This is a genomic window from Lacibacter sp. (assembly GCF_057361365.1).
Genome location: NZ_JBMQSG010000019.1, coordinates 57672 through 115342, shown reverse-complemented (window position 1 = coordinate 115342; position 57671 = coordinate 57672). Strand labels below are relative to the sequence as shown.

Annotated in this window: 40 protein-coding genes and 1 tRNA gene (2 of these 41 cut by a window edge); 9 read left to right on the top strand and 32 right to left on the bottom strand. The window is 40.3% G+C overall.

Annotation, left to right across the window (positions count from 1 at the left end; all coding sequences use genetic code 11):
* The 24 genes from ACO1QW_RS16550 to ACO1QW_RS16435 form a co-directional block, all read right to left on the bottom strand.
* Positions 1-2340: the 5' portion of a glycoside hydrolase family 2 TIM barrel-domain containing protein gene (locus ACO1QW_RS16550; RefSeq protein WP_486260443.1), read on the bottom strand. 81 nt of this gene lie to the left of the window's left edge; 2340 of the gene's 2421 nt are visible here — the first part of the coding sequence; the start codon lies at positions 2338-2340; its stop codon lies beyond the left edge, outside the window.
* A 75-nt stretch (positions 2341-2415) separates the two neighbouring features.
* Positions 2416-3402 carry an aldo/keto reductase gene (locus tag ACO1QW_RS16545; RefSeq protein WP_486260442.1) on the bottom strand — a complete coding sequence of 329 codons (987 nt, stop codon included), beginning with the start codon at positions 3400-3402 and terminating at the stop codon, positions 2416-2418.
* Positions 3403-3510: 108 nt separating this feature from the next.
* Complete coding sequence (locus tag ACO1QW_RS16540) at positions 3511-4524, bottom strand: zinc-binding alcohol dehydrogenase family protein (RefSeq protein ID WP_486260440.1); 1014 nt, start codon at positions 4522-4524, stop codon at positions 3511-3513.
* An 11-nt stretch (positions 4525-4535) separates the two neighbouring features.
* Positions 4536-7265 carry a family 78 glycoside hydrolase catalytic domain gene (locus ACO1QW_RS16535; protein ID WP_486260438.1) on the bottom strand — a complete coding sequence of 910 codons (2730 nt, stop codon included), beginning with the start codon at positions 7263-7265 and terminating at the stop codon, positions 4536-4538.
* Between the two features lie 68 nt (positions 7266-7333).
* Entirely contained in the window at positions 7334-10780 is a 3447-nt protein-coding gene (locus ACO1QW_RS16530) for a malectin domain-containing carbohydrate-binding protein (protein WP_486260436.1), read from the bottom strand.
* A gap of 211 nt (positions 10781-10991) precedes the next feature.
* Positions 10992-13754, bottom strand: a complete 2763-nt coding sequence (locus tag ACO1QW_RS16525) for a glycoside hydrolase family 95 protein (protein ID WP_486260434.1) — start codon at positions 13752-13754, stop codon at positions 10992-10994.
* Between the two features lie 82 nt (positions 13755-13836).
* Positions 13837-15384, bottom strand: coding sequence for a glycoside hydrolase family 28 protein (locus ACO1QW_RS16520; protein WP_486260432.1), 1548 nt, complete (start codon positions 15382-15384; stop codon positions 13837-13839).
* Positions 15385-15458: 74 nt separating this feature from the next.
* A complete protein-coding gene (locus tag ACO1QW_RS16515; protein WP_486260430.1) occupies positions 15459-18110 on the bottom strand; it encodes an alpha-d-galacturonidase in 2652 nt (883 codons plus the stop codon).
* Between the two features lies 1 nt (position 18111).
* Positions 18112-19503: a pectate lyase gene (locus ACO1QW_RS16510; protein ID WP_486260428.1), complete on the bottom strand. Its 1392-nt coding sequence runs from the start codon at positions 19501-19503 to the stop codon at positions 18112-18114.
* A gap of 20 nt (positions 19504-19523) precedes the next feature.
* Positions 19524-20594, bottom strand: a complete 1071-nt coding sequence (locus tag ACO1QW_RS16505; protein ID WP_486260426.1) for a Gfo/Idh/MocA family protein — start codon at positions 20592-20594, stop codon at positions 19524-19526.
* 173 nt (positions 20595-20767) lie between these two features.
* On the bottom strand, positions 20768-21799 hold the full coding sequence (locus ACO1QW_RS16500) for an L-rhamnose/proton symporter RhaT (protein WP_486260425.1): 1032 nt from the start codon (positions 21797-21799) through the stop codon (positions 20768-20770).
* A 17-nt stretch (positions 21800-21816) separates the two neighbouring features.
* Positions 21817-22665, bottom strand: coding sequence for an amidohydrolase family protein (locus ACO1QW_RS16495; protein WP_486260423.1), 849 nt, complete (start codon positions 22663-22665; stop codon positions 21817-21819).
* Positions 22666-22678: 13 nt separating this feature from the next.
* Positions 22679-23848 (bottom strand): CaiB/BaiF CoA transferase family protein, encoded by a 1170-nt coding sequence (locus ACO1QW_RS16490; protein ID WP_486260421.1) that lies wholly within the window; start codon positions 23846-23848, stop codon positions 22679-22681.
* Positions 23849-23935: 87 nt separating this feature from the next.
* Positions 23936-25087 (bottom strand): CaiB/BaiF CoA transferase family protein, encoded by a 1152-nt coding sequence (locus ACO1QW_RS16485; protein ID WP_486260419.1) that lies wholly within the window; start codon positions 25085-25087, stop codon positions 23936-23938.
* Positions 25084-26235 carry an ABC transporter substrate-binding protein gene (locus tag ACO1QW_RS16480; protein WP_486260418.1) on the bottom strand — a complete coding sequence of 384 codons (1152 nt, stop codon included), beginning with the start codon at positions 26233-26235 and terminating at the stop codon, positions 25084-25086. The genes ACO1QW_RS16485 and ACO1QW_RS16480 overlap by 4 nt, the downstream gene beginning before the upstream one ends.
* Positions 26236-26237: 2 nt before the next feature.
* Positions 26238-26681 carry a MaoC family dehydratase gene (locus ACO1QW_RS16475; RefSeq protein ID WP_486260416.1) on the bottom strand — a complete coding sequence of 148 codons (444 nt, stop codon included), beginning with the start codon at positions 26679-26681 and terminating at the stop codon, positions 26238-26240.
* A 232-nt stretch (positions 26682-26913) separates the two neighbouring features.
* A complete protein-coding gene (locus tag ACO1QW_RS16470; RefSeq protein ID WP_486260414.1) occupies positions 26914-28473 on the bottom strand; it encodes a glycoside hydrolase in 1560 nt (519 codons plus the stop codon).
* Between the two features lie 9 nt (positions 28474-28482).
* Positions 28483-29484 (bottom strand): glycoside hydrolase family 43 protein, encoded by a 1002-nt coding sequence (locus ACO1QW_RS16465; RefSeq protein WP_486260413.1) that lies wholly within the window; start codon positions 29482-29484, stop codon positions 28483-28485.
* A gap of 52 nt (positions 29485-29536) precedes the next feature.
* Positions 29537-29974: a hypothetical protein gene (locus tag ACO1QW_RS16460; protein ID WP_486260412.1), complete on the bottom strand. Its 438-nt coding sequence runs from the start codon at positions 29972-29974 to the stop codon at positions 29537-29539.
* A 69-nt stretch (positions 29975-30043) separates the two neighbouring features.
* On the bottom strand, positions 30044-31030 hold the full coding sequence (locus ACO1QW_RS16455; protein ID WP_486260411.1) for a glycoside hydrolase family 43 protein: 987 nt from the start codon (positions 31028-31030) through the stop codon (positions 30044-30046).
* A 126-nt stretch (positions 31031-31156) separates the two neighbouring features.
* Positions 31157-32392 (bottom strand): DUF4998 domain-containing protein, encoded by a 1236-nt coding sequence (locus ACO1QW_RS16450; RefSeq protein ID WP_486260410.1) that lies wholly within the window; start codon positions 32390-32392, stop codon positions 31157-31159.
* 23 nt (positions 32393-32415) lie between these two features.
* Positions 32416-33618, bottom strand: coding sequence for a DUF4959 domain-containing protein (locus ACO1QW_RS16445; RefSeq protein WP_486260408.1), 1203 nt, complete (start codon positions 33616-33618; stop codon positions 32416-32418).
* A 31-nt stretch (positions 33619-33649) separates the two neighbouring features.
* Positions 33650-35626, bottom strand: a complete 1977-nt coding sequence (locus ACO1QW_RS16440; RefSeq protein ID WP_486260406.1) for a RagB/SusD family nutrient uptake outer membrane protein — start codon at positions 35624-35626, stop codon at positions 33650-33652.
* Between the two features lie 23 nt (positions 35627-35649).
* Positions 35650-38838 (bottom strand): SusC/RagA family TonB-linked outer membrane protein, encoded by a 3189-nt coding sequence (locus ACO1QW_RS16435; RefSeq protein WP_486260405.1) that lies wholly within the window; start codon positions 38836-38838, stop codon positions 35650-35652.
* A 418-nt stretch (positions 38839-39256) separates the two neighbouring features.
* Between ACO1QW_RS16435 and ACO1QW_RS16430 the strand changes: the two genes are divergently transcribed.
* Both ACO1QW_RS16430 and ACO1QW_RS16425 read left to right on the top strand, forming a co-directional pair.
* Complete coding sequence (locus ACO1QW_RS16430; RefSeq protein WP_486260403.1) at positions 39257-42442, top strand: ligand-binding sensor domain-containing protein; 3186 nt, start codon at positions 39257-39259, stop codon at positions 42440-42442.
* Between the two features lie 33 nt (positions 42443-42475).
* Positions 42476-43267: a response regulator transcription factor gene (locus ACO1QW_RS16425; RefSeq protein WP_486260401.1), complete on the top strand. Its 792-nt coding sequence runs from the start codon at positions 42476-42478 to the stop codon at positions 43265-43267.
* 64 nt (positions 43268-43331) lie between these two features.
* Here the strand turns inward: ACO1QW_RS16425 and ACO1QW_RS16420 are convergent.
* The 4 genes from ACO1QW_RS16420 to ACO1QW_RS16405 all read right to left on the bottom strand — a co-directional run bounded on the left by ACO1QW_RS16420 (position 43332) and on the right by ACO1QW_RS16405 (position 46765).
* Positions 43332-43405 (bottom strand) — tRNA-Pro (locus ACO1QW_RS16420).
* Between the two features lie 121 nt (positions 43406-43526).
* Positions 43527-44960: a chromosomal replication initiator protein DnaA gene (gene dnaA / locus ACO1QW_RS16415; RefSeq protein ID WP_486260399.1), complete on the bottom strand. Its 1434-nt coding sequence runs from the start codon at positions 44958-44960 to the stop codon at positions 43527-43529.
* 136 nt (positions 44961-45096) lie between these two features.
* Complete coding sequence (locus ACO1QW_RS16410) at positions 45097-46029, bottom strand: bifunctional metallophosphatase/5'-nucleotidase (protein WP_486260398.1); 933 nt, start codon at positions 46027-46029, stop codon at positions 45097-45099.
* A complete protein-coding gene (locus ACO1QW_RS16405) occupies positions 46019-46765 on the bottom strand; it encodes a 5'-nucleotidase C-terminal domain-containing protein (protein WP_486260396.1) in 747 nt (248 codons plus the stop codon). Before ACO1QW_RS16405 ends, ACO1QW_RS16410 begins: the two co-directional genes overlap by 11 nt.
* Before the next feature lie 144 nt (positions 46766-46909).
* Between ACO1QW_RS16405 and ACO1QW_RS16400 the strand changes: the two genes are divergently transcribed.
* The 3 genes from ACO1QW_RS16400 (at position 46910) to ACO1QW_RS16390 (ending at position 50849) form a co-directional block, all read left to right on the top strand.
* Entirely contained in the window at positions 46910-48517 is a 1608-nt protein-coding gene (locus ACO1QW_RS16400; RefSeq protein ID WP_486260394.1) for an NAD(P)/FAD-dependent oxidoreductase, read from the top strand.
* A gap of 68 nt (positions 48518-48585) precedes the next feature.
* A complete protein-coding gene (locus ACO1QW_RS16395) occupies positions 48586-49521 on the top strand; it encodes an ABC transporter ATP-binding protein (RefSeq protein ID WP_486260392.1) in 936 nt (311 codons plus the stop codon).
* A gap of 11 nt (positions 49522-49532) precedes the next feature.
* Positions 49533-50849, top strand: coding sequence for an ABC transporter permease (locus ACO1QW_RS16390; protein WP_486260390.1), 1317 nt, complete (start codon positions 49533-49535; stop codon positions 50847-50849).
* A 64-nt stretch (positions 50850-50913) separates the two neighbouring features.
* On the opposite strand, the gene ACO1QW_RS16385 is transcribed toward ACO1QW_RS16390, so the two are convergent.
* Positions 50914-51309 carry a carboxypeptidase-like regulatory domain-containing protein gene (locus ACO1QW_RS16385; protein WP_486260388.1) on the bottom strand — a complete coding sequence of 132 codons (396 nt, stop codon included), beginning with the start codon at positions 51307-51309 and terminating at the stop codon, positions 50914-50916.
* Positions 51310-51467: 158 nt separating this feature from the next.
* Here ACO1QW_RS16385 and ACO1QW_RS16380 point away from each other — a divergent pair, with 158 nt between their 5' ends.
* Positions 51468-51770, top strand: coding sequence for a hypothetical protein (locus tag ACO1QW_RS16380; RefSeq protein WP_486260386.1), 303 nt, complete (start codon positions 51468-51470; stop codon positions 51768-51770).
* Here the strand turns inward: ACO1QW_RS16380 and ACO1QW_RS16375 are convergent.
* Together ACO1QW_RS16375 and ACO1QW_RS16370 are read right to left on the bottom strand one after the other, a co-directional pair.
* Positions 51767-52714 carry an NAD(P)H-dependent flavin oxidoreductase gene (locus ACO1QW_RS16375; protein WP_486260385.1) on the bottom strand — a complete coding sequence of 316 codons (948 nt, stop codon included), beginning with the start codon at positions 52712-52714 and terminating at the stop codon, positions 51767-51769. The genes ACO1QW_RS16380 and ACO1QW_RS16375 overlap by 4 nt on opposite strands.
* Before the next feature lie 40 nt (positions 52715-52754).
* Positions 52755-53747 (bottom strand): sugar phosphate nucleotidyltransferase, encoded by a 993-nt coding sequence (locus tag ACO1QW_RS16370; RefSeq protein WP_486260383.1) that lies wholly within the window; start codon positions 53745-53747, stop codon positions 52755-52757.
* Positions 53748-54048: 301 nt separating this feature from the next.
* Between ACO1QW_RS16370 and glyA the strand changes: the two genes are divergently transcribed.
* The 3 genes from glyA to ACO1QW_RS16355 all read left to right on the top strand — a co-directional run bounded on the left by glyA (position 54049) and on the right by ACO1QW_RS16355 (position 56960).
* Complete coding sequence (glyA, locus tag ACO1QW_RS16365; RefSeq protein ID WP_486260381.1) at positions 54049-55329, top strand: serine hydroxymethyltransferase; 1281 nt, start codon at positions 54049-54051, stop codon at positions 55327-55329.
* 23 nt (positions 55330-55352) lie between these two features.
* Positions 55353-55760: a DUF4293 domain-containing protein gene (locus ACO1QW_RS16360; protein WP_486260380.1), complete on the top strand. Its 408-nt coding sequence runs from the start codon at positions 55353-55355 to the stop codon at positions 55758-55760.
* Positions 55761-55964: 204 nt separating this feature from the next.
* Positions 55965-56960, top strand: a complete 996-nt coding sequence (locus ACO1QW_RS16355; RefSeq protein WP_486260378.1) for a G8 domain-containing protein — start codon at positions 55965-55967, stop codon at positions 56958-56960.
* Here ACO1QW_RS16355 and uvrA read toward each other — a convergent pair.
* Positions 56957-57671 carry the end of an excinuclease ABC subunit UvrA gene (uvrA, locus tag ACO1QW_RS16350; RefSeq protein WP_486260376.1) on the bottom strand. The gene runs 2144 nt beyond the window's last position, so only the last 715 of its 2859 coding nucleotides appear in the window; its start codon lies off the right edge, out of view — the gene reads right to left on this strand; its stop codon occupies positions 56957-56959. The genes ACO1QW_RS16355 and uvrA overlap by 4 nt on opposite strands.

Here is a 57671-nt window from a genome sequence, read left to right as displayed (position 1 = left end):
TGACGATTGAATAATGCCTAGCGCCAGCCCTTTCCAGGTTTTTCTTTTGTGGTTTTTGAGTGAGGTGCTATCAGCAGGAAAGCCATTGTCGGTACCAGCTAAATAACCGGCACCTGTAACAGAAAATTCTACAAGTTGATCTTCATTGGGAACAGGGTTGCCATTTTTATCTAACAGCTTTACAGTGATGAACGACAAATCTTTTCCGTTGGCCTTAATCTTGGTTTTGTTGGCAGTAAGTTGAATTTTTGCAGGTGCGCCGGCCGTTCTGATCTCTTCCGTAACTATTATTTTTCCTTTTTTCTTTGATAAAGCCTTGAGCACGCCTTGCTGATAAGGCACACGCCACATAACATGTAAGACATCTGTTTTTTTCGATTTGCTGCCTAACGATTTTCCGTTCAAAAATAATTCCACTTCATCGGCATTGTTGTAATAAGCCCATACGTCAACCGTATCGCCTTTGTTGTGGTTCCAATGCGGAAATAAATGCAGAACTGGTTTTGCTGTCCACTCACTTTGGTAGAGATAATAAACATCTTTCGGGAAGCCTGCGAGATCAACAATACCATAGTAAGAGCTGCGTGCAGGCCAGGCATAAGGCACTGGCTCACCAAGAAAATCGAAACCACTCCATACAAACATGCCCGACATGAATTTGTATTTGTTAACTGCCAGCAATGCAGCTTCATGTGAAGAACCCCAATAAGCATACACATGATCATAAGCCGATACACTCATATCAGCATTACCTTTCACAGTTGGCGTTTTGCCATCGGGAGGCCAAAGGCGATTACTGTCGCTTGGCATATCGTAAGAACCACGGGATGATAATGCAGATGCTGATTCTGTTGCTACAAAAGATTGACCGGGAAAACGTTTCGGTAACTCTGCATAATCGTATAACTTATAGTTAAAGCCCAGCACATCTAATGCGCCCGATTTCCAGATGAAATTTTTCTCCGGAAAATTTTCCGTGAGTGCACAGGTAACAGGTCGTGTTGTGTCGATTGCTTTGATAAGATCAACCAAACGTTTGGCAATGGTTGTACCGGTGCTGTCGAACTGCTCTCTTATTTCGTTACCGATGCTCCACATAAAAACAGAAGGATGATTACGATCACGCAACACCATCGCCTGTATATCACGTGCATGCCATTCATCGAAGTATAGATTGTAATCAAATTTATTTTTCTTTTTCTTCCACATGTCGAATGCTTCTACTTGTACAAGAAAACCCATTTCATCGCAGAGATCTAGTAATGCTGCTGCAGGTGGATTGTGAGAGAAACGGATGGCATTTACGCCCATCTCTTTCAAAATTTTTAGTTGGCGTTTTGCTGCTGCATGATTGTAGGCCGCACCCAATGCACCCAGGTCATGATGCATACAAACACCTTGAATCTTTAAGGGTTGATTGTTGAGAAAGAAACCGTTTGCAGCATCGAAGCGGAAAGAACGGATGCCGAAATATGTTTTTACTTCATCCACCAAAATTCCATTGCGTTCAATTTTTGTAATTGCTTGGTACAAATAAGGTTTTGCAGTTGACCAAAGTATGGGTGTGTTAATTTGTATTTGATCAGTATAAGAATACCCGCCAACAGGAATTGTACGAAGCACAATATGTTTTGATGTAGCGACTTTCTTCCCTGATGCATTATATAAATCGGTATACAGGTTTACAATTTCTTTTTGCTTCCCTGTGTTTGAGACGTTGTACTGAACTGAAACAGTTGCTTTGTTTGATGTGATGACCGGGGTTGTAATGAATACGCCGGCTTCTGCCATGGCTACATTATTTGTTGTGATCAATTTTACGTCCCTGTATATACCACTACCGCTGTACCATCTTGAATCGGGCTGCAGAATGTTATCAACTTTTACTGCAATCACATTTTGCTTTGCATATTGCAAATGAGAAGTAAGGTCATAAGAAAAATTAATATAACCGTAAGGATGTTTACCGAGGTAATGTCCGTTGATCCATACTTCACTGTTCTTATACACGCCATCAAATTCTATTCTTGTATTCTTATTTGCTGAAGAAGCAGGCATCGTAAATGTTTTGCGATACCAACCAATGCCACCGGGCAATGCTCCACCTTGATTGGTAGCAGGAAATGAAGAAGAGAAATTACTTTCAATACTCCAGTCATGTGGTAAGTTTAAGCTTCTCCATTTGGAATCGTTATAGTTTGCATTGCTTGCAAGACTATCGTTACCTAAAAAGAATTTCCAGCCATCGTTGAAATTAATAACTGAACGAATCTGTGCTGTTGAAATAAAATTCAACAACAGGAATGCAACAACGAGAAATGTATTTTTTTTCAACTTCATTTTTATTTTTTTGCCGGTAAGACGGTAAGGCTGAAAGTTTCTTTGTGCAGCTTCCTGCCTTTGCGCCTTCGTGGCTCACCACAAATGATGCACCGATGCTTTAATATACTTTTCATAAACCGCCTGCACCTGCTGTAATTTTTCTTTACTTAACGATTCTTCACTTAATGCTTCGAGGTTACGTGTTACCTGTTCAGGTTTTGAAGCACCCGGAATAACTGTACTCACCGCATCAAAATCCAATATCCATTTCAGCGCCAGTGCCGATAAAGTTTTACCTGCAGGAACAACCTGTTTCAATTCTTCCACTGCCAGCAATCCGGTTGCGTAATCAATACCGGAAAATGTTTCTCCTTTATCAAATGCTTCACCATTGCGGTTAAACTGGCGGTGATCACCAGTCTCAAAAACAGTTTGAGCTGAGTAATTACCGGTTAACAATCCACTTGCTAATGGCACACGCACGATCACGCCGATATTTTTCTTCTTCGCCTGTTCAAAAAATAATTCAGCAGGCCGCTGACGAAACATATTGAAGATGATCTGCACCGTTGTTACATTATCGAACTCAATTGCCTTCAATGCTTCTTCTATTTTCTCCACGCTTACACCAAGGTTTTGAATCTTTCCTTCTTTCTTCAAATCATCAAACAATGCAAATATCTCCGGACGATAATAGACTGCTGTTGGCGGACAATGCAACTGAATCAAATCAATTGTTTCAATTTGCAAACGAGTCAAGCTATCTTCCACATACTTCCGCAACACAGCAGGAGTATAACCTTCGTTCACATGCGGCTGAATTTGTCGGCCGCATTTTGTTGCAACGAATAACTTTTCTTTTCTTGTTTTGAGAAAACGACCAATCGCTTTTTCACTTTCACCATCGCTGTACACATCAGCCGTATCGATAAAGTTGACGCCGTTATCTACAGCAGTATTTAAAATGGTATCTGCATTTTTTTCATCAAATGCACTGCCCCATTTACCACCTACTTGCCAGGTACCAAGACTGATCGCTGAAATATTGAATCCTGTTTTGCCTAATGTTATGTATTGCATAATTCTTTTTTATTCTGACTATCTTAAAATTCCTTCTCTTCTCCCGTCCGACGAGGGCGTTTGACGAAGTTCACTTTGTGCACCTTGGTGCCTTTCCGTCTTCGTGGTTCAAACTTCCACCATCGCTTTAATAACACCATTCTTCGGATCGAGCCAGCTTTTGAAATTATCTTTCACTTCATCAAACTGTACACGATGGGTGATGTAAGTTGAAGGATCAACCAGTTTGTTTCGCATACACATCATCACATGATCAAAATCTTCCTGGGTGGCATTCCTGCTGCTCATTAATGTTGCTTCACGTTTGTGAAATTCAGGATGTGCAACAATCAGTTCTCCTTTCTGCAAACCCACCAGCACATACCGTGCACCATGCGCCATATAAAGAAATGCGCCGTTGATTGCTTTCTGATTTCCTGTTGCATCAATCACTACCGTTGGCATATCGCCATTGGTAATTTCTTTCAAGCGCTGCAGCACATCTTCATTCAATGGATTGATGGTATGCTGCACTTTCAGTTTGTCCTTACAAAAATTCAAACGTGTATCGTTTACATCCATTGCAATGACTTGTCCGCCTGCAATGCGACCAAACTCCATAATACCCAAACCAATCGGGCCCGCACCGATCACCAATACAAACTCACCTGCACGAACACCTGCCCTGCGAATACCATGCGCACCAATCGCCAACGGTTCAACCAATGCCAGTTCATCAAAACTCATATCGCCACCATGCAGCAATGCAGATGTAGGAACAGAAATATATTCCATCATACCCCCATCCACATGCACACCAAATACATTGATAGCTGCACAACAGTTGGGCAAACCATTGCGGCATGCAATACATTCACCACAGTTGAAATAAGGAATGAGTGTTACACGTTCGCCTACTTCAAAACCTGCATTAGCATCTACCTGTACAATTTCACAACCCAACTCATGACCAAGCACACGTGGATAAGCGAAGTAAGGTTGCGTGCCTTCAAAGGCATGCAGATCTGTTCCGCAAATACCAATGCGTTTTACTTTTAAAATGGCACGACCGGGTTGAATGGCGGGTGCTTCCTTTTCAACATATTCAAATGAACCCGGCTGCTGACACACTAATGCTTTCATAAACTCTTTTATTAATTATTTGCTACTCTAAATTCATATTTACCTGAACCAATCTTCACCACTGCTCTACCACCTTCATATACAACCGTTGCTTTCTTTCCATTCATTAAAACCGTTTGGCCTTTCTGTGCAAGCACATACACAATCGCTGTAGTGTTGGCAGGTAATTGCAGCTGCAAGTTAAAGGCAGTTGCTGACTTTGTCCACTCGCTTTTAATTAATCCATACGGCGATTGAAAACTTGCTTTGGCATGGGTTACATCACCCACCACTTCAGGTTTGATCACAATTTCCTTGTAAGCAATAGAACTTTCTTTTTGTTGAATACCTGCGAGGCCTGCATAAAACCATTCCATTAAATGCCCAAGCATAAAATGATTATTGCTGACGATCGGCGCTGCCAACCAAGATTCTGTTAATGCAGTTGCACCTTTTGAAATTTGGTAACCATATCCCGGCACATCGTTGCGGTTATTCATTTTATAAATCACATCACTTCGACCTGCATCGTTCAGTACTTTCAGCAAATGATGGAAACCAATATCACCACTTGTTAATGCATAGTTGCGTTGTTGAATATCTTTCACGATGTTTTCAATTAGTGCTGCTTTATCTTTTTCATTCACCAGATCAAAACTAACCGCCATTGCATTCGACGTTTGGCTGCCGCTGCCATATTGTTTTGTGTCAGGATGATAATACATGTTGTTGAAAGCCTGCTTCACCGTATCGGCCCATGCCTCGTAATACAGCGCATCTTTTTTCTTGCCCAACAATGTTGCAATTTTATTCATCACCACAAGATCGTGATAGTAATAAGCAGTTGCTGTTAATCCCATTGGTGTCAGCTGACAAAAACCCGGACGGTTGGGTCCGAGATCATACCAATCACTCAAACCATACATCAGCAAATAGCTGCTGTCTTTACTGCGTAGATGATCCATGTAACGCTGCATGGTTGCATAATTCGTCTTTAACTCTTCCTTATCGCCATACCATTGATACAAATACCAGGGAAACAAAATGGCGTTGCTGCCCCACTCCGGTGAATCACGGAAATAACCATCAGCAAAATGCATTTCTGTGTATTCCGGAATAGTTGAAGGCACAAGACCGTTAGCATTTTGCTCTGCACGTATATCTGCCGTGATCTTTTTCGCCAGCGCATGAATATCATAATTGTATTGCAGTGCTGTACCCATCAAATGCAGTTGCTCCTGCCAACCCAAACGTTCACGATGCGGACAATCAGTAAACACACTTTGCATGTTGCTGTTTATGGCCCACTTGATTAAACTGTTTGTTTGATTGAATAATTCATTCGAACAACTGAACGAACCTGCATCATCAGCACTGTTTCTTGTATGTAATGCATTTACTGAAATAATTTTTGTTTGATCAGCTGTTGCATTGCTTCCTGCAGGCAATACATCAACCTGCACATAACGAAAACCATAATAGGTAAACTGAGGATGCCATGTTTCCTCGCCTTCACCTTTTAAAATGTATTGATAATAACTTGCACTGCCTGTTGCCCGTTGATTGGATGTTCCATCTTCTTTCAACAATTCAGCAGGTGTGATCCGAATGGTATCGCCACGTTTTCCTTTTACAACTGTCTGCGGAATGCCCGACATGTTTTGCCCCATATCATACATCCACACATTGCTTTTAATTTCTTTTGTGCTGATCGGTTTGAACTGCTGCATTACTTTTACTGGTGGTGCAGTTTGTGCTACCAATACATGCGGTTCAGCAATTACAACTTTCTTCCAGCTGTTATCATTAAAGCCGGCTTCGTTCCATCCTTTTTGTTCAAGTGTTGCATCATAATTTTCACCGCCATATAAACTTGAATAGGTTATGGGTGAAGGAGAGGTTTTCCAGCTTTCATCACTGATAATAATTGATGAAGTATTATCGGTGTATTCCAAAATGATCTTTGCGATCATTTTCGGATAACCATAAGCACCCGTCATCTTCCGGTAACGTTCACCGGGAATGTAATAAAAGCCATTGCCCAGCATTACGCCGATTGCATTCGTTCCATTCTTAAGATAGTTGCTGATGTCAAAGCTCACATATTGTGCATGTTTGCTGTATTTCGTCCATCCCGGATCTAAAAAATGATCGCCCACTTTTTTACCGTTAATGCTGAATTCAAAGTGACCCAATCCGCAGATGAACGCAGTTGCCTGTTTGATCTTTTTTGTTGCAGTGAATGTTTTGCGGAACAGCGGTAACACATCGGGTCGTTTGCCCCATTCTTTTTTCCCATTACCATGTTCGGCAGGAATGATCTTTAAACTGTCGGGCAGATTTTCATAAGCGATCCACTTTGCATTGCTCCAATCCTTTATTTGTAACAAACCCATTTGCCACAATGCAGAGCTGCTCCATGCAGATGCATTTCCTTTATTATCCCATACCTGTACCTTCCAGAAATATTTTTTTGCTGACTGTAGTGCTTTGCCTGTATATCCAACCTGTATTGATGCGGAAGATTTGATTTGTTTTGAATCCCACACATTACCGATGTTCCTTTTCAGCAATGCTGCATCATCTGCAACAAGAATGCGGTAAGCAGTTTGTAAAACGTTCTGTTGCCTGGATTGCAATTGCCAGCTGAGTTTTGGTTGCACAACATCCACACCCAAGGGGTTTGTTCTGCTTTCGCAACGAAGATTTGCAACAGAAAGCTGTTGCGCATTCAACTGAAAGCCCAGCAAAAAAAACAGCATTATCAAAAAGTATCCTTTCATCATCATCTTGCCTTTAACATTGACCATTCACAATTCACCATTCACCATTATTGTATCTCTATTCCAGAAACCGCAAGCTGCTCCCCGTTATCGAGTTCCAGCTTCACCACATAATTACCGGCGTTGATCTGCGAACCGGTGTTCACCGTAAACTGGTTCCACTTACCACTGCGTGTAAAAGTAAACTGAACCTCTTCCTGCATCATCCTGTTGCCACCTGCATCGTATAACGACAGTTTCCCTTTCACAACCTGTTCTTTCGGGTAATAATATTTTACGGTGATGGAATAAATATCAGCCACACCTGTTTGCACAGGCCATTGAATATTTGCTGCAGTATTTGTTTTTACAACAGCGCATAAACGACCATTCACGGAATCTTTTGTGAAGCCTTCACCTACGATTGCAACATTTGTTCTGTAAGGCGTGACAGGTTTGAGATCGTATGCAGGTTGCATTTTGTTTACAGGTAAAAAAGCAAGCAATGAATGTTGATTCAATTCAACGGCTATTGATTGATCTTTCAGTAAACGTTTTCTGTACACATTGTAGCCCGTGCTGCCTGCTTCATCGGTAATGATTTCTGTTTTTGTAAACTCAGCACCTGCTGGTTGCTGAATACTTAATTTTACTGCAATAAAAAGATCAAGATCTTCTTTAGCGGTAAATGAAATTTTATCAACTACTGTTTTAGTCTTTAACTGTAACCAATCTGCGCCAAACAAATTTGATGGAAGCGAATTGAAACGGATATTTTCATCAGCATAAACTTTATCACCAATATCCAACCAGCTTTGTTCTTTACAATTACTGCAGGAAAGATTACTTATAAGTGATGATACAGCAACAGGTTTAATACCCGGCTTTTGCGATGCAACTGCAATAGCAGAAATAACAGCCTGCCCCGATTTACTTTCAGGAAATGAAATGATGAGCTTCCCACCTTTTACATTTGTTTTCACTGTTTTCTTTAAAGCTGTGTTTGCCCCAACTTCATTCCAGATATCCAGATCATTCAATACTGTTTTACCATTGAATGCTACATCAAACAAACGCATGCCCTTTGCATTCATGCCACCACCAATACCTAACCACGGTTCAATAAAATAAAGTTCAACTAAGTATTCACCATCAGGCAATGCAAATTGGTAACTGAGTTTATCTTTTCCGTAACGGAAATCCTGGAATAATTTCCAATCATTCGTTCCTTTAATTGGACTGAATGTTCTGCGTTGACTTGCAAAGTTGTTGGGCACTTCAGGGAAATCTTTCGTCCATGATTTGGCAAATCCCTTATCAGCTAACCAGATATTACCGTTTTCATCTTTATACCCAGACCCACCACAATTAATACGATAGATGTATTTATAACCTGCTGCTGGTTTGGTTACAGGTTTTGCATTTGCATACAGTTGTTTGAAATTCGGTGATGCAGGTAAATGATTCAATACGATCACATCTCTTGCAACAGCCTTCCCATTTACATAACCCACTGCATACAACACGTTGTATTGAATACTTGCTTTATCCCATTGAAAATGTGTGCCAATACCGTTCTTCTTTCGTTTACCTAACGATGATCCATTGATATCATTAAACAATTCCACTTCATCACAATTGCTGTACACATAAATGCTATCTTTAATACCGGGTTTCATCCAGCGGTTGGGCCATGTATGCGAAACGATGTAAACCATCGGCTCTTTATTCTTATCCGCATAATTGCTGCGGAACATATAGAATGCATCCGTTGGTTCTTCCCATGGCGTGAGCAAACCTTTATAATTCACCGGGCCGATACGATCCAGTTCACGCAAACCTTCACCACCTTGCACACGACCGGGATTATCATGTGATGTGAGCAACCAAAAGAATTGTCCTGCACTGCTATCCTTCACCGATTCTGCCAAACGCACTTTCTGTTCCATCAACTGCACCATGCGATCTTCACTCAACACACCGTTTTGATTAAAGCCACCTTCGGTATGCAGATCAATGGTACGCCATGCGCCATATTCACCGATCAACACTTGTTTCTTTACATCATCATCATACGTTGCAGGATTACCACCATACGTACCCGTCCAGTTTTGTGGCACATCCCAATCGGTACCACTGCCTCCATTGCATGTTGTAACTAATCTTTGCGACGATGCAGTGGGATCAAGTGAACGGATCAGTTCCGTACATTCTCTGGCGAAATCTTCCGGCAGTTTACTTTCATTCTGCAAACCCCATAACACAACAGATGGACTGTTGCGTCGTTCGATCACCCATTCCTTCAACAGTTGTTTGAAATTTTTTCTAAACTCAGGTGAATCATACCATACATGTGCTGATAATTGTGTCCACCAGAGAATCCCTTTCTCATCACATAATTGTCCATATAATAAATTATGTGGCTGATGCCCGTCACGAAATGCATTAAAGCCTGCTGATTGTATCCATTTGAAACGGGAGATAATTTGTTCTTTGCTGAACGCATGGCTTTGCCCCAGCAAATGTTCATACTCAGCAATGCCATTGATAAAAACAGGTTTGCCGTTTAAGATAAATTGGTTCGTGGGATTTTTCCAGTTGATGGTGCGGAAACCAAATTCTGTTTCTGTTTTATCAAGAACAAGATTGTTCTCTTTGACGACTGAAACGATCTTGTAGAGATGCGGATCTTCCACCGACCACAAGTTTGGCTTAATTATCTTGATTTCCTTTTGCAAAACTGTCAGCGAATCCTTTGCCTTCATCTGTTGTGCAAATGAAACTTCTTTCACGATCTTTCCTTTTGTATCGATCAGCTGATGAAAAATAGTAACAGTTCTGTTCTTGTTTGAATAATTTTTAAAGTTTGTATTGATGGAAAGAGTTGCTTCTTCCTTTTGTATATCAGCCCATGCATGTACACCAAACGGTTCAATACGCACATCATTTGTAACCATCAAATGCACAGGACGAAAAATACCCATCGGTTGTGAACCTTCGGAAAAACCACGTTCATCACTGCAGCCGCCACAAACCCACGGCTGATCTTTGATGTTGGAAGGATGATAGGCTCTTACTGCCAACTGATTGGCAGTGCCATCAGTTTTAATTACATCTGTTACATCAATAGTAAAGGTTGTTCGTCCACCACTATGCTCACCTACTTTTTTATTGTTGAGATAAACGGTTGCATACGATCCAACACCCTCAAAAAACAAAAAGAAACGTTTGCCTGTTTTGGTATGCTTGGTTGTAAATGTTTTGCGATACCAGGAGTCGCCGTGACGGTTACCATGCAAAAGTCTTCTGTAGCCCTCGTATTGATCCCAGTTGTGTGGAATGTTTACTTTTTTCCAGTTGCTTGTGATGGTTGATTGATAAGTATTGGAAGGAAGTACTTGGTCGTTGTTGGTTGCAATAGTGTACCAGTTATCATTTAAGGAAATATCCTGGCGTTGAGAAAATACATTGAACCACGAAGACAAAAAAGCACAAAGCAACACAAAGAATTTCACGCAGAGACGTAGAGGAGCAAAGACGCAAAGAAGCAGCCCCCTAAGTCCCCCGAAGGGGGATTTCCCAAACACAGCCCTTGCTTCTGTAAATACCTGATAAAATTTAGCTTCCATAAAATTTTGCGTACATACAAACACCGTCAACAGCTTTGCAAAGCGAGGGCTGAGCGCTGAAGCTCTTCCCCCTTCGGGGGAAGCTGGAAGGGGGCTGTTATTTAAGCTCTCCATTGAAATTATAAACCGTATTTGCTTTTATTTTAACAGTAACCACTTTCCCATTGTAACGCATGTTAAGATCGTTGCCTGTTTTAGAACGCACAACCAACTTCACCAGTTTGCCTGCACTCCATTGCATATCCATCACAAAACCACCACGCACACAAATGCCTTTCACTTCTCCATCTGCAAAGGCAGCAGGCAAAGCAGGCAAAATATCAACATACTTTGTATGACTCTGTACCAGCATTTCACCAATACCGGCTGCACCACCAAAATTTCCATCGATCTGGAATGGCGGATGTGCATCAAATAAATTCGGATAACTCCCTGCTCCACCTTTCACAGGACTCAATAACATTTTCACCATAGTGAATGCATGTTCTCCATCTTTAAATCGTGCCCAGCAATTGATCTTCCAGCCAAGACTCCAGCCGGTTGCTTCATCACCACGAAAGAGTAATGATTGTTTGGCAGCATTCATCATGGCAAGTGATTCATCGTAATTAATTTCATTACCCGGATACATGCCCCACAAATGCGAAATATGACGATGCTTGTTGTTGGGGTCATCTCTATCCTGCATCCACTCCTGCAACTGACCATGTTTACCGATCATGTTTGGTGCGATCTGTTTGTATTTTTCTTTCAATGTATTTCGTAAAGCAACATCAACATTTAATAATTCACTTGCTTCAATCACGTGTTGAAACAATGCACGGATGATCTGGTGATCCATTGTTGGTCCTGCCACCAAACCACCCTGCTCTGGTGAGTTCGATGGTGTGCTGATGAGATAACCTGTTACCGGATCTTTTACAAGAACACTGTTAAAGAACAAGGCTGCTTCTTTCATAATAGGATATGCCTTGCTGCGTAAAAAGTTTTTATCCTGCGTAAACAAATAACGTTCCCACAAATGCTGACACAACCATGCACCGCCTGTTTGCCATATACCATGATTGGCAGCATTGATCGGCGCAGTACCTCTCCACAGATCAGTATTGTGATGCAATACCCAACCAGGTGCATTGTAATGATCTTTTGCTGTTTGTTTTCCTGTTACTGCGAGTTCACTGATCATATCAAACAACGGCTCATGCATCGGCGATAAATTCAACAACTCTGCCGGCCAGTAATTCATTTGCGCATTGATGTTCGTTGTATACTTACTTCCCCATGGTGGATTAATTAAATCATTCCAGATACCTTGCAGGTTGGCCGGTCTTGTACCGGGGCGTGAAGATGAGATCAACAAATATCTTCCATACTGAACATACAATGCAGCAAAGGATGGATCATCACCATTTACAAAATTATTCAAGCGGTCAGTGGTAGACAGAGCAGCTTTCCTGCTATCACCCATTACAATTGAAAATGTATTGAACCATTTTTTATATTCGGCAATATGCGCTGCTTTAACTTGCTGATAGGTTTTTCCTGTAACAGATGCCAATGCATTTACACAAGGTAATTTGGGATCAGCAGTAATGTCTTTGTAATTTTTATAGTTTGTTCCTGCAGTAAGGTAGATCGTTGCTTCATCCGCATTGGATACTGTCAATAATCCATTCTCAATCTTAACTGTTCCTGCTTTTGCAACAACACGCAAATAACTTTCACCACGCAATGCACCTGTTCTTACTTTCACCGACAACACCAGATCATTATTACTTTTTGTAACAGTATAGTTTTTGTGCGGACTGCTTAACTCAGCAGTAAAACTGATACTTGCTTTTTGAGAAGCTTTGAGATGAATAACGATTGCCTGGTTGGGCTGACTTACAAAATACTCTCTTGTATAATTTATACCGTTGGCACTATACGAAGTAGTTGCAACGGCATTGGCAATATCCAGTTCTCTTCTGTAATTGGTTGCAGTACTTGTATTTCTGAATTTCAAATTCAAATCACCAAACGGCTGGTACGATGCCTGGTAGGCACCAACCGGCGGCGGATTGTCACTCGCAACAAAATATTTCCATTGACCATTTAAAGAAATCGCTGCTGCTTCATTATTCACCGGATAAACGCCAATATGTTTCACCGTATCCTTATAACCATAAATGCCGCCCTTATCAGAAAAGTTGAGCACCAAAATGGCAATTGTATTTTTTCCTTTGTGCAAAATATTTTTTGCAACAGTATATTTTCTTCCTTCTGTGTTTTGCTGACTGCCCACCAACTGTCCATTGACATACGTATAATCCCAATCACGAATACGATTGAAATCAAAAACCATATCCTCTTCTTTCCAATCATCAGGTAAAACAAAACTTGTGCGAAACCACACAGCTCCATCCAACCCTTCATGCCCAACAGTTTCCCAACCATCCCAACTCGGCACTGTCAGCGTTGCCCATTTGCTGTCATCAAAATTTGTTGCAGCATATTTTTTGTCATTCGTCACTTTTGTTATCCAACCTGCTTTTTCACCATCATAACTTTTCAAACCCATGAATTCTTTTTCCGCTAATGCCTCGGCTTCTTTTTGTTTGCCTTGAAATAATAACTGGCGTATGCTGTCTAAATATTTATACGCACCAGGACGACTATATGCTCTCGGCTCACCTGTCCATAAAGTTTCTTCGTTGAATTGAATGCGATCGTTCTCAATGCCACCAAACAACATCGCACCAATACGTCCGTTACCAAGCGGCAATGCTTCTGTCCATTTTACTGCAGGCTGCTTGTACCAGAGCTTTAAATCTTGTGCCTGCAACATTTGCAAACAACAGAATGTTATTGCAAGAGCCAAGTATATTTTTTTGTAAATCATCTTCTTGATTTCTATTTAGCTTATGTTGCGTCGCACACTTGTACCGCAACAATTCTATTCATCACTGTTTCACCTCTTCTTTATTTACATCATCAGCAACGATCACCGTTGCTTCGGCTAATACATTGTTCTTAAAATTGATATTTTTCGTATTCGTCCCTTTTATTTCAATAAATGTTTTTGTTCCAGCGTAAGGCCAGCTATTCTGCAACAATCCATTCTGCACATTGGTGAAACGAATGAGAGGCGCAGTCGATAATGGTTTGGCAGAAACAAAACCATCAACAACTAATCGCTCTGTTTTCTCAACTGATAAAGAAGGCCCTGTCTTTACATTCACCCTCACATTGTGAAGTTCAATATCTTTTCCATTTCGGATAGTGATCCCTGTTTCTGCTTCAAACACCACATCGTTTAAACTGATCTCACTCACTGGCATTTCATCCAGGCCGTTTATATACATGGCCTGTTTGGTGTATGCTGTGATATTACTGAAACGGATATTGCGGAACTGCGGCGTACGTTCACTCACCGGTTCAGAGGGTACTTTCGAATACTCCATATCCAGTACGATCGCCTGTGCTTTGATATTCTTCATGATGATATTATCTACACGAATATCTTCCACTACTCCACCACGACCTCTTGCTGTTTTTATACGTATTCCCCGATCTGTTCCATCAAATACACAATTGCTGATCGTGATCTTCTTTACATCACCACTCATTTCGCTGCCAATCACTACGCCGCCATGTCCACTTAACATTGTACAGTTAGTAATGGTATAATTTTCTGCAGGCGTTGCTTTTGTTCTACCCGGCAGATCTTTTCCTGATTTGATGGTGATACAATCATCACCCACACTGATATGGCAATCGGAAATATGCACATACCTGCAACTCGATGGATTGATACCATCTGTATTGGGTGAAGGAGGATTATTGATCGTTACACCTTTGATGGTGACGTTTTCGCAAAACTCAGGAGTTACAGTCCAGAAAGGAGAATTGGTGATCGTAATTCCTTCAATCAACACATTCTTACAATACAATGGTTGAATAAACGGTGGACGTAGAAATCCCCGTTGCATTTGTGTTGGATCGTCAGGCAAGAGAATATCTCGATTCAAACTGTCGAACAACAGCTGGTATTTATTTCGTTCTTTTTGGTTTTTATAAAACGTCAGTGCATAGTTCCACCATTTTTGTCCGTGACCGTTGATCGTTCCTCTTCCGGTGATGGCAATATTCTCTGCTTTGTATGCATAGAATAACGGCGAAAAGCTCATCACATCCACACCTTCGTAACGGCTTTGCACCATTGGCAGGTAATCATCAAAATTATCAGAGAAATGAAGCTCGGCACCTGCATCAATAAAGATGGTGATATTGCTTTTGAGATGAATAGGTCCGGTTAAATATTTGCCTGCAGGAAAATACACAGTGCCGCCACCAGCTTTTGATGCAGCTGCAATGGCATCAGCAATTGGCTTTGTTGCAATTTTGCTGCTGTCGTTCTTAGCGCCGTATTTGGTAACATCATAAAAGCGTTGCGCCGTTGCAGTGAAGCAAACGGCCGTAACAAAAGCAAAGAGAATCAGTTTTTTCATTTTATAATTTTTGCTCACAGATACCACCGATATACACAGATTTTTCTGTGCTATTCTGTACAATCCGTGAGAGACTATTCAAACAACCAATCAATATTTTTATTCTTCGCATCACTCATCAGCATGGCATCATACACCGGAATGATCTGTGTGCCATCAACAAAGCCCAACACAAGGCAAACTCCTTTTGGCAGCTTGAGTGTATGCGATCCAGCTTTAAACGAATAGGTATGAATATTTACTGGCGGCATTCCTTCAATAGCAATGGCGTTGGAAATTTTAATTTCCGACTGACCATAATCATCGGCACTGGCATTGGTCTCCAACTCCGGTGCTTTTGCAAAAACCGTATCAGTTGTAAATGCTGCACGTTGAGTTTTGAAATAGCCCACCAGGATTTTCACCGGCTTATCTGTATAAAAATTGATTTCGGTTGGTTCTCTTAGCTGCTGTCTGTAATTTAACTGCACAGCTTTCATGCCCTTCAATTCAGAAGGAAGTTGTTTAATGCGAAAGTTTGTGTCGCTGAAGAGTTGTGCACCTTCATTCAACACAACCGGAACATGATTCAGCTTTGCATCAACCTGCAGAAACGGTTTGCGTTCCTGAACTTTTGTATTCGATCGATTCTTAAGTGAATCAATTTTGTACCTGAATGTTTTTAATTCGGTTTCAAATACGGGCACCATTTCTGTCCAATGTTTAAATGTAGCATTTGAACCACGCATGGGTATTTTGCGTTGCTGTGTTTGCATACTGTTGGCATATAGATAAGTGTCAGCAGTTAAAGCCGCCAATTCTTTATAATCATTTACGCTTTTTTCGAGCATGGGCACTGCAATTTCAAGATCAGCAATATTGCCGCTGTATTTGTATTTAAGCAATTGCACAGCTGCCTGCACTTTGCTGCTGAAATGATCGGCCATTGCTTTATAGCAGTACATATCGTTGACAATGCGATTGAACTCATCTTTATTCTTCGTCACTCTTCTTGATACTTCCATGATAGCTGCAACCGCTTTATCACCATGTACAACAACTTCTTTTGCGACCTGCGGCGGTGTTTCACCAATATGCTTTATTCCTTTCTGTTGCTTATCTGCATAATCAAGGATCATTTCCCCCTCAGGGGCTTCTGCATCATACAACAGCGTAAACAAACCATAACGGAAAGGATTGATGAGTTGGGTCATTAACATCCCCAATGTTAATGTCTGACGGTTACCATCGGTAATACCAAAACGACGTAACAGTTTCGGAGCTATCTCTCCACTTTCTTCGTACGCTGTCAATATTCTTCTTCCATCCGATTCACTGCAACCGAACTTTGCTGCAAGTTGTTTGCTCCAGTAAATAATTTCTTCTTCACGGTTGCGTTTTGCTTTCCATGCATAACGGCTCCATGCACTGTACCAGATCCAGTCACGTTCAATTTGCAACAAACGTTTTCCCTTTACACTATCAGCACTGTAGGGCCAGTCCCAGTAAGAAGCCTGCGGGTAGAGATGCAAACCATTTCCACCCATTACTTCGTGCATTCCAATTACACTCTGCTGGATAAAATCAGGTGAGCCATAACGGAAGGGTTCAAGATTGGCAAGAATGTGTACGTTCTCGATTTGCACACTGCCGAGCTTACTTAATGTTTGATGTAATTCCGCCCATGTTCCTCTTGGTCGTGCATAGGTCAATGCTTCGCCGTTGAATTTTGCTTCTGTATATAAATTTTTATACAGTGGTAAGGCAGCCCGCATTACTCCGGGGGCATCGGTATCATGCGCTCTTAAAACAATTGGCGGCTCTTCCGTTTTATTCAATGCTTTCAACCCATCTTTCACACCGGGAATGATCGTTTTCGTGAACCATTCAATATCATCATTGCCCACTCCTTCCATCGCTTCACCCAGGCAAACCATTAAACCAACGTTGGGATACTTTTCAACAAAAGCGGCAATGGATTTTCTTGTATAATCAGCGATCAATGGAATGATCGGACGTTCACGTTCCTGTGTTTTGATCTTATGATGTTCAGCAAAAGGTTTTGATACGATGATGTTGTAAAACATTTGTATCACCCAGATACCACGTTTGTCTGCTTCGGTTGTTAAGAAACGATAAATCTCTTCATTTTTTTTAAATGTTGCTTCATCCACTTCCACGGCATACGGATAATCCTTCAGCTTCACCAACGATGCAAAGGGATGACCGTTCCATAGATACAAGGAATTCATACGGTTCATTACCATCGAATCCAAATATTGTATCCATAATTTTTTATCGTAGAACCAGGGAAAGGTTGCAGGTGTGTAAGGATATTCATACACGGTGCGCCCGGGAAGATAATAAGGTTTCTGTACACCAATACATGCGCCCCGTAATACCATCTCAGGTGCATCATTCAAAGAAAATGTTATAGGAAATTTCTTTGTTGCTTTTATTTGATCAGCAAAAGCCAGGCAACCATACAATAATCCTGATTCATCGTTACCCGTGATGGTTGTTTTGTTATTCTTTGTTTCAATCGTAAATCCTTCTTTCTTTCCGTTTGCCTGTTTCAGCAACACAATACTATGCTTTGCTGAACTAAGTTTCAATTGATCGATGGTTGCTTTCAGTTTCTGCAAACCAAAATTTGTTCGTGCAGATGATTGCTTGTTTTCATACGTCACCTGTGCCGATACAACCGAACAAACAATTATTGACAGGATGAAAAGAATCTGCTTCATATTATTTCACTTCCACTAATTCGTTTAAATAAATTTCCAGCATGGTATAATTGCTGGCATCTGTCTTGTTTCTGTCGGAAGCATCGTTGGGATTCAATCCTTTTTTGGTTTCCCATGCATCAGGCATACCATCTTTATCTGTATCAACAGGTGCAGGAGCAGATTTATATTCGGCCCAGCCGCCAACAGCTAATGGACTATCAATAATACCGGGCTTAGCAAATGACCCTATACCGATAGCAGTACCCGTTCTTGTTTCATTTACCACACGCTCATCTGTTGCATCACGTTTCGGGAAAATGGCACCTGCATAACGCAACACTTTTTCATACGCTTCCTTTGCTGTTTCAACAGGCAATGCAATGTTTACAGAAAATGCTTTTTCAGAAATAGCATGTGAAGGGAAACCTTGTGCTTGCAGATCAACACCGTTTATATTCTTCTTGGTCAATGCTCTATCGCCTTCCATGATATTACCTTCCACAAACCATTGACCTGTGCCTTTGCTCACTTCTTTTTGATAAGATGCATTAACAAATTTTAATTCGGAAGAAGTTGCCGGACCAGGCTTATAATAATTATTAACGATGTTCACCTGCGATACACCACCTGCAATATTCACTTCACCACCATAAGCAGCATTGGCATTGCCCCAATTGTAGATGACATTGTTCCTGTAATCGATCAAGGCAATAGTATCATGAGCTCTTGCGCCATTAAAACGCACAGCCCTGCTATTAAGATGCGCCAATAAATTATGATGATAAGAAGCATACTGTCCGCCCCACACACCACCATATGAACGATGGCCTTTCTGATGACCTGCTTCATATAATCCTTCGCTAACAATGCACCATTGCACTGTTACATTTTTTGTATCGTACATGGCTGCACATTCTTCATTAGCCCAACTGAAGCTGCAGTGGTCAACAATTACATCATGACAGTTCTCCATATCAAAACCATACAAACCGGTTTTTAGTGTGCCTCCGGGGCGTGAACGGATATAACGGATAATGATATTGCCATGATTGCCTTTTGAAGAAGCACCATTCAAAATGAGTGATTGATTTTTTAAACAGATGCCATCACCTGGAGCGGTTTGTCCGGCAATAGTTAAGTTGGATCGTTTGATCTGAATTTTTGATTGCAGTTCGATGATACCCGATACTGCAAAAACTACTGTCAACGGTTCGCCGGGATATTGTTCCAATGCCCAGCGGAAACTTCCTTCGCCACTATCGTTGAGATTAGTTACTGCAACTACTTGTCCGCCCCTTCCGCCTGTTGCATATTTACCAAAACCTTCTGCACCGGGGAACGCAACTTGTTGTGCAAACAATTCCTGCGAGAAAATAAATAATGCTATTGCAATTGTTATTCGTTTGATCATTTTGTAATTGATTCGAAAAATTAAATAAGCTCTGCAGGTTGTATGCCGCCTTTTTCACAACTGATATATGCAGCTTCGGTACATGCCATGGTATGTATACAGTCTTCAACTGCATTGTCGGGCTTTTCAATTTTGCCTGCAGCAGCAAGCATCAATTGTTCCATACTACCAATGAATGCATGCGGAAACCAACTGCCTTCAATTTTCTTTTCCTGCCATTGAGGTTCTTTGCCTTCTTCCAAAAACACATACTCAAAATTGTCTGCTTCACCTCGTGGATAGTTGATGAGCGCACCAAAGTTGATCAACACCGCACCTTTTGTTCCCTCAAACTTTATGTAAGATTGTTGTTTGGGCGTGCCGTAGTTATGACAATGATTGGTGAGAATATTTGCACGTATCATATCACCATAGTCCATGATAATGTTGCTGCGTACTGATGCCAATGCCGGCATGCTCGGGTGCTTGGTTGATTTTGCATACACCGATTTAGGATTCCCAAGTATGTGTCGGATAAGATCGATGTAATGAATACTGTGATAGAGAATTTCAACTCTTGGCGATGCCATTAAGAAATCCCATAGATGCCAGGGTGTGTAAACATTTACGTTTACTTCAATATCGTTGATTTCACCAAGCAAACCATCCGCCATCATCTTTTTCATTTCAAGAATATATGGCGCATAACGTAATTGAAAATTAACGGCAGCATTCAGTTTCTTCTCCTTGCAAATTGATAATATCTTTTTTGCTGCATCCAGGTCTTCACCCATTGGTTTTTGCAACAGCACAGCTGCACCATCAGGCAATTGTTCCAACAAGGGAATCAATGCAGGACCGGGCACTGCAATATCAATGATGGCGTTTGAAGGCAACTGTTGCAACAATTCTTCAGGGCTATCAAATACTTGTTTAATACCAAAACGTTCAGCCGTTGCCTGTGCTTTTACGGGATCAATATCACAAATACCTTGCACAAGAAAACCTCCCAACATGTATGCAGGCAGGTGAGCAGCGTTTACAATTCCGCCTGCACCAATGATATAAATTGGCAATTGTGCGGAAGCAATATCTCTTTGATGATCTGTCATAAAACCCAAGCCCCTCCTAACCTCCCCAAAGGGGAGGAAATCAAAGCACAGCCCTTGCTTTCAAAGTGCTGTTGATTTGTTTTTATTGTTGCTATAAATAATGTTTCCATTTCTTAGCGTTTTAAAAATTTCAGAGTCGAAAGCCCCTCCTTTCGAGGGGTTTGGGGAGGCCTCTACTCCGCCAACTTATTTCCTTGTGTTAATAATAAAACTGCGGTAATCAATATCACAATAGCCACTGCCAGCAAACGAATCGTTTTACTACTACTGTTTTTCCATTCTTTCATCAACAAACCTGTAATTGCACTCAGCAACACCAGCAGGATCATATGAATGGCCCAACTGCTGAATTCGTATTTACCCATGCGCACATGACCAAGACCATAAAAGAAAAACTGGCCATACCATAAAAAGCCGGTCAATATCGACATAAGATAATTCAATCCTAATCCTTTCTCACCTGATGAAGTATATTCAGAAAATGTTTTTTCTTTCCGATGCAAATACAGGCAATACATCAACGTGCTGATGAATGCACCTGTGTTCGAAAAAATATAAATGATATTACCTTGAAAATTTCCTGCGCCATATTTAGCTGCCACATCTGCAATTGGCTGACCTTGATTTAACGAGAAGCCATACAATGCAGATAACACACCTGCGAGTAAACAAAGCGGTAATCCTTTCGCTAAAGAAAAAACAGTTTCTGTCTTTACCTGTTGTTCAATATCTTTTTCTTTACTGCGGCCTGCCATTCCGCAAACAGCAATACCAATTGCACCCATGGTTACCCCACTAATTAAATAACCGGCACCTGTTCCTGAAAGAATATCTCCTAATGTGCCTGCAACCAACGGCGGCAACAAAGTTCCTAACACGCAACTGATACCAACTGATATAGCATAGGTCAATGAAAAACCGACGTAGCGTATAGCGATACCAAAAGCAGTACCACCCACACCATATGCAATACCAAGTAAAAATGAACGCTGCATTGCAGATGCAGGCGCTTCCTTTAATACAGTAAAAATTTCGGGAATAGTGATGTACGCAACAAGTAATGGCAACAATAACCAACATACTGCTGCCTGAGCCAACCAGTAAGTTTGCCAGCTCCATCCTTTTACTTTTTTCTGCGGTGTATAGCAAAGCGATGCGCTTGAAGCGCCAATGGCATGAAACAAAACTCCGTTAACTACTTCCATATTCTTATGCAGATGGATTAAAAGGAATAAAAGTTTGCAGCATTATCATAAAATATTTTTCCTGCTGCTTTCTCGTCAACCAATTCGTGAATTACTTGTTTGTAGTTTTTCCAGGTGTTGCTGTAAGAACCGGCCAGTAATGAAACCGGCCAATCGCCGCCCATAAAGCAACGATCTGTTCCAAATTGTTCTATTGCAAAACCAACATAAGGCTTTATATCATTACTCTTCCACTGATCAGCCTTTTTTGCTGTTAATCCGAGTCCTGAAATTTTTGCATAAAAATTTTTATGCTTTGCTGCTTCTTTCATCAGCTCACCCCACTTCCCGAATTTTTCTTTTGTTGCAATGGGTGGTTGATTCAAATGATTGAACACCATTCTTAATTCCGGAACTTTTGCTGCAACCTTTAAAGCAGTTTCAATATGCTCCGGTAAAACACCAACTACATCATAGGGAATATTGTGATCGGCCAGGATATGCAAACTTTCAATCACTTGTGGTTGCAATAACCATTCTGCATCTGGTTCATCATGTATCAAATGACGAACGCCTTTAAAATAATTTTCTTTGCCGTATTTATTATGAAGAGCTTTTAATGTTGCATCGGGGTTTGTTAACGGTAACCATCCCACTATACCAGCAATCCATGGAGTATTATCGGCCACATGCAACATCCAATCCGTATCTTCAAAATTATTAGCGGCCTGTACAAGAATACCTTTCGTTATGCCAATGTTGCTTCGTTCGGTTTCAAGTTCTTCAATACTATAAGTTCGATTGAGTATAGATGTGTTGCCTTTTAACCATGCATATTCTGCACGGTTAAAATCCCATATGTGAACATGTGTATCAGCAAGCCGCATTCTTTTCAAATGATCATTTAATAACCGTCTGCAATTGTTCTTTTATGCCGAATTGATATTCTATTTCTTTATTGTGCTCGCCTAATAACGGTGCACCTTTTCCAGCAGGTAATATTTCACCATCAACTTTAATTGGGCAACGTGTAGTGGTCACTGAAATACCGTTGCTTGTTTTTACCGTCACTTCCATTTCCAATGAACGATAACCTTCCTGTTTCACCAACCGGTCATAATCCATTACCTGTGCACACCAGATATCTGCCTTCTCTAAAATATTCAGCCACTGAGCAGATGGTCTTGTTTTTAAATGACCAGCCAGTATCAATTTTATTTCATCACGTTTGGCAAACCAATCGTTGCTGTTGATAAACTCTTTCAACGGCTCACATTCCAACAGCTTTGCAAGTGTTGGAATATTGGTCATTGCTAATGCAATGTAATCATCATTTGTTTTATAAATACCATAAGGTGCTGCAATGTAGGCATGCGCACTGTTCACTGCACCACGCACCGGTAATTGCCGTCCATCGTTGTAATAACAGGTCAACACTTCAAACTGGAAATCAAGAATGCTTTCCAGCATACTCACCTGCACCAATGCACCTTCGCCTGTTACAGCTTTCTGGTATAAAGCTGCTAATATTCCCTGTGCAATGTGTGTGCCTGCCATGATATCAACCACAGCCACACCCATTGGAGTGGGACTTTCATCGTTATTATTGCTGAGCCATGTTAATCCTGAAACAGATTGCAATAAGAGATCCTGCCCTGGCAGATCTTTCCACGGACCTTCAACTCCATAACCACTCACCTCTGCATATACAACATCGGGTTTGATCTGTTTCACCGTTTCGTAATCCAAACCAATTCGTTCCATTACTCCGGGTCGAAAATTATGCATTACCACATCTGCTTTAGCAATCAATTGTTTTACTTTTTGCAGATCGCAGTCGTTCTTAAGATCGGCTGCATAGCTTTGTTTGTTGCGGTTGATGGCGTGAAAAATTGTTGATTCACCTTCGATCATCACATCGCTCACATACAGCTCACGACAGATATCGCCGCTGCCTGGTCGTTCGATCTTGATCACCTGTGCACCCATATCGGCCAGTCGCAAAGCCGCTGAAGGCCCCGACAAAAACTGGCTGAAATCGATCACTAATATGTCTTCTAAAAGTTTCATTGTTTAATTGTGAATGGTCAATCGTTAATGGTGAATGAAAACACACCCGTAACACTTAACTCGTAACAAAACACTATTTACTAACAACTATCGGCTAACTACTTCTTCCAACTCCTTCCTGATCTTTTCATTCTGTTCGCCTAACTGCGGAGCCGGTCTGTCTGCTGTTAATCGTTTACCATTGATGCGGATAGGGCATCTTGTAGTTACGATCGTTTTATCTCCTGCGTGAATGGTTTGTTCCATCTGCAATGCCTGGTAAGCTTCATGATCGGTCATTTCATCCCAATTCAATACTTCCATTGCCCACAGCCCGGCTTCCTGCAAAGCAACCAACCATGATGCTGTTGTTTTAGTTTGCAGATGTTCTACCAACACAGTTTTTATTTCATCCCTTAATGCAAATGCATCTTCTTTCGCAAAATGCTTTAATGCTCCGCAACCAATTGTATCGCCCAACACATGAATATCCATCATGGCAATAGCGATATAACTATCTTTTGTTTGATAAACACCATAAGGTGCACTCAACAATGGCTGACCATTCGCTACTTTACTTCTTAATGGTTGCTGATTATTGGTGAAATATGTGGTGAGCAATTCAAACTGGAAGTCGAGTAACGATTCCATTAAACTCACTTCTATCAAAGCACCTTTTCCGGTTTTTGAACGACGGATCAATCCACCTAAAATTCCCTGCACTAACTGAGAGCCCGCAAGTATATCGGCAATGGAAATACCAAATGGTACAGGACCATTTGTACCGTTACCAGTTGTATATGCTAATCCTGTGATTGATTGTAATAACAGATCCTGACCGGGTTTATTTTTCCACGGACCTTTCTTGCCATAACCAGAAATTTCTGCATAGATCAATCGTGGATTGATCTGTTGAACTGTATTGTAATCAAGTCCATTTTTACCCATAACATCAGGACGAAAATTATGGATCAACACATCGCTCTTTGCTATGAGTTTTTTAAGAATGGTAATGTCTTCCGGGTTTTTCAGATCTGCTGTAAAACTTTCTTTGTTGCGGTTGATGGTATGAAACAACAACGAATTATTATCAACCCACAAATCTTTAATCGCCAATTTACGACCAGCATCTCCTGTGTTCGGACGTTCGATCTTAATGACTCTTGCACCAAGATCGGCCAAACGCAAAGCAGCCGATGGGCCTGATAGATACTGACTGAACTCCAGCACCACAACTCCGTTTAATGGCAATGCACTCATGCTGTTACTTCAGTTTGTTTTGAAAGACTTTGTTGGTATAGTTTATTCATTTCTCTTAAAGCTTTTGAAGGATCACCATCATACTCCAAACAATCCTGCAACGGATCGCCTGCATGATCCTGGAAATGCAGGTAGCCATTGTAACGTGGACGCATATAACCATTGTCCATCACCGGCAATACCTGCGTAAAAAAGTAATTGGTTAAATGATTGGCTGAAGCATCTGTCCATGCACTTCGATGCCCTGGTTGTCCGCCATGCTGCACATACATTGTACGTTGACATTCACCTGACGTTACCATCGCAGCAAAATCAACTGCCACATCTTTATGATCACTAAAAGCTGAAACAGAAATGCCTGTTCCGCCAATGGTTGTTCTTAATCGTTTTCCATTAAAAGAAACCACATCGGTATAATGCAACAGGTTTTGTGCATATCCTTTGCGTGAATAGTTTGAATAACCGTATGCAAACGGACAATAGAGAAAATCGTTTGTTGTACTCATCAATTCTGCTACTGCAATAGGATTACGGTTGAACATTTTCTTATCTACCACCGTATACAATTCCTTCATTGTTTCAATAGCCTTTATACCTGTTGCTGCATCTATCACCTCATCTTCGGTTTGAAAAGGTTCTTTACCATGAGCAATACAAAATGTGTAAAAGTTCATGAGCAGATCAATAGGGATAGCGGGCACTGCCACTTTTCCATCCTTCGCTAAATCGATCACATCGTTCCATGTTTGCGGCACATCAATCAACAGATCTTTGCGATAGCTGGCAGCCGGTGTTGCTGCATCAATCGCCAATGCCCATTGGCGACCATTGTAGTTATAACTGATATGTGAAAGACCAACTGAATTTGCCTGTTGATCACGTAAATATTCAGCTGATAAATATTCATTCAACGGTAACGCACATCTTGTTGCATCGGCACAACCCACCCACGGATGATCGATAATAAGCAGGTCATATTCTTTCGTCAATTCTTCAATCGGGAAATCGGCGAACTCCTGTAAGGTTCTTTTCTTCCACCTGATCTCTACATCGGGATGCAATTCGGAATAGCGTTGCGAAACAGCCAGCAGCGGAGTAATACCCCTGCTATGTCCCCACGTGATTCCGTTTAATACAATTGATGCCATCGTTAGCTGTTTGCTTTTTTAACCATTAAGATGTGTTCGCAAAGCATCACTAATTCGTTCTGCTGGTTAAAACATTCTACCAATTCAGTTACTAAACCAAATTCCGGTTTCTTATGTTCTTTCAGATCTTTTATGGTTACTGTTACTTTAATAGTATCGTTAATAAATACGGGTTTAATGAAACGCAGGCGTTCATAACCATACGTCATACTCACTTCATTAATAAAATCGGCAGTAAGACCAATGGCCACTGTGAAGATGAGCGTGCCATGTGCAATACGTTTTTTGAACGGTTGACTTTTGCACCACTCTTCGTCCATATGATGAGGGAAAAAATCGCCTGATTGACCGGCGTGGATCACAATATCAGTTTCGGTGATAGTGCGGCCCTTGGTTTGGCGAACATCGTTGAGTTTAAATTCCTCGAAATACTTCTGTATAAACATAGCTGGCTGCAATCAGTTTTACTAAAAACAGGCTGTTTGCAAAAGGGCAAAATCAGCCGTTTAATCTGAAGTTCAAGGTAAACCAGCCTGCCGGGGTGTTCAATGGAAGGTTTTACTGATTTGATGGATTATTTTACCACCAGCAGCCAACACATTGACGAACAATACCGAAATAGTACAGCATGGACGGGAAATGGCTACTTTCTGAGTAAAGAAAACTTACAAGTGATTGCTAAAACTCAACCACCAATGTTGTTATTGATCGAGCCGGTAATTCAATTCCTTTCATTGAATGTAGCGGGGAAGGTTTCATGTCATCGCCCGAAGCAGCAGAAGTGTTGTAACGCTGAATTTGTTTCAGTTTTCTAACTCCTGGAAGGCTGAGATCAAGTGTTTTTGAGGAAGAACTATAATTAATGATCACGAAAGTTGCAGTGGTTTTATTTGCAAATGCAGATAGCATGACATCCTGCGCTTGTTGCAATAAACTCAATCCATCGTTTCGTTCTATAACAATACGTTGCATACCCGGCCGCACAAAACGGCTGTAATGCCCCAGTGCCCAAAGATTTTTTGTGACAGTATAGTCAGCTTTTGCAGGATCAGCTATATTGCGCAAAGCAATTAAGTTGTAACGTGTTTCTGCATCTGCACGGCCAGGCTCCCATGCATTCCAGAAATGCCAGGCAGTTGCATTGGCTACTGTAAAATCATGATGAATCATTTTTGCAAGAAACAATGCACAGTCCATTGACGATCGTCGTTCCTTCGATCCTTCCTTATAACCATCGCCCAGCATACTGTACTCCGATTGCCAGAAGGGAACATTGTATTTCGCAGCAGTATCGTTTACTTTTTTTCTTACGTTGATGATGTTTCCATCACCATGATCAGTAAAGTAACTGTGGCCTTCTATTACTTTATGGAGATGCTTCAGATTTCCCAGGTACAATTTACTATCCTTTGCATAAAACTGTTGCAGCTGTTTCGATGCATGATTGTTACCACTGTACAAATAAGTTAAGTCTCCGGCTTCTGTGATAAGAATTTTTGTAGTGAGTTGTTGAGCAGTTAATGCACTATCGAGCTGCACCGCTATTTTATAAATGTCTTTATTATGCCAGGGCGAACCTTCCTGGTTCATCTGCCCAAACTTTGCCGACCAATCCCACTGCGGTTCATTAACGGGACTGATATAGTTGAATTGAACTCCTTCTTTGTTAAAGTGTTTGATTACGGTTGCTAAGAACCCTGCATACTCACTGTATTGGTCGTCCTTTAAATTCGTAACAAAATCTTTTTGTGTACGAAAGCCCAGTCCATTTTTGGTGAATTGTACAGGTGGCGTGTTGGAGAATGCAATCAGATCCTTCACGCCATATGCAACAGCTTTCTTTGTGAACCACACATAACCTTGCTGCTTTGTAAAATCGTAGGTACCATCAGCTGAAAGAAAACTTTCTACTCTGCGAAACGTATTACGGATACCGCTGCTGTCGCCTTGCTCAAACGTTCCACCACCAATATTAAAACGCCATGCCGATAAGCCAATGCCCAAAGGATTACCAGAAGAATCGAATGCTTTACTGAACAACAGCTCAGCCATGCGTTCCTTCTTTTCATCGGGCCAATACTTACCGATTTCTTCGCTGTACCATGCGCCTGATGCTCCGATGTTTTCGATGGTTTGTGCAGTACGTTTCAGATCGATGGTAAATGTTACAGTTTGTGCAGTTGCATGCACACAACATTGCGCAACTAAAAACAACAACACAAAGCGAATTCTATACATGCAGCAGAATTAAGGAATAAAACATTTACCAACTATTAAACGATCGCTTGAAATATCCACTTCAAACAAATGCGGAATACGACGATAGCGTCCATTCACTTCTTTATGGCTATGTACCGACATCAACAACTTACCATCAAACGTGCGGAACAGCATACCATGACCAAAATTGGGCGGCGTAATCGGCTCTTTCTCCTGCACCCACGGACCATCGAGTGTACCGCTTGTTGAATAAGCAACACCTTGTGTGTACACATCGTAGATCCAGCTTGTCCAGATCATTCCCAATCGTCCTGTTTTTGTTTCGAAGAGCCACGGCCCATCTGTTACTTTGTTGGGTTTATCATTTCCATTCGCATCTTTTTCACGACTCCATGGTGCATCGCTTGCACGAAATAATAAAGTTGACTTGCCAACAGTTCCGCTCAAATCTTTTTTCAATTCTATTTTTTCAATCGTACCATTTAAGTTTTGCAACCACTCGTAACAATAAACCATGTAAGGTTTGCCATCTTTATCGATCCACAATGTGCCATCTAGTGTTGGCATGTTGGCTGGCAAATAAACTTCATCCTTCATTGGCACATAAGGGCCATCCGGCTCATCGCTCACCAGCACATGACATGCACGTCGTTCAATTGCAGTACCGTTCACCGTATCAATTTTTACATTCCTGTTGGTAAAGGTTGCGAAATAATAATACTTGTTTTGGTAGGAGTGAATTTCTGCAGCCCATATCATTGGTGAAGGCCCCATCCACGAAATGGAATCTGTTTTAGCAATTCTGTAGGGCCCCTCCCACAACTTTAAATCTTTGCTCTTCCATAATGCACCACCGGTGCCTGTCAAGTAATACAGTTTTGTTTTTGCATCGGCAAGGATAAACGGATCGCTCAATACAATTGAATCGAGCGGAACATTTTTTCTTACCTCGGGCTTTCGTCTTTCCTGTGCCGACAGCAGACAGGTGAAAAATAAACAGCTGATTAAACTCATCCAGGCTCTCTTCATACAAGTTGTTGTTGGGAGAATATTTTTTGATACGAATATCGTAATTGAGATGTTAATCGGCTACAGGAATTTCAACTCTACTGTACACATGCGCCCATTTCAAAGAATCTTTACCATCCTTTGAAAAAACGACCCCACTAAGAAAGAGTTTCTTTTTGTCTTCACTAAACTTGTACTGATTAATAAACTTTTTTCCTCTTAAATCCCATACAGCCTTATGCCATAGTTCAGAGACGTGTTCGCTGTACTGCGTGTTGTTTACTATTTCATATTTACCTCTATGCGACATGATCGTCACTCCATTTTCAAAACCAACATTGTAATAATCTCCGTTTTTCTCAAACACTTTTATATGAAACGTTTGTAGATGGGTTGGGTCACCGGTTGTCCACACACCAATCATATCAGTTGCGGAAAAATTTTCATTTCGGTTCGTAAATGAAGTAAATAAAACGGACGAGATCAAAAGGAAAGCGAAAGTCTTTTTCATAATTAATGCTTTTAGTAATAGATAATGCTAAATGATTTTTGAATTTAAATAAGATCAAAGCATGCCTTCTTATTTTTTCAACAAGCCTTCACTCGTCATTACAATACGTTTCATCGTTCCGTCCTTATTATAATACAACCGATCGATACAAACCGAACGATGAAACCCACCATGATCGGCCAGCACACCATTGTGATAAATAAAATACCATTTGCCCTTAAATTCAATAATTGCCTGGTGATTGGTATTGCTGTTGGCTGCCACTTCATTCAGTATACCTTGGTATTGCCAGGGGCCATTGATGTTTTTGCTCATGGCATAAGCGATCTTTTCTGGAAATTGGTAAGCATAGGAAAGATAATACCAGCCGTTGCGTTTATGTATCCACGGTGCCTCTGTAAATTTTGGCAAGCCTTCTACAACTTGTATAGCTCCCTCAAATTCAATCATATTCTCTTTTAGTTTCACGTAGTAGCATTTAGTATTTCCCCAAAACAAATAAGCTTGCCCGTCTTTGTCGATGAATACAGATGGATCAATATCATCCCATGATATTCCTGTTGTCTTCGTCATATCGTTTGTGATAATAGCTTTGCCTAACGCATCTGTAAACGGTCCGGTTGGATTATCAGCTACTGCAATACCAATTGCTTTACCGCCGATGGTTTTATGTTCAACAGCGGCATACCAATAAAATTTTCCGTTGCGCTCAATAACTTGTGATGCCCATGCATCGGCTTTCGCCCATGTAAATGCTTTTACATTCAAAGGCGAAGGATGTTCTTTCCAGTTGATCATGTCGATTGAAGAATAACAAAGCCATTCATTCATTACATAACGTGCCTGGCCTCTTGGTGCTTCGTCATGGCCCGTATATAAATACACCGTATCCTTGTAAACCAGCGCTGCAGGATCGGCAGTAAACTTATCACGTATAATAGGATTAAAAGGAACGGAGTCGCTGTAAACCGTTTTTGTTTTTTGCGCATACAAGGATGTGCTCATTACACATATAACAACTGTTACTGAAACTAAACAAACTACTTTCTTCAACATCTCTTTCTGTTATTTATCATTTTTTATTTTGAATAAAGAAGGCCCCCTGTAGAAACATGGGGGCCTTTCTGTCGATTATGACCCTAACAATAATTTGTGGGAGCCAATTTCATTTCCCTATTCTATTTAATTGCTGCTAAACAATTGAATTCTTTTTATCTGGATATAACTTCCAGGGTTACCGCTTCCAACGATATTAGCAAGGAAGCCAATTGACACTACTGTTGGAGCAGAAAGCGTGAACGTAAAGCTTCTTGTATCGGTGGCGCTTGGCGAAGTTTTTCCAACTGGTGTAGCATTATAAGCACCAACAGATCCCAAGGCTGTAGAAAGATTCGCAAGAACAGGAATTCCCGTTCCACCTGCTGCCGCTACACAGTAAATTGTTGAATTTGCCTGGAGCTCCGAATATTCATCAAATGAAACGATGTATCTGCCTGCGGGTAATGGCGAAGATGTTGCCTGGTAAATGATACCATTGGTAACGGGAGTATTATCCCATGTTTCCCAATTAATAACCCCACCTGCATCTGAAGAAAAACCTCCGTTTACACCGCCTTTATTTTTTGCTGCTGCATTGGTGATCCACGGAGCAGCGAGTGTGCCCCATCTGCCAGCCAATGTTGCATATTGAAAACCCGGTCCTGTATTAGATAAATACTGACTTGTGATTTCATATTTCACCCCTACTGTTTGCTGTTGACTGCTGAATGTATCAATCGCATTTGGTTTCGGGAGATATAATGTGCGTATGATCACCGATGTTCCCGACTTAAAACTATTCAACGTTGTTAACGTTTGTGATAGCGGAACAAAAAGTGAATCCACCACATCCCCCACTTTTGTATAACGCACCCAGGTACCTAATGCACCTGAAGCTGCATCAAGATTATCCCAGGCCAATTCAGTTTTTCCGCTTGGCATTAATTCAGCACGTGTTATCACCCTGTTGCTCAAACCACTTTCATATTTAGGACCGTATGCTGTACCTGCAGCATTCACCTTCATTGATTTATTACCAACTGCATCAAACGTTTGAATGGTGAAATTGTAAATACCTTCCGGTACCGATACGATTTTGCTAAAGCTATCAATGCCCGTTCCTTTTGTGATGGCGTACTCAATAGAATCTTTTCCATCGTTCCAGGTAATTTTTGCTTTTGCAATTTTTGGATCGGCGGGTAATAGGCCCGTTATTTTTATACGTTGTTTACCGGGATATGTTTTTACAGAATCAATTTTGCCGGTATAGATTACTTCGCCTTCTTCTGTATATTTTTTATAATCATCCCACTTTGAACAAGCAGCCAATGCAAGCACCAGCATTGCGATCACCGAAAGCTTTTTATATTGTTTTTGCATGTGTTTATTTTTATTGTGAATGATTAACGTGGATCGCCATACACTTTTAGTTCATTAATGCTTTGCGCAGTACCCCCTGCAAAATTCTCAAGGCAACGGATGCGGATATATTTCACTTTTGGTGCAGCCAAATCAATTTCCCAGCTAAAACCTGCTGCTGCAGTTGCCTGGTCATTCGCATCGTCAGTACCATAAGGTAAACCCGAAGGTTTTTTCACTGTGTATGAACCCAGCAACTTCCACGTATTATCTAAAGCACCATTGAGGTTTGGATTATCGGAACCATATATTTCAAAACGCTTCATGGTAGTGAGATAATAAAAACGTGTTCCTTCAGGGAAGGGACGAATCCAGATACGACTGAGTTTTGCTAATACACCTGTATTGAATGTGATCATGTTCGGACCACTGCCACTAGGAACCTGGTCGGTGAAACTTGTATAGGGCCAACCCAATTTTCCATCCCATGCAAACTGCAGAGCTGCTCCGTTTGTTACCTGTTTTGCATCACCTGGTAATACAAGACTTGAAAATTTAGATGGATCAAGTTGCGTTTCAAAAATCGGGTTTACGATCTTGTACATCGTATCTGTTTTATTTCCCCACCTGTCAACTACTAAAAATCCAAAACGATAATTGCCTGTATCAAGACCACGAATCTTTGACAGTACACTATCTACATTTGTGTACACTGTTTTGTTGTTATCAATTTCATACTCTTTAAACACGTTAGGTTTGGTTACAATAATTGAAATGTTTGCCTTTGATGCATTCACTGCAGTAAGATTATAACCACCAAATGCATCTTCCACTTTTATACTGCGGTATACATCCCAGATAGGGGCAGCCAATGGTTTTATTTTTACTGTAACAGGTTGTGATGCTACTTCTGAACGACTTACAGAATATAATTTCACTTCATGTTCCAGTGTATCGGCAAAACCTTCCACCACCAATGAGTTGTTATAGTACGATGCTTTTGTTTCATATTGTTTACCCGTAGTAATGGTATAAACAGCTTTAACATACATCAGCTTAGGATCGTTTGGCAACTTGTAAGAGATCGTTGCTTTGCCCCTTCCGTTTGTAACTGTTACTTCAGTTATTTGTGCAGGAACGGTTGGATCGTTGCTGATGGGCGTGTGTGTTTCCAGCTCTTTACTGCACGATGCAATAATGAATGCTGTAAGAAGCAAAGAGGGAATTATTAGTTTGATCAGTTTCATTGTAATTTTTTTCTTGATTGTTAGAATCAGATTACCAGCCTGGGTTTTCTACGAGGTTCGGGTTACGACGTGTATCATAATTGCCGATTGGCCAGAAGTAATCACGTGGCGCAACAAAACGCTGACTGAAAATGAATTTCTCTTTGTAGTAAGTGCCGTCTGTTTTTCCTTGCACACTCCAGCCGGTAATGTCTTTGTTCAATTCATCGGGCGCTTCTTTCCAGCGACGAAGATCCCAGAAACGTTGACCTTCAAACATCAATTCCAATGTACGTTCACGATGAATGATTGAACGCAAACCTGCCTGTGTTGCATATTTGCCAGGTGTGCTAGAGAAGTTTGTCCATGATTCAACAACACCTTTTAATCCCGCACGCTCTCTTACTTTATCAACATATGAAATAGCAGTGGCTGATCCGGCATTTACTTCATTTTCTGCTTCTGCATAAAGAAGATAAAGATCAGCAAGACGAACTTCGGGCCAAGGATATGAACGCCATACAGGTGCTGCTGTTCCTGCGGTTGTCGATTGCCAGCTAACAAGTTTCTTTACAAAATAACCAGTCTCACTCCAGTTGGTAAAATGACCAAACCCTGCGCTCTCAACGTTCTTGGCCTTTACATAGTAAGTACCAATATCACTACCCGTTGCGTTACCGTCTTTCATATACCAAATGCCGCCATCAAAACCTAAGTTGGCATAGAAGCGTGGCTCCCTGTCGAAATTTAAACGTGCGGTTACAAATCCTGGTTCAATGTAATATTTCTCAGCTGCTGTTGCTGTGCGCAGTTGATCGTAGTTTGCAAAATTTAATGTTTTGTCTTCTTCAATTGGTACACCGTTAGAAGTGTAAAACATTTTGGCAATTTTGATTGGTGGTGCCCACACACCTTGCAACTGAAAACGATTCGTGTTACTTCCTCTTGTCATTGGAGGCATACACAATGCTTCATTGGGGAAGTACATGAGTGAATTACCCCATACCGTTTCAGAACCCCAGCGTTCAGTAACTGCATTGCGGACATTCAATTGAGTTTTTGTTTCAGTACTAAGGTTATGGATATCGTTTTTATAATAGTAAAGTGCAAAGCCATTTGCTTCAGCTGCATCAATTGCTTCTTTTGCTGCATCTCTTGCTGCTTCCCATTTGTCGGGATCAGGTGTTGGGTTGAATAATGCCACACCCTCTTTATCTTTAAAATTTGCAAAGTCAGGATTACCATTAAACAACGGGCTTGCAGCCATCACCAGCAGTTTTGCTTTAACAGCTAATGCAATGGGCTGCGTAATTCTTCCCAATTCTGTGTTTTCATTTTGAATGCGTGCAGGCAATAAGGTGATTGAACTATCGAGCCATGATGTGATAGTCTCAACGCATTCATCAACCGGCGCACGTTTTACATAAGAACTTGCAGGATCAGCTTCCACGGCAACATTTTCTTTAATGAGTGGAATAGGACCATACATTCGCAACATGTAATAATGATAAAATGCTTTCAGGAACAACACTTCACCAATCCAACGTGAACGCTCAGCAGGATTGATATCGGGCACTTTGGTCATATCAGCCATGTTCTCTAAAAAGATGTTACAGTTGCGAATGCCATTCCATATTTTCTGATGATCATAACGAGTGTTGCCCGTACCGCCTTTTCTCCAGCCTGCCCATTCGTTAAAGTAAGGATCTGCAGCATTTTGTTGACCTTGTGCAATACGGAATGCAGCATGCCAGTGTGTTTGATCATCTTGCGGTAACCAAATTTCATCTGCAGCAGCCATTCCTGCATTGTACCAGCCATCGCCATTCTTAGGCAAATAAGAATAACAGGTAAATAAAAACTTCTCCGCTTCAACACGCAGTTTAAATGCGTTGTCGATAGTTGAAATATTATCCGGCACCACATCGAGATACTTGCGGCAGGAATTAAATGTTGTTGCTAGAACAAGAAGAGCTGCAGCAAAAAGCATTCTCCTGTTTACAACTTTATGATTGATTTTTGTATTCATTGCTTAACTGTTGAATAATTAAATTAAAAGTTGAGTTGCACACCCATGCTGTGAACAGATTGAATGGGATAGTTTAAACCATTGCCACCCATTTCAACATCCCAGAGTTTAAATCCGCTGAGTATAAAAAGATTGGTAGCAGAGAAATAAACACGAGTGCCTTTTAATTTCAAAGCTTTAAAATCAGGTAACGTATAACCCATGTCTACACTTTTCAGGCGTAAGAAAGCACCATTACGTAACCACCATGTAGAAGTTTGATTGTTTGAATTCACTCTCCATGTGCTGAGGCGTGGCCAGAATGCATAAGGGTTCTGATTATCTTCTGACCAATGATCATCGGCAATAACTTTCAATAAATTATTCTGATAACCACCATTCAAATAAAATGGTTGAATGTTCCATGGATTAATAAAGAATGAACTGCGTGCCGCACCCTGGAAATAAAAGCTGAAGTCGAAACGCTTAATACCAAAAGATGCACCAAAGCCATAAATGATCTCAGGTTGTTGAGGATAACCAATTGGCACCATGTCATCATTGTTGATCAAACCATCACCATTTACATCTTTGTATTTAATATCACCTGCCAATAAACCAAGGTCACCAAATTGCACCGGTGAGTTGGCTACTTCTTTCTGATCGATAAACAATCGTTCAGCAATCAACCCCCAGGTTTGGCTGATGGAATGATTTGCTCTTGAGAGGTATGCTATGTTTGATGGATAAACAATTTCATCCGTTACTTTTACTTTGCTTGTTGCGTAAGTAAGTGTACCCCTTATATTCATCCATGCATTTTTACCAATGGAACGTTGATAGTTTATTGCAACATCAATACCCTGTGTTTCTGCTTTACCATAGTTTGAAGAAGGAATAGCAGAGAAGCCGGCAGCAGATTCAACCGTTGACTTCGCCTGCAAAATTTGTGAACGCCATTGTTTGTACACATCAACAGTAATGTTGAGATCGTAAAACAATTTCATATCCATACCAAGGTTCATTGAACGTGATTGTTCCCAGGTAATATCGTCGTTTGCATAACGTGAAATAGAAACACCATTGCGGCCATAAGTACCTGCACCATCGTTGCGGCCAAACGATGCACCAAAGCCACCGTCGTTAAGATTTACATTTGATAAATAGAAGAAGCGATCGTTGATATTTCCGATCTGGTCGTTACCTACCAAACCATATGTAGCACGGAATTTAAGATCAGTCACTACTTTTTTCAATGGTTCAAAAAACCTTTCGTTTGAAATGCGGTAAGCAATACCTGCTGAGGGGAAGAAACCAAAACGATTATTCTGTGCAAAACGTTCAGAACCGTTATAACCAAAGTTGAATTCAGCAAGATAGCGGTTATCAAAACCATAAGTAAAACGTCCGGATAATGTTTGGTTGCGTTGCGGTAAAGAAGCAGTAACGCTACCAGCATTTCCTGTTTCGTAGTTTGAAATTACTGCAATGATGTTACCACCAACATTGTGCTTTTTAAATACACGGTTATAGGTAACTGATCCTTCCAGCCAGAAACGTGAGTCAACTGTTTTTGTACCTTCTGCATAACCTAAGTATTCTGTACCTACTGTTCCAATAGATGTTGCACTACCATCATTTAACACGGTAAGATTATAATCCTGCGTTGTTGGATCAACAATGGCTGAATAGTAAAAAGGATTATAGCTTCTGTCAACAGAATAAAAAGAATATCTTCTTAAATAACCCATTGCACGAAAACTCAAACCTTTTGTAAGGAAATCAAGGTTTTGTTTTAGCTCTACCTGTGGTTGAAGATTAGATGTTTTATATACTGAATAACCACGTACCATTTGCGCATAAGGATTAACATACAAAGTAGAAGTCAAGCCGTTTGCGTCAACCGTTCTAGCAGAACCAAATAACGGATGCGTAATGTAGGGAAGCTTTGATTGCGGATACCTTGCAGGAAACATTACCTGGTTGGCCCAAAGTGCATTATTGAATGTTGCAGAACCTCCACCAATTGGTCCGTTATAATCATCGAACTGACCATACATACGAATGATCAATTCGGTATTATCAGAAAGGTTGAGGTTTACATTTGAACGGATAGAATAGTTTTTGAGTTTGATGTTACTGTTGAAATTATTGATGGGATCAAGTTTCAATAATCCATTATCCTGGTTGTAAGTACCTGCAACATAGTAGCGGGTTCTGCTTGTTCCACCACTTACATTGAGGTTATAACTTTGGTTAACGGTATATTTTTTTATCAGCTGGTCGATCCAGTTATTGTTGGGATACAAATAAGGATCGTCACCAGCTTTTGTATGTTCAATTTTATTTTGTGTATAAGGCTGCATAGCAAGAGGCGAACGTGTAAGCGCTGCTTCATTTGCTAACTGCATATAAGTAATATTATCAGCCATATTAAAATTCTTCGTGTTTGATGACACACGATTTTCTGCACGGAACGAAAACTTGGCTGCACCTTCTTTACCTGTTCTTGTATTCACCAATACAACACCATTTGCACCACGTGCACCATATACCGAGGCTGCAGCAGCATCTTTCAATACCGAGAAGTCGGAAATATCATCGGGTTGTAAACGGGCAAGATCAGTAGGTGATGATTCAACACCATCAATTAAAATGAGTGGATCTTGTTTACCTGTACCAAACGTTGACAAACCCCTGATGTAAAAAGCAGAGTTATCGGTACCTAAACCAGGCTCACCACTACGTTGAAAAGAAATAACACCAGGAATACGTCCGGCGATAGCATTAGTAAGGTTACCGGTTGGTCCTTTTAACTCCTTTACGTTGACAGTTGTAATGGAGCTCACCATACTTTCTTTTTTCCTGGTGCCACCAAATCCAATAACAACGACATCGCCAAGAGCACCGCTGGCATTTTTCAACACTACATTAATAGAAGTTTGACCCTTCACCGCTATTTCCTGTGTCTCAAATCCCACACTTGAAATAACCAGCGTTCCTTGCGAAGGCACCCTTAAGGTGAAATTTCCTTTGTCATCTGTTTGAGTAGCTCTCTTAGCATCAGATTTCAACTGAACAGTTACGCCTTGCAGCACCGCAGAATCGGAACGAACATTACCTTTTACAGTAATTTCATTCTCCTGCGCAAAGAGCGTAACTGAAAGGCAGAGCAACATTGCTAATAAAGCATAAGCTCTTTTGCCAGCTTTAATAGTTACTAATTCTTTCATGAGCAATCAATACTTGTTTAATTAATAAAAAATAGAACCTTGTACGTTTTGGTTAACGAGCAGGTGTAAGAGGTTGCCGGTTGGACATAGGGATACCATAACCTGTATGTCTCATCTCTTTCGATAAAGCATACTGATCAAAAAAAAGTTCGAATAAGACACCGCATCAGAAAAGAAACCCTTTGGAAACTTTCCGAATGCAGAACAAATTCAAATCATCAGGTAGAAATAAAAAAAGGTAGGGCTGTAGGGGTCATAGCAAGTCGTTTTAGTCGTTAAAAATTAATAAGTGTAAATTTGACAAATATTAATTTATTCAGTTCGACTAAAAATTCCGATATTTCAACAAATAGTACCAATTTTCAAAAGAAGCATTCCCAGCTCTATTGAAATCAATTAAACCTTCAACAAGTAACTATTGCGTTATTTACGAGCCATATGTGTTTCATCCATGCTGTTGCTGTTTCATTTTCAGCTGTTTGCGCAACCCTACTATTTCAAGCGCTACCAGGTGGAGAATGGACTTTCTCACAACAGCGTCATCTGTGCATTACAGGATAAAAGAGGTTTCATGTGGTTTGGTACAAAAGACGGTTTGAACCGTTTTGATGGTTATGCTTTTAAAACGTTTAGAAAAAATGTAAACGATAGCAACAGCATCGGCAACAACTTTATACAATCACTCTACGAGGATAAACAAGGACGCTTATATGTTGGTACCGACAAAGGTTTGTATCAATACATTGACAAAACAGAAGAGTTTAAACTTTTACCTTCCACAAAAGAGCATAGTGTTTTTAAACTTACTGGTGACACAAAAGGCAATCTATGGTTTATCTCCGGCTTTGCAGTTTGCAAATACGCTTTGGCAAATAATGCACTTGATTATTTTGATCATCCCACATTCTTTATTGCAAGTGCAGTGTGCGCAACTCCACAGGGAGATGTATGGGTGGGAACAGCTACAGGTGAATTAAAAAAATATAATGCGGCCAATCGTTCTTTCTCTAATATCCCGTTGTTTAAAAATACAGATGCTACAAAATACAAGTATATTGAAACCATCGTGCAAACCAACAACGGGCAACTATTGGCCGGCACGAATAACGCTGATGTGAAATTGATAGATCCGGTAAAAAAAACATACATCGACTTACCTCTCACTTTAAACCGTGAAACAAACTTTTACGTAAAAAGGATTCTGCAAGTTTCAGCAAATGAATTCTGGTTGGGCACAGCAGCGGGCATTTTTGTTTACGATCTGCAAACCGGTAAAGGCATACAATTGGAAAAAAATTATAACAGTCCTTACTCTCTTTCCGACAATGCAATTGAAACAATGTGCAGTGATAAAGAAGGGGGAATATGGGTGGGCACTTATTTTGGCGGCATTAACTATCATCCAAAACAAACAACTCCATTTACAAAATTTACTCCGGCAGGGAACGAACACACACTTAGCGGTAATGTAGTACGAGAGATAAAACAGAGTAGCGAGGGTCATTTATGGATCGGTACCGAAGATGCGGGGCTTAACAAATACAATCCACTTACCGGTGCAATTACACATTATGCAGCAACTGGAAAGCCAGGCAGCCTTTCGTTTTTTAATCTGCATGGTTTAGAAATTTCTGGTAACGAATTATGGATCGGCACTTTTGAACATGGATTAGATGTAATGGATATTCGCACGGGAAAAGTTGTCAAACATTTCCAGGTAGGTAACGGAAGTGTTTTATCGAGCAATTTTATTTATTGTGTTTATGCTATCAATCATGATAGCATTTTAATAGGAACAACACTGGGTATTTACAGGTATGATCGAAAAGCTGATCAATTAAAAAGAGTAGAAGGTTTTCCAGAATGGGATTGGTACACAAGTATATTGAAAGATGATAGTGGTACTATTTGGGCTACAACATTTGGAAGAGGAATTCATTTTTATAACCCGGCTACACGCAAGGGTGGCACAATTCTTCATAAGGAAAATGATGTCAATAGCCTGAGCAGCGACCGTATAAATTCTGTTTTCAAAGACAGTAAAAATAACTTATGGTTTACAACGGAAGATGGCTTATGCAAATGGAACAGGCAGACAAAGAATTTTACCCGCTATGGAACGTCGAACGGATTCCCCAGCAATTTTATGTTCTCCATTCTTGAGTCTTTTGCAGGCGAACTCTGGATCAGCACAACCAAAGGTCTTGTGCGGTTTATTCCAACAACAGGAAAAGCCGATGTTTTTACAACTGCCAATGGATTGATCAGTGATCAATTTAATTACAGTTCAGCATTTAAAGATGGAGATGGACGTATGTATTTTGGCAGCACAAAAGGATTAATTAGCTTTCATCCAAAAGATTTCCGACAATCTACCTTCTCCCCTCCCGTTTTTATTACAAACTTTGAAATTTCGAACCAGGAGATAGGCATAGGAAAAAAAGGCTCACCACTAAACGCATCTATTATTTATACAGATACAATTGTACTGACGCATAATCAATCGACATTTAGTATTGATTTTGCAGCGCTAGCCTATACGGCAACAGAAACTATTCAGTATGCTTATCAAATGGAAGAACTCGGGAACAATTGGGTATCACTGAAGAAAAACAGGCGGCTCGATTTTGCCGAGCTGCATTCGGGAACTTATCATTTAAGAATAAGGGCACTTGATAGTTATGGTAATGCAAGTCCGTTTGAAAAAAAATTATTGATTCGTATTTTACCACCATGGTGGTTGAGCAGCTATGCTTATATCTGCTATTTTATTCTTTCCCTTCTGCTCGTTTATTTTATCATTCGTTACTACATCAACAGAACCGAAGAACAGAATAAACGAAAATTTGAAAAACTTGAAGTTGCCAAGGAAAGAGAAATGATGGAGATGCAATTAACGAAGAACAAAGAATTGCTGGATGCAAAAATTGATTTTTTTACCAACGTTGCACATGAAATTAAAACACCGCTCACCCTAATCAAAGTTCCACTTTCAAAAATTACAAGAAACGCCGAAGCACTTCCAGAATTTGACCGCAGTTTGAAAATAATGAATCGTAATACTAACCGACTTATTGAACTTACCAATCAATTATTAGATTTCAGGCAAACGGAAATCGAAAAATTCCATCTTTCTTTTGTCAAAACGAATGTTACCCAACTGGTAGAAGATGCATGCAATGATTTTTCTGATCTTGCGGAAGAATACGGCCTCTCTTTTACAACTACCATACCCAAAGATCAATTGCTTGCAAACATTGATGTGGATGCATTCAACAAGATCATTAATAATCTTATCAGCAACGCCATCAAATTTGCGCATAGCAAAGCCAGCGTTGAACTACTGTCGCAATACAAAAACGAGCAGTCTTTTACTATTCTTGTAAAAAATGATGGGTACCTTATTCCGGGCGAATTAAAAGAAAAAATATTCGAGCCCTTTTATCGCATTCCGGAAACAGAAGCGCAAACAGGTTCGGGAATAGGTTTGGCATTAGCCTTGTCACTTACACAATTGCATAATGGTGAGCTCGTGCTTGAATCGCCAATAAACGATATGAATTGCTTTTCGCTCACGTTACCGTTTAATATCTCTGAAGTATAAGTAAGTCAGCCATTGATCAACAAACAACAAACAATGAAACCAAGAATTCTTTTAGTGGAAGATAATAAGGAGCTACTGGAAGTAATTGCTGACGAATTGGATGAGCATTACGAGGTGTTGACAGCTATTAATGGAGCTGAAGCATTGAAACTTCTGTCGGCCAAATCGATTCAATTGGTGATAAGCGATGTGATGATGCCGGTAATGGACGGTTTTGAATTGTGCACAGAAATAAAATCAAACTTTGAATACAGTCATATCCCTGTTATATTACTTACTGCCAAAAATACACTGCAGGCAAAAATTGAGGGTCTTAGTCTTGGTGCGGATGCCTATATAGAAAAACCATTTGAAACCGAATACCTGCAGGCGCACGTTGCAAGCCTGCTGAATAATAGAAACAAGTTGAGAGATTATTTTGTCAATACTCCGTTTGCGCACCTCAAAACAATTGCCCACAACAAATCGGATGAGGTATTTTTTGAAAAACTAAATCATCTTATTCAGGCAAATATTGAAGACCATACACTGGATGTTGATAAACTGGCCAAGTTGATGAATATGGGTCGCACAAGTTTGTTTCGCAAAATCAAATCGGTTACTGAGCTTACTCCTAATGAACTGATCAATCTTACCCGTTTAAAAAAAGCCGCTGAACTTCTTACCAGCGGTGAATATAAAATTTATGAAGTAGCAGATATGGTTGGCTTCGGATCACAAACAAATTTTGGCAGAATCTTTCTTAAACAGTTTGGAATGACGCCAACAGAGTACCAGAAAAATAAACAAGTCAACAAAACCGATGATGACAGTAAAACAAAATAAGAAGTAGGTTCATCGATATTGATAAAAACAAAAGGCAATCAATTTCTTGATTGCCTTTTTTCAGTCGGGAGGACAGGATTCGAACCTGCGACCCCCTGGTCCCAAACCAGGTATTCTACCGGGCTGAACTACCTCCCGCCGTGTTCAACTTCCCCAAAGGGGTTGCAAAAATAGTTGTAAGCTGCTAAAGTGCCAAAAGAAATCCCGGATTCTTGAAGAAATCCGGGATCAAATGAGTTGGTCGGGGTTTTGGGTATAATTACATTGCAGCTAACTGAACTTTTTGCTGCAGTTCCAGTACGCTTTCTTTAAACATACTGTCGGTATCCATCAGATCTTTTACAGTTTGGCAAGAGTGAATCACGGTTGTATGATCTCTTCCGCCGAAATGTTCACCGATTGTTTTGAGTGAATTCTTTGTAAATGTCTTTGCCAGGTACATTGTTATCTGGCGGGCCTGCACTATTTCACGCTTGCGTGTTTTTTGTAACAGTTTTTCGTAAGGCACATCAAAGTAATCGCACACCATCTTTTGAATGGCGTCGATAGTAATTTCTTTAGATGATGTTTTAACGAAGTTCTTAAGCACTTTTTTAGCAAGATCAAGATCGATCTCTTTTTTATTCAGCGAGGATTGTGCCAATAATGAAATTAATGCACCTTCAAGCTCACGAATATTGGTATTGATGTTATAAGCAATATACTTTACCACATCTTTATGCATTTCCAAACCATCGTTCTTCATCTTCTTTTCCAGGATCTCAATGCGTGTTTCGTAGTCAGGCATTTGAAGATCGGCACTAAGGCCCCAGCGGAAACGGCTGAGCAAACGTTCCTGCACACCTTCAAGATCCTTCGGTGGTTTGTCTGATGACAGGATCAACTGTTTACCACTTTGATGGAGATGATTGAAAATGGCGAAGAAAGCATCCTGCGATTTTTCAGCACGGTTGAAGAACTGAACATCATCAATGATCAAAACATCAACTAACTGATAAAAATGGATGAAATCGTTGATAGCATTATTTCGGCTATGATCAACAAACTGGTTAATGAATTTTTCTGAGCTTACATATAGCACCACTTTATTAGGATGCTGACGTTTTACTTCATTACCTACAGCTTGTGCTAAATGCGTTTTGCCTAAACCAACACCACCATAAATTACAAGTGGATTGAAAGAAGTTGCCCCGGGCTTGTCAGCAACTGTTTTACCGGCTCTGCGTGCAACACGGTTACAATCACCTTCAATAAAAGCATCAAATGTATAGTTGGGATTCAGCTGCGGATCGATCTGCACCTTTTTCAAGCCCGGTATTACAAACGGGTTCTTGACGGGGTTACTTATCACTAGCGGAAAATCCATTTCGTTATTTGTATATGTTTTATATCCGTGGCCCGGAACATCCATAGTGATGGGTTGGTTATTATTATTACCACTATCCATCATGATGCGATATTCCAGATTAGCATCTTTACCTAATTCACGTTTCAATGTTTTTCCAAGCAATGTAACATAGTGTTCTTCCAGATATTCAAAAAAGAATTGGCTGGGTACTTGAATGGTAAGGATCTTATTTTTTAATTCCACAGGTTTGATTGGTTCAAACCATGTTTTGAAATGTTGCCACTCTACTATATCCTTAATAATGGTTAAACAACTTTTCCAAACTTGATCAGCCGTTTTCGTCATTGTTCCAAAAGCAGTTTATATAATGAGTTAATAATGTTCCTGTTTGTCTCTTTGGCAATTTTTCATAATGAAAATATCATGAAAAAACTTGAGGGGGAAGGCGAATATCAACACTTTTTGTGGAAAAAAAAATTTTTTATTCCCCTGTTTTTTTACCTATCAATAACGCTTTTGCTCCCGTCATATTTTTCTTTTTATATCTGAAAAATTCGTAATCCAATCTTCCCAACTGAATACCGGCCCAACCCACCTGATTTACTAAAACATCTTCGCTCTTTTTATTTTTTACTAACACAGGTTCATTTAAGAACGTATGTGTATGGCCACCAATGATCAGGTCAACATCTTCGGTTTCTTTTGCAAGAATGAGATCGCAAATCTTGTTTGCATTTTCACGGTACTGGTATCCCAAATGCGACAAACAGATCACCATATCACAATCCTTTTCACGTTTGAGCATCGATGCAGTTTCATTTAACTTTTGCACAGGATCAAGATATTTGGTGTTACCTGCAAGGTTATCCGGCACCAGTCCTTTCATTTCAATTCCCACGCCAGTAACGCCGATTTTCAATTTTCCTTTCTTAAATATTTTATAAGGTAGTGATTTATTTTCCATGGGTGTTGCAGTAAAATCGTAGTTGCATAATAAAACGGGAAATGTTGCATGCTGAAGTTGCAGTGCAAAATTCTCGAGCCCTGCATCAAAATCATGATTACCCATTGTGCATGCATCATACCCCATCTTTTGCATTGCGATTATTTCCGGTTCACCTTTATATATATTAAAATAAGGAGTACCCTGGAAAATATCACCTGCATCAAGCAAAAGCACATGTTCTTCCTTAGCCCTGATCTCATTAATTAAGTTTGCTCTTGCTGCCACACCGCCCAGCCCCTGGTTACGGCTGCCATCCATTGGAAAAGGATCGAGCCTGCTATGCACATCATTGGTATGTAGAATTACCAGTCGCTGCGAAGTTACTTCTTCAGCCGACGAAAACTTACCTGCCAGCAATGCTGCCGTTGTGAACGAAGTTTGTTGTATAAATTTTCTTCTACTGAGCATTCGTAACCCTGTTTTGAATGGTTGCTGTAATAGATTCCCCTTTTTGAGTAAGTGCCTTCACATACTCTATCAATGCATCTCGGAGCAAAAACCCATTATTAATTTGCGGAATAGTCCGGAGCATATCGCTATTATCGCCACCATTAGCTACATAATCGGAGTTTGCGATTGTATAGGTCATGTTTGGATCAATTGGTTTACCAGCGATCAAAACATTTACGGCTTTCTTATCTTTTATTTGCATGGTAGTACCCGCTACCGGCCATCCTCCCCTGCCAACAATATGATCAAGGAATTGCTGCAATACAGAGCCTTTTATTTTTTGCAGGATAATAATATTATCAAATGGCATCAATTCAAAAATCTTTCCTCTTGTAATAGCGCCGGCCTTTATAACATTTAAACGAATGCCTCCATAATTAATAAATGCAGCATCAACTGTTGTTTGGTAATACTTCTCTGCCATCGCTTTCATAGCATCGGCCATAAAATTTCCAAGATTGCTTTCAGGTTGCCGTTTCTCAAGATCAACAGTCAGTTGCCCCAGCACGGTATTCATACTACCATTTACACTATCGGCATAAGGTTGAAGAAATTTTTGTATGGAGGAATCCTTACGTTGACCATCTACCTGGTAATCGATATACTGAACAGAAGAAGATCTGTAAACAGGGTTGCAGGAAAAAGAAATAAACAATAAAATGATAAGACTATAAGCGGAAGTAAGCTTTCTCATTTGCTTTTTGTAACTATTGAAAGATAACTGTTTTTAGGGCCACAAAAAAAATGTTTTTTGTTGATGAAAGACATAATTTATCAGCACAAAAATTACAATTATCTTTGCCTCAATTCTTGTTTTTAGGTTAACTGCCTGACACACATGCCACAACAAATTTCGCTTCGTTTACTGCCTTCACAAGCATCTGATAGTTCTTCTATCCAGGAACAAATTGCTGCTACAGCAAATGTTCCTTTCTCTTCTGTAAGCGGATTTCATATTCTGAAGCAATCGATTGATGCAAGAAGTAAACAAGCCTGGGTGAATCTCTCCGTTAAAGCTTTTATTAATGAACCTGCACAACAAAGAGATGTTATTGATTTCCATTTTAACAATGTGAGCAACGCTGGTAAACATGTAGTTATTGTTGGTGCTGGACCAGCAGGTTTATTTGCTGCCTTACGTTTGATCGAGTTGGGCATTAAGCCAATTGTAATTGAACGAGGAAAAGATGTACGTGCAAGAAGAAGAGATCTTGCTGAATTAAACAAGCAAGGGGAAGTAAACCCGGAAAGCAATTATTGTTTTGGCGAAGGTGGCGCTGGCACTTACAGTGATGGAAAACTTTATACACGTAGCAGCAAACGTGGAAGTATTGATCGTATTCTTCAATTGTTTGTACGTTTTGGAGCCGAAGAAAAAATTCTTTATCAAAGTCACCCGCATATTGGCACCAATAAGTTGCCGCATATCATTACTGCTATGCGTGAGTTCATTTTAAGTTGCGGCGGCGAAGTTCATTTTGAAACAAAGCTTACCAATTTTATTCTCGACGGAGATTTATTAAAGGGCATCGAAGTTAATCATCATACAACAATTCATGCGGATGCGGTGATCCTTGCAACGGGACATAGTGCAAGGGATATTTTTGAACTGCTGCATCAAAATAAAATTCTGATCGAAGCAAAACCGTTTGCGTTGGGTGTTCGTGTTGAGCATCCACAATCGTTGATCGATTCTATTCAATACCGCTGTCCTGTCCGGGATGAATTTCTTCCGCCTGCTTCTTATAGTTTGGTTGAACAGGTACAAGGCAAAGGTGTGTTTAGTTTTTGTATGTGCCCAGGCGGTATTATAGCACCTGCCGCTACATCACCTGGAGAGTTGGTGGTAAATGGATGGAGCCCATCGAAAAGAAATAATGCATTTGCCAACAGCGGCATGGTAGTAACAATAGAAGTGAACGATGCGGTTGAATATTTTAAAAGACAATACCCAAGCTCCAAAATCCAAACAGATGAAAACGATCCGTTGTTGCTAATGAAATTTCAGCAAACAATCGAACAAAAAGCATTTGATGCAGGCGGTGGTAAATTTGTGGCGCCCGCACAACGCATGGTTGATATGTTCGATTGGAAAACATCTTCTTCACTTCCTGATTCTTCTTATTTGCCCGGGCTTAACAGCGCTGATCTCCGCCAAGTTCTTCCGGCATTTGTATTCGATGATCTTCGGCTTGGGTTTAAAGCATTCGGTCAGAAAATGCGTGGTTATTTTACGAACGAAGCGGTGGTGGTAGCAACTGAATCAAGAACATCATCACCGGTTCGTATTCCCAGAGATAATGAAACACTGCAACATCCGCAAATCAAAGGACTTTATCCATGTGGCGAAGGAGCTGGCTATGCGGGTGGCATTGTGAGTGCAGCAATGGATGGCGAACGCATTGCCAACATCATTGCCTTGCAGGTGAACCGTTCGTCCGATTAAAAAGTTTCTGCAAAATTTTCTATACTACCTTGTAACAAATTGTGCAATCAACACTCTAATACTGCTATATGAGTACCATTTTAGAAGTTCAAAACCTGAAGAAATATTTTTCTTCTCAAAAGGCGGTGGACGATATCAGCTTCACCATCACGCAAGGCTCCATCTTTGGTTTACTTGGACCAAACGGTGCAGGTAAAACAACCTTGATCCGCATGATCACAGGAATTTTTTATCCTGATGCAGGGAATATCACCTTGAACGGGAAAAAATTTGATCCGGTTAATGATGTAATAGATATAGGTTACATGCCTGAAGAAAGAGGCTTATATAAAAAAATGAAAGTTGGCGAACAGGCCATGTACCTTGCCCAGTTGAAAGGCATGAACAAACAGCATGCATTTGCAAAAGTGAAAGAATGGTTTGAAAAATTTGAAATGGAAAGCTGGTGGAATAAAAAAGTGGAAGACCTCTCAAAAGGGATGGGACAAAAACTGCAATTTGTTACCACAGTTCTTCACGAACCCCGGTTAGTAATCCTTGATGAACCGTTTAGTGGATTAGACCCCGTGAATAGTAATCTTATTAAAGATGAAATTTTTAACCTGGCGAAAAAAGGAACTACCATCATATTCAGTACGCATCGTATGGAGCAAGTTGAAGAAATCTGCGATCATATTGTATTGGTGAATAAAGGACAAAAGATTCTTGATGGTTCAGTGAAACAAATAAAGCAACAATTCAAGCAACATATTTTTAATGCAGAATTAAATCGTTTACCGGTCTCATTGCAGCATCCATCGTTCAGTATTGTAAAGCAAGATGGAAACAATCTTACGCTTAAGATCAATGAAGGTTATCAATCTAACGACATTCTTCTGCACTTCATCAACCAGCAAAGTGTGATTGTGGCTTATCATGAAATTCTTCCATCGTTGAATGAAATTTTCATCAGGCTGGTTGAAGGCACACCTACTGCAAGACAATTCCAAACCGTTACTGCTTAATACAATATTATATGAACAAGATATGGATCATTATAAAACGGGAATACATCACAAGGGTTCGCAACAAAACCTTTCTCCTTTCAACATTCCTGTTTCCTTTGCTGATGTTTGCGCTCATGTTTGGCGGAGCTTTTATTGGCGCAAATAGTAAGCAGCAACGTAAAATAGCCGTGGATGATCAAAGCGGCATGTATAAAAATAATTTTAAAGATGGATCTTCGGTGGCATTTGGTTACCCCGATGGAGTAACGAAAAGTAATTATAAAGAAAAAGATTACGAAGGAGTGTTGATCATCTATTCATCAACTCCACAAAAAGCGGACTCAGTTCGCTTATATACCGAGAAGCAATTAGGTCTTTCAACCGATGAAGCTATCAAAAATCAATTGCAGAAAATAAACGAGAACAAAATGCTGATGGAACGTGGTGTAACACGCAGTATTCTCGATTCTATTAAGCAACAAAGCGAAAGTGCATCTTCTCTCAATTATCGTTCATACCAGGTAAAAGGCGATGAAATAAAAGAAGACAATAAAATGCTGGCGCTTGGCATTGGTTATGCAAGTGGCTTTATCATTTATATTGTCTTATTCATCTACGGCACAGCAGTGATGCGTGGTGTAATGGAAGAAAAAACAAACCGTATTGCAGAAGTAATGGTGAGCAGTGTAAAACCATTTCAGTTAATGCTGGGAAAGATCATTGGTATTGCAGCAGTTGGTTTAACGCAATTGTTTCTCTGGATCATACTCATTTTTGTATTATCGTCATTAAGCAGCCTGTTTATTTCACCTGAGGTTTTGGCTGAAGCGCAAAGTATGAATGAAGCAATGCCTTCTATGGCACGAAGCAATACAATGGCATTAAAGGTATTGGAAGCAAAAACTACGTTGGCCAGTGCAAACTGGGGATTGATCATTCCTTGCTTTATCTTTTTCTTTTTGTTTGGCTATTTATTTTATGCATCATTGTTTGCTGCAGTTGGTAGTGTAGTAAATGAAGATCCACAGGAAGCACAATCGCTCATGTTGCCTATTACGTTGCCAATAGTGTTAGGTATTTTTATTATGATCAATGCTATTCAAAACCCGTCAGGCTCACTGGCAGTGTGGGGAAGCATAATTCCGTTTACTTCACCTATTGTAATGATGGCCCGTATACCATTCGGAGTACCATGGTGGCAATTGGCTTTATCAATGGGCTCCATTATACTGGGCTTTTTATTCACCACCTGGCTCAGCGCAAAAATTTATCGTACGGGAATTTTGTTATATGGAAAGAAAGTAACCTTAAAAGAAATGGCCAAATGGGCGTTTCGTAAAGGTTAATCAACATAAGATTGACCGCAAAAAAAATCCCCCGATAAACATCGGGGGATTTTTTATTTAAACTTTAAAAAGAATGAATGGTAATAGGTGCCGTAAACGGCTGATGTATTTCTTCTTCGGCCGGTATCACTTCAAATTCAATTTTTAATAACAACCCTTCTTTCACAAGAATTGCTTCTTTTTTTGTTGCTCGATAACCAACCTTATCAATAACAATGGTGTGCTCACCAACAGGTACATTGCTCAAATTAAATTTACCGTTTGCATCTGTTGTTACTTCTTTTTGAAAAGAAGCTTTACGAATGGAAGCTGTAAACGAAGCGTTGGCAACTGGTTTTTTAGTTTCGGCATCAATTACAACGCCTTGAACAGAACCGGTTTCATTTCCCTTTTCCTCGGCCGCTTGTGCACTAATTGAAACGCCTGTCATGAGAATGGAAGCAAGGAGTAGTTTCTTCATAACAATAGTTTTACGTTGATGATAAGACTCTAAAGTTACAGAACTTATAACACATCTTTCATCAATTTTATGACAAACGAACCTGTTAAAATGTTCTGAAAATCTGGCTTTGAATTCAAATCTACGAATTAAATCGTAAGTTAGCTAAAATATTTGTTATGCCTTATCACCCTTCTAACTTCAAACGATTTTTACTTGTTGTTTTCCTTGGCGGTTGTTTTTTATGGAACAAAAAAGACAGCTTCGGTGGCATGCTATGTAACAACTCTGCATCGCCGGGCGCATTGGTGGAGTCTGGCCCGGTACCTATGCTGCATGATGTTCCAATGATGCCGGATTTTTCCCCAACTGAAGAAGTACTTTTGCCGAAACAGCAAGAATTAATTGAGCAAAAACTTCAACTACGAGATAATTTGCTAAGGGAATTAATGGAAAAACGAAACCACTTAAAAATTGATTAAGCTGAACCAAGAGGATTGTTCAAAGCTACGTTGAACTCTTTCCAGATGTTTTCGGTAATTGTGGCCGCAGGTAAAATGTCGTCGAGCAAGGCGCTCACCTGCCCAATTTCGAGTTCGCCTTCGTTGAGGTTGCCTTCAAACATTCCCCGTTTTGATCTTGCCCGGCCAAGAATTTGTTGCATTTCTTCTTTCGTAACGCCACGTTGCTCAGCTTGCTGTACCTGTTTGTAAAAATCATTTTTGATCATTCGAACAGGCGCCAGTTGCTTTAATGTTAGAACGGTATCGCCTTCATTGCTGTTGATCACAGCCTGTTTAAAGTTGATATGACTGCTTGCTTCTTCACTTGCCACATAGCGGCTGCCCATCTGCACACCTTCTGCACCGAGTACCATTGCTGCCAACATTTGCTTACCGGTTGCAATTCCACCTGCAGCGATAACAGGGATATGAACCGCTTTTTTTACAGCTGGAATTAACACCATTGTTGTTGTTTCTTCCCGACCATTATGACCTCCGGCTTCAAAGCCTTCAGCTACTACTGCATCGCATCCCGCCTCCTGCGCTTTTAGTGCAAACTTGCTGCTGCTCACTACATGCACGACTGTAATTCCTTTTCCCTTTAAAAGTGCTGTCCATGTTTTTGGATTGCCGGCACTGGTGAAAACAATTTTCACTTCTTCTTCTATAATAATGTTGATGAGCTGATCGATGTCGGGATAAAGTAAGGGCACATTCACAGCAAAAGGTTTTGCTGTAGCTGTTTTGCATTTTTGAATATGTTCACGCAAAACATCGGGATACATGCTGCCGCTACCAATAATACCCAATCCACCTGCATTACTTACGGCACTGGCTAAACGCCAGCCGCTTGCCCAGATCATACCTGCCTGTATGATTGGCTTTTCGATGTTAAAGAGTTGTGTAATGCGGTTGGAAAACATAATCAGCAAATTTGCTTATTATCTTATCAGGCGATTGGGACTATCCAAGATCAATCTCTGTGTTATCACCAATATTTAAACTTCTTGTTTCGCCTTTTACCTCGGTATCACTGCCAATGAGTGATTCTTCCAGAACTATATCAAACAGATCGGCATAAGAACCAATGATCGATTCTTTAATGATGGAGTAATTGATGGTTGTATTATCGCCCACAGAAACATTTGGGCCAATAATGGAATTGCGCACTTCACAGTTTTTGCCAATGCTCACCGGTTCAACCAAAATCACATTTTCGAAACGATGATCTGGTGAAATAGAAGTACCAAATTTCTTCAGCAGAGTAGCATTCGATTCAAGTAACGAATCTTTATTTCCACAATCGAACCAATTCAATACTTTGAACGATTGAAAAGGTTCGCCTTTTTCAATCATGCATTGCAAAGCATCAGTCAAACTATATTCATCCCTGTTCTTGACACCTTCACGATAGTTTGCTTCCAGGCAATCGTACATCATAGCAGAATTACTGATCTTGTAAATACCAACCAGCGCCATGTTGCTTTTCGGAATCTGCGGTTTTTCTACCACTTTCATGATCTTTCCTTCTTCATCAACTTCAGCAACTCCAAAATTGCGTGGATCATCTACCTTCTTTACCGCAAGCATCGATTTACTGTTGCTCAACACATCCTTGATATTGTATTCGCAAATAGTATCGCCCAGAACAATAATCACTTCATCATTTTGCACTGCATTTTTTGTCAGCATAATTGCATGACCAAGTCCCTGGCGTTCGCTTTGATTTACGAATATGCTGTGAATGGTTGGGAAAGTTTCTTTAACGTAGTCCTGGATCTTTTCACCAAGGTAACCTGTAATAAAAATGAATTCGTTTACCCCAGCATCCTGTAATTGTTCAACTATAATGCTCAACACAGTTTTACCTGCAATGGGTATGAGCGCTTTGGGTTGCGTATATGTATGTGGCCGCAGTTTAGTACCTGCGCCTGCCACCGGAATGATTGCTTTCATTTGTTCGTTTCTATTGTCTCATTTGCCACGGCAGCCCATTTTCGTTTACAGAAAACAAACTATCGTAAGCGTGGTCTCGAATCGAAGCGGCTAAAGTAGCACATTTTGAATTAATCGTTAGCCCCGCATCTTTAAATTCTGTTCATAAAAAACAACGCTAAAGTTCTTTATACAATTGCAACGGGCTTATTTTTGCCCCGCCAAACAGAACTAGTTGAGTGATATGTTACAGATCGATGTAACTTCCTTCATTTCCAAGGACTGTGAAGCAGCAACACTTCATAAAACGAACAAACCACTCATGCAAAGGGACACAACCATCTTCAATCTTATCAACCAGGAATTACAACGTCAACGTCATGGTATCGAGCTTATTGCTTCTGAAAATTTTACCTCACTACAGGTGATGCAGGCAATGGGTAGCGTACTTACTAATAAATACGCAGAGGGATATCCCGGTCGTCGATATTACGGAGGTTGTGAAATTGTGGATCAAACTGAACAGTTAGCAATTGATCGTTTAAAAGAGATCTTTAATTGTGAATATGCTAACGTACAACCCCATAGTGGTGCGCAGGCAAATGCAGCAGTTTTAAGCGCTATTCTTCAGCCCGGTGATGATATTCTTGGTCTTGATTTGAGCATGGGTGGTCACTTAACACATGGTTCGGCTGTAAACTTCAGCGGTAAACTATACAAACCACATTTCTATGGTGTGGTAAAAGAAACAGGTATTGTTGACTACGAGATGCTTGAAAAGAAAGCACGTGAAGTAAAACCTAAAGTGATCATTTGCGGTGCAAGTGCGTATAGCCGTGATTGGGATTATGTACGCATTCGCAAAGTAGCTGATGAAATCGGTGCTTTTGTTTGGTGCGATATGGCACACCCGGCAGGTTTAATTGCCAAAGGATTGTTGAGTTCTCCATTTGAGCATTGCCATTTTGTAACGTCAACTACGCATAAAACATTACGTGGACCACGTGGGGGAATTATCCTCATGTATAAAGATTTTGAAAATCCATTTGGTTTGAAAGATGTAAAAGGTAATACCCGAATGATGAGTAACCTGCTTGATCTTGCAGTATTCCCTGGTCAGCAAGGCGGACCGCTTGAACATGTGATTGCTGCAAAAGCAGTTTCATTTGGTGAAATTTTGAGCGATGAGTTCACTACCTACGCAAAACAAGTGCAGGTAAATGCCCAGGCAATGGCCGCATCATTTGTAAAAAGAGAATACCAGTTGATTTCAAACGGTACCGATAACCATTTAATGTTGATCGATCTTCGTAATAAAAACATCAGCGGAAAAAAAGCAGAAGGCGTTTTAGGAAAAGCTGATATTACCACAAATAAAAACATGGTGCCTTTTGATGATAAGAGTGCTTTTGTTACAAGTGGCATACGTACGGGCGTTGCTGCAATTACCACACGTGGTATGAAAGAAGAGCACATGGATTTTGTGGTAGATGTTATTGACCGTAGTTTGATGAATGCCGATGATGAGGCAATTCTCGCAGGCATTCGCAAAGAAGTAAATGCATTTATGGAACAGTTTCCACTTTATCCCGAATTGGGATAATTTCGTTTCATTAAACTTAATTTATGATTCAACGTATACAGTCCATTTGGTTATTACTCGCAGCAGTTGCTTCATTTGTTTCATTGAAGCTGACGTTTTACAGTGGCTATAAAGACAATAACCTTTTTGAAGAATTAAAAGGAAGCTCAGATTTCCTTTTGATGATAGTAAGTGTTGCTGTTGGTTTGTTGGCATTGATCACTATCTTTTTGTATAAGAACCGCAAGCTTCAGATACAATTAACGTGGCTGGGAATTGTATTGCAGGCTGTTGTTCTCCTGCTTTATTTTCAGCAAACCAAAACGTATGTTCAGGGAAATTTCACGTTAACATCTGTCGTAAGTTTTATCATTCCTTTGTTTTTTATTCTGGCCTGGTTGGGTGTACGAAAAGACGAGAAGCTTATTAAAAGCATGGACCGCCTGCGCTAAAACGATCATCCTTAATTAAAATTAATTAAAGCCCAACTGTTTAAACAGTTGGGCTTTTTGTTTCATATAATATCAACATCAGCAACAGAAATCGTATTTCTACTGATTCAAAAAGCACTATTACCCTTATTTAGAACACAGAGTATCTTCTATTGTTTTAATAAGTGCTTACCCTTATTTTTGAGTACCCAAATCCCAACCCTTATGAAACCCATTTTCATAACTCTTCTTTGCTTTGCAGCCTTAATGAAGGCCAAAGCAACTACAAAAACAGCCATTGCCAATACTGGTCAAGGTTGGAATGTAGCAAGTAACTGGTCAAGCTCAGGAGTTCCTCAAAATGGCGATACAGTAGTTATTCCCGCAGGTGATACTATTTCAGTAAAGACCAATATTTACAATTCTCTTCCAAACATTGTTATAAAAGTTTACGGTACACTTCTGTTCACTTCGGGAGGAAAGCTTGAGCTCGGTATTGCTGCAAAAATATTTGTTTACACAGGTGGATTTATTTCCGGTTCGAGTCCGTCGGAGGTCATCAAAATAAATGGTGTATCTAAATATAAGGGTAATACGGATGGAACAATTGTAGGCCCTGCCTATTCAGACATTTTATCGGGTGCATCGCCGGCAGGGTTTGCATTAAATATTTTGCCGGTTAAATTTCAATCGTTCACTGCAAAAACTACTGGTCGCAAACAAGCAACTTTCAACTGGATAGTTAGTGACGAAAGCCAGGTACTGTCTTATGCTTTGGAAAAAAGCATCGATAATCGCAGTTGGAAAACAATAAGAATACAAAATGCCAAAACTCATCAACAAACCAATATCTATTCTGATTTGGATAGCCTTTTAACAAACGGCATTTCCTATTATCGTGTAAAAGCCGAAGGTTATACAGGGGAACATTTTTATTCGAACACCGAGAAAATAGAGGATTATTCAACTAAAGGATTCACAATTTATCCCAACCCTGTTTCTTCACGTTTACGTTTGCAAGTTGATCCAACACAATTGCAGGGAGGAGTTACAGTTTCTTTATTCAATTCAAATGCTGTTCGTGCTGAGCAATTTCATTTTGAAAATACTTCAGCCGGTAATCTTGAAATGAACATCAGTCATCTTGCAAAGGGAACTTACAGAGTTGTACTTATTGATGCAAAAGGAACAAGACAAGATCAAACAGTAATCATTTACTAAGCAATATATTTTCCTGTTCGGCTATTTTTTGCTTTCCTCATTTCTGAAGGCAAACCCGTGTAAACAATTTCGCCACCGCCATCACCAGCTTCGGGACCTAGATCTATCACCCAATCAGCACGCTTAATTACATCAGTATTATGCTCAATCACTAAAACAGAATGTCCTTTCTCGATCAATGCATGAAAGCTCTTGAGCAATTTATTGATATCATGAAAATGCAAACCCGTTGTTGGTTCGTCAAAAATGAATAGAATATTTCCCTGTCCGTTGCCTCGGCCTAAAAACGATGCGAGCTTTACACGCTGGGCTTCACCGCCACTCAATGTATCACTGCTTTGGCCAAGCTTTACATAGCCTAATCCAACATCGCTCAATGGCATGAGTTTTTTTACGAGATCTTTTTCAGCTCTGAAAAAATCAATCGCTTCATCAACACTCATCTCAAGTACGTCAAAAATATTTTTATCGTTGTACTTTACATCAAGCACTTCATCTTTAAAACGTTTACCTCCGCATACTTCGCAGGTTAAATGTACATCTGCAAGAAACTGCATTTCTACTACCTGTTCGCCTTCGCCTTTACATGCATCACATCTTCCACCATCAACATTAAATGAAAAATGTTTTGGTTGAAAGCCTCTTATTTTACTCAATGGCTGACTGGAATACAAATCCCTAATTTCATCATAAGCTTTTATATAGGTAACA

What these genes read in the sequence shown, in the direction of transcription:
- ACO1QW_RS16545 (WP_486260442.1), bottom strand. Translation starts at nt 3,402, where the DNA reads ATGCAATACATAACATTAGGCAAAACAGGATTCAATATTTCAGCGATC.
- ACO1QW_RS16540 (WP_486260440.1), bottom strand. Translation starts at nt 4,524, where the DNA reads ATGAAAGCATTAGTGTGTCAGCAGCCGGGTTCATTTGAATATGTTGAA.
- ACO1QW_RS16535 (WP_486260438.1), bottom strand. Translation starts at nt 7,265, where the DNA reads ATGCTGTTTTTTTTGCTGGGCTTTCAGTTGAATGCGCAACAGCTTTCT.
- ACO1QW_RS16520 (WP_486260432.1), bottom strand. Translation starts at nt 15,384, where the DNA reads ATGAAAAAACTGATTCTCTTTGCTTTTGTTACGGCCGTTTGCTTCACT.
- ACO1QW_RS16515 (WP_486260430.1), bottom strand. Translation starts at nt 18,110, where the DNA reads ATGAAGCAGATTCTTTTCATCCTGTCAATAATTGTTTGTTCGGTTGTA.
- ACO1QW_RS16510 (WP_486260428.1), bottom strand. Translation starts at nt 19,503, where the DNA reads ATGATCAAACGAATAACAATTGCAATAGCATTATTTATTTTCTCGCAG.
- ACO1QW_RS16505 (WP_486260426.1), bottom strand. Translation starts at nt 20,594, where the DNA reads ATGACAGATCATCAAAGAGATATTGCTTCCGCACAATTGCCAATTTAT.
- ACO1QW_RS16500 (WP_486260425.1), bottom strand. Translation starts at nt 21,799, where the DNA reads ATGGAAGTAGTTAACGGAGTTTTGTTTCATGCCATTGGCGCTTCAAGC.
- ACO1QW_RS16495 (WP_486260423.1), bottom strand. Translation starts at nt 22,665, where the DNA reads ATGCGGCTTGCTGATACACATGTTCACATATGGGATTTTAACCGTGCA.
- ACO1QW_RS16490 (WP_486260421.1), bottom strand. Translation starts at nt 23,848, where the DNA reads ATGAAACTTTTAGAAGACATATTAGTGATCGATTTCAGCCAGTTTTTG.
- ACO1QW_RS16485 (WP_486260419.1), bottom strand. Translation starts at nt 25,087, where the DNA reads ATGAGTGCATTGCCATTAAACGGAGTTGTGGTGCTGGAGTTCAGTCAG.
- ACO1QW_RS16480 (WP_486260418.1), bottom strand. Translation starts at nt 26,235, where the DNA reads ATGGCATCAATTGTATTAAACGGAATCACGTGGGGACATAGCAGGGGT.
- ACO1QW_RS16475 (WP_486260416.1), bottom strand. Translation starts at nt 26,681, where the DNA reads ATGTTTATACAGAAGTATTTCGAGGAATTTAAACTCAACGATGTTCGC.
- ACO1QW_RS16470 (WP_486260414.1), bottom strand. Translation starts at nt 28,473, where the DNA reads ATGTATAGAATTCGCTTTGTGTTGTTGTTTTTAGTTGCGCAATGTTGT.
- ACO1QW_RS16465 (WP_486260413.1), bottom strand. Translation starts at nt 29,484, where the DNA reads ATGAAGAGAGCCTGGATGAGTTTAATCAGCTGTTTATTTTTCACCTGT.
- ACO1QW_RS16460 (WP_486260412.1), bottom strand. Translation starts at nt 29,974, where the DNA reads ATGAAAAAGACTTTCGCTTTCCTTTTGATCTCGTCCGTTTTATTTACT.
- ACO1QW_RS16455 (WP_486260411.1), bottom strand. Translation starts at nt 31,030, where the DNA reads ATGTTGAAGAAAGTAGTTTGTTTAGTTTCAGTAACAGTTGTTATATGT.
- ACO1QW_RS16450 (WP_486260410.1), bottom strand. Translation starts at nt 32,392, where the DNA reads ATGCAAAAACAATATAAAAAGCTTTCGGTGATCGCAATGCTGGTGCTT.
- ACO1QW_RS16445 (WP_486260408.1), bottom strand. Translation starts at nt 33,618, where the DNA reads ATGAAACTGATCAAACTAATAATTCCCTCTTTGCTTCTTACAGCATTC.
- ACO1QW_RS16440 (WP_486260406.1), bottom strand. Translation starts at nt 35,626, where the DNA reads ATGAATACAAAAATCAATCATAAAGTTGTAAACAGGAGAATGCTTTTT.
- ACO1QW_RS16435 (WP_486260405.1), bottom strand. Translation starts at nt 38,838, where the DNA reads ATGAAAGAATTAGTAACTATTAAAGCTGGCAAAAGAGCTTATGCTTTA.
- ACO1QW_RS16425 (WP_486260401.1), top strand. Translation starts at nt 42,476, where the DNA reads ATGAAACCAAGAATTCTTTTAGTGGAAGATAATAAGGAGCTACTGGAA.
- dnaA (WP_486260399.1), bottom strand. Translation starts at nt 44,960, where the DNA reads ATGACGAAAACGGCTGATCAAGTTTGGAAAAGTTGTTTAACCATTATT.
- ACO1QW_RS16410 (WP_486260398.1), bottom strand. Translation starts at nt 46,029, where the DNA reads ATGCTCAGTAGAAGAAAATTTATACAACAAACTTCGTTCACAACGGCA.
- ACO1QW_RS16405 (WP_486260396.1), bottom strand. Translation starts at nt 46,765, where the DNA reads ATGAGAAAGCTTACTTCCGCTTATAGTCTTATCATTTTATTGTTTATT.
- ACO1QW_RS16400 (WP_486260394.1), top strand. Translation starts at nt 46,910, where the DNA reads ATGCCACAACAAATTTCGCTTCGTTTACTGCCTTCACAAGCATCTGAT.
- ACO1QW_RS16395 (WP_486260392.1), top strand. Translation starts at nt 48,586, where the DNA reads ATGAGTACCATTTTAGAAGTTCAAAACCTGAAGAAATATTTTTCTTCT.
- ACO1QW_RS16390 (WP_486260390.1), top strand. Translation starts at nt 49,533, where the DNA reads ATGAACAAGATATGGATCATTATAAAACGGGAATACATCACAAGGGTT.
- ACO1QW_RS16385 (WP_486260388.1), bottom strand. Translation starts at nt 51,309, where the DNA reads ATGAAGAAACTACTCCTTGCTTCCATTCTCATGACAGGCGTTTCAATT.
- ACO1QW_RS16380 (WP_486260386.1), top strand. Translation starts at nt 51,468, where the DNA reads ATGCCTTATCACCCTTCTAACTTCAAACGATTTTTACTTGTTGTTTTC.
- ACO1QW_RS16375 (WP_486260385.1), bottom strand. Translation starts at nt 52,714, where the DNA reads ATGTTTTCCAACCGCATTACACAACTCTTTAACATCGAAAAGCCAATC.
- ACO1QW_RS16370 (WP_486260383.1), bottom strand. Translation starts at nt 53,747, where the DNA reads ATGAAAGCAATCATTCCGGTGGCAGGCGCAGGTACTAAACTGCGGCCA.
- glyA (WP_486260381.1), top strand. Translation starts at nt 54,049, where the DNA reads ATGCAAAGGGACACAACCATCTTCAATCTTATCAACCAGGAATTACAA.
- ACO1QW_RS16360 (WP_486260380.1), top strand. Translation starts at nt 55,353, where the DNA reads ATGATTCAACGTATACAGTCCATTTGGTTATTACTCGCAGCAGTTGCT.
- ACO1QW_RS16355 (WP_486260378.1), top strand. Translation starts at nt 55,965, where the DNA reads ATGAAACCCATTTTCATAACTCTTCTTTGCTTTGCAGCCTTAATGAAG.